This is a genomic window from uncultured Photobacterium sp. (assembly GCF_947502415.1).
Taxonomy (GTDB): domain Bacteria; phylum Pseudomonadota; class Gammaproteobacteria; order Enterobacterales; family Vibrionaceae; genus Photobacterium.
Genome location: NZ_CANMZV010000002.1, coordinates 1 through 57,671 on the forward strand (window position 1 = coordinate 1; position 57,671 = coordinate 57,671).

The window sequence follows — 57,671 nt, forward strand, 5'->3', positions numbered from 1 at the left end:
GACATATATTTTGCTTACCGCCCCCTGTCTAATCTACGGATTTAAATTAGGCGACAACTATCCTGACACAGGGGGGAGTGGCAACGAAATACTTAGATCATTATCTTGGCTGGCATAGATACATGGATGTTACTTAAGAACTTAACGAAAACAGGATGTTAAGTCTTCAGCAACAGTTGAGGGGAACATAGCGTAAAGATTATCTTCAAAAAGGTAAAGTGAACTACAAGTTGTCAGACATTATTCTGCTGACAGTTTGCGGTGTTTTGTCGGGTTTTGATTCATGGGAAGGCATCCATGATTTTGGTGTTTCTCGCACTGATTTTTCATCCGAACTCGGTACAGGGAAAAATCATTTTCAGCATTGATTTTTAAGGATATTTTTTGAAATGAATGAGTCTGTGCTATTCAAAATCCGACCGATAGCAAAGTTACCGAATTGATCTAATGATCGATTTGTAGATCATTTTCAATCCTTTTAAATACTTCCATAAGACAATTTGGAGGTCAAATCATGAGTGAGCCAAAACCATTTATGCACTTCAGCGTAATAAGAGATCACCGGCAAACAGCGAAAGTCGAGCACAAGTTAATTGATATCATTCTGTTAACAATCTGTGCTGTCTTGGCTGGTCAGGATGACTGGAAAGGTATCTATCATTTTGGTGAAAGTCATCTCAGATTTTTGCAGCTTCTTGGGGATTTTTCAGGAGGCTTACCATCAGTTTCGACGATCGCTCGAGTGATGGGGATGATAAATCCCACGCGATTACAAACGTGCTTTATTGAATGGATGAAATCTTGCTGTGAACTGGCGGAAGGTGAGGTAGTTGCAATTGATGGTAAAACTGTTTGTGGCTCTTATGATAACTCTAGAGGTCTAGGTACAATTCATATGGTGAACGCCTTTGCGACTGAAAATGGAGTTAGCCTTGGCCAGGAGAAGGTTTACGAGAAGAGAAATGAGATAATCGCGATACCTAAGTTACTAGATTTACTTGATGTTTCAGGGGGGCTAGTGACGATAGATGCGATTGGGTGCCAGAAAAAAATTGCTCAGAAAGTGCTAGACAAAAACGCGGATTACTTACTGGCGGTAAAAGGAAATCATGGCAAGTTGGGGCAGGCTTTTGATGACTATTTTCATATGGGTATGCTGCAAAGCCATGATGGAGACACGTATAGCACGCAAGAGAAATCACGCGGTCAGCAGGAAACGAGACTCGCTTTAGTGAATGATGACTTGTCTGTTCTTGGTGATTTAGAATATGACTGGCCGGGCATAAATACGATGGGCATTGTCGTCTCAATAAGGCAACAAGGAGATGTTGCGCATGAATCAGAAGTGTCGGTTAGATACTACATTAGCTCAAAGGCGCTAGGTGTTAAAACTTTGTTAAGCGCAACGCGTTCACATTGGCTTGTCGAGTCGATGCATTGGATTCTTGATACCGAATTTGGTGAGGATGGTTCACGCAAAAGGGCAGATGACAGAGCAGAGAATTTTGCAAGGATCAGGTAGATGTGTTTGAATATGCTTAGAAGTGAAACAAGCTTTAAAGCGAGTGTTAGGCATAAAAGGGCCAAGTGCTCGATGGAAACAGAGTACCTCTCGATGGTTCTCGCAAACCTTGAATGACGGGGATGTTCATGATTTTTCCGTGGCCTTAGCGGTTATCGCGCTATATCTGTATTTCGATGGAACATGTGACCGTTACTTTTTTATAGGTGGCACGGTAGAGGTTTTTATTAAGGACTTTTATGAAAAAAATAACAAAAGCCGTCATTCCCGTGGCGGGGCTAGGGACACGTATGCTGCCGGCGACCAAGGCGATCCCGAAAGAGATGTTGCCAAACCGCTCATTCAGTATATCGTCAATGAGTGTGTTTTCGCAGGCATTAAAGAGATCGTGCTGGTCACCCATTCGTCCAAAAATGCGATCGAGAACCACTTTGATACTTCTTATGAGTTGAAAAGCGGGTGAAACGTTAGTTACTGGACGAGGTTCTGTCAATTTGTCCACCTGATGTGACAATTATGCATGTTCGCCAGGGGCATGCGAAGGGCCTTGGTCACGCAGTTTTATGTGCCAAACCATTGGTTGGTGATGCGCCTTTTACTGTAGTATTGCCTGACGTGATTTTGGATGAGTATACCGCTGACCAGCACACAGAAAACTTAGCTGCGATGGTTCAACGTTTTGAGGCTACTCAATCTAGCCAAATCATGGTCGAACCTGTGCCAATGCATGATGTGTCAAAGTATGGTGTAGTAGATTGTGGTGGTGCAGCCCTTATTGGTGGTGAGTCTCATTTTATGACGGCAATGGTCGAGAAGCCTGCCGTCGAAGATGCGCCGTCAAATCTTGCTGTTGTTGGTCGCTACGTGCTCTCATCAAAGATTTGGGATAAACTTGCTATCACCCCTCCGGGGGCTGGTGATGAAATCCAGTTAACCGATGCGATTGATAGCTGATGGCGGAAGAAACGGTTGAAGCCTTCCACATGACCGGTAAATCTCACGACTGTGGTGATAAACTCGGTTACCTTAAAGCGTTTGTGGAATATGGCTTGCGCCATGACTCGTTAGGTGCGGATTTTAAAGACTATCTTAAAGCACTATCAGTTGATGTAATGGTAATGAAAATCGTTAGCTAATTATCGGATTTGTCGCCCTGATAACCATGGTATATAAACGCTATGGTATGGTATAAGGGCGATTGTTTTGTTCTTCATACACAAACGAAAAATATTCTTATGTCTACCGCATTTCTTTTTGTTTTTGTTTTGTCGTTTTGTAGCCTGTTTGTTTTCAGGAAGGTTGCAAAACGTATTGGCCTCGTTGATAAGCCAAATGCACGTAAGTTGCATCAGGGAGTGATTCCACTTGTTGGTGGTGTATCGATCTTTGTTACACTCGCTATCGCATTCTTACTCTTTTTAGAAACGGATGCTGATACCTTTCTATTCATAGCTTGTGCGACTGTGCTAGTGATCACTGGGGTAATTGATGACCGCTATGATATTAGTTTTAAGATACGTTTGGTGATTCAGGCTGCCGTCTCATTAGCGATGATTTTGATTGGCGGCAAGAGCCTTCATAATTTGGGCTATCTGATGGGAAGTGAAGCTATTGAGCTATCTGTTGCCGCCAGTTATGTTATTACTATAATGGGGGTGATTGGTGCTATTAACGCCTTTAATATGGTTGATGGTATTGATGGTTTGTTGGGTGGTTTGGCTTCTGTCACGTTTGGCGCTCTGGGCTTTATGTTCCTGGTTGATGGTAACATGAAGCTTGCTATGGTATGTGGCTTAATTGTGACAGCTATGGTGCCTTATATCTTGCTTAATCTTGGTTTTCCGCTTGGCCGTCGTTTTAAAGTCTTTATGGGAGATGCCGGTAGTATCTTTATCGGTTTTACTGTAATTTGGCTTTTAATTGAAGCGACACAAGGTACTAATACCACTCATATTCGCCCGGTTACCGCACTTTGGGTGATTGCGATTCCTCTTATGGATATGGCAACCATCATGATCCGCCGAGTTCGCAAAGGTCAGTCGCCGTTCAAACCGGATCGTGAACATTTGCATCATATTTGTCAGCGCATTGGACTGTCCTCACATATGTCACTGTTTGTAATTTGCCTGATGGCATCTATTATGGCAGGCATTGGTGTTTGGTCCGATATGGAAAAAATTAACGAATGTGTCATGTTCGTTAGTTTCCTTTCGGTATTTGCAGCATACCTTTTTGTCATTAGCCATATTTGGCGTATTACGACGTTCATCCATCGTTTATTTGGAGTGAATAAGCCGTTGCAGTCAGAAAGCGTGACTTCTGTTGGTGCACAAAGCTCGAAATAGTATCGATTTTTGCTGCGGTAGCTAAAACTCAAAGCCCTGTTACCAAATGCACAGGGCTTTTTTGATGAAGTTTGTATGTAAGCGTCGAATTAACGTAAGCGCCCATTTCTTCCCACATTTAGATAACCATCAATACTTAGTATTGATATAGCTCCTTAATTAACGGAGCTATATCATGACTCGCGAAGACAAAACACAGCTATGGCAAGAACGCTTGCAACACCAGAAGGACAGCGATCTGACCATTGCCGCTTGGTGGTAAGCGGGTGTTTCCACCCACATTCCGGTAACCATGAATACTTGGTATTGATATAGCTCCGTTAATGAGGGAGCTATATCATGACTCGTGAAGATAAAAACGCCCTGTGGCATGATCGCTTGCAACACCAAAAGGAAAGCGGCCTGACCATTGCAACCTGGTGTGAGCAGAACCAGATTGCCCAGTCGCAGTTTTATTACTGGCAGAAAAAACTAACGGCTTTATCGCACGAGCCTGAAAGTGTCATAGTGCCGATTTCAATGCCTTCATCCTCAGTGGCCTTGGTCATTGAAACACCCAGTGGTTACCGGCTCTCAGTCAATGACACTGCTGCATTAACATTGTTGCCGCAACTCATCAAATGCCTGCCATGATCACTTCACCGGCAGGCAACATTTACCTGGCTACCGGGATCACTGACATGCGCAAATCCATCAACACCTTAGGTCTGCTGGTAGAAGACGTGCTGGAACTTAACCCGGTGGGGCCGCACTGGTTCGTTTTCTGCAATCGTCGTCGGGACAAGCTAAAAATCTTGCAGTGGGATACCAATGGGTTCTGGCTCCATTACCGTCGGCTGGAAAACGGCAAGTTCAAGTGGCCCCGATACCCGCAAGACACGGTTGCCATGGAAATCACTGCCAGGCAACTGCGGTGGTTGCTTGATGGCTTAAACTGGCAAAATGCCGTTGCGCACCAGCCCATTAATGGGATGAAAATTTCGTTTAAACAGTGACTTAAAATGGAAAAACCCACTGTTTTTACTACACTTTTATTATGCAAAAGGAACTTGAAAAGCCCTCGGGTATCACCCCAGAAATCCAAGCCTATATCGATAGCCTGGTTCAAAATTACGAATCCCGCATTGCCGAAATGTGGGAGCTGTTCCGGCTGGCACAAGCCAAACGCTACCTGCCGCAAAGCGAGAAGTTCCCGGCGCAGGGCTGCCTGTTCATGAAGCGGAATCGCTGACAGACACTGGGCTGTCCGACGATGAGCCGGAGATGGAAACTGTTACCTACACACGCAAGCGTGGCCGTAAGCCCATTAATCCGGACTTACCCCGCGAGGTCATCAAGTACGATTTAGCTGAGGATGAAAAGATCTGTCCCTACTGCCAGGGTGCACTGCATGCCATCGGTGTCGAATCCTCTGAGCAGCTCGAAATCATTCCCAAGCAAGTGAAAGTACTACGTCATGAGCGCAAGAAGTACGCTTGCCGTCATTGCGAAAATCATGGCGAAGGCAGCAAAATCATCATCGCATCCATGCCCCGGCAGCCGCTTCCCGGCAGCCGCTTCCCGGCAGCCGCTTCCCGGCAGCCGCTTCCCGGCAGTATCGCTACGGCAGGTACCCTTGCGACCGTAGCGGTCAGCAAGTATGCCGACGGCCTGCCGCTATACCGTATTGAAAAAGAGCTGGCGCGTGTCGGTGTTGATATCCAGCGAACGACCTTGGCGAACTGGATGATAAAGACCGCCGAACTGCTTTCGCCGATTTATCTGGCCATGCGCAGGGCGTTGCTCAAAGAAGTGGTTATCCACGGTGACGAAACCACGCTTCAGGTGTTGAAAGAACCTGGCAAGAAAGCCCAAAGTAAATCTTACCTCTGGGCTTATTCCAGCCCCGAACAGAGCACAACGCCGGTGGTGTTGTTCGAATACCAGCCGGGCCGGGGGCATGCTTATCCCAAGGCCTTCCTCGACGGCTATGAAGGCACCATCATGACCGATGGCTACTCGGCCTGGCGGATGCTAGAAACCGTGACTCACCTCGGATGTTGGGCTCATGCCCGGCGTAAGTTCAAGGACGCCCTCGACCTGAGTCCGAAAAAAACGGGGCAGGCCAAGCAGGCACTGAGCTATATCCAGAAGTTGTATGCCATCGAAAATAAAGCCCAATCCTTGTCGGCATCAGAAAGGTATGCGATGAGGCAAAAAGACAGTATCCCGATCCTTGAATCCTTCCACGGCTGGCTGAATAAAGCAGCAGTCAAACTGCTACCGCAAAGCCCGATGGGGAAAGCGGTCAGTTACGCGCTTAAACAATGGGTCTACCTTGAAAAGTATGTTGAGGATGGCTATTACCCAATAGACAACAACCGTGTTGAGCGGGAGATCCGCTCGGTAGCAACCGGGCGGAAGGCCTGGCTGTTCGCTGATACCCAAAGCGGGGCAAATGCCAGTGCGACCTTGTTCAGTATCATGCTCAGTTGCCGTGCCAACGGCGTGGAGCCTTATGCCTATTTGCGGCATGTCCTGACGGAGCTACCACAGCGAGAAGAAGGCTGTGATGTCAGTGATCTTCTGCCCTATAGCAATACGACCACTAATAGCTAGGTGGGTAGAAATACCCGCTTACGGATGAATGCCATATACGTCGAGATCAAGCGGGTGAGAATTTTGCCGCTATCCGCCATATAGCGTTAAATTTGCTGAATGCAGATAAGACATTTAAAGCGGGATTAAAACGTAAACAAAAACGGGCAGGAAGAAATAATGTTTATCTGGCGCAAGTCCTTACGGGGCAAGGGGCTTCGTAATCTTGCCCTGGTGTTTGAACCTTCTTAAGCAAGAAAAGCGCTTCAAAGGTGGCATTCAATGCAAGAGAATGATGTGCGCGATGGATGAAAACTATTTAAGTCAGGTGCTTGGATGCCTTGCGTGACGGGGATGTTCACGCGATTTCTGTGCCGTGGCCACTCGAATTATTAATACATTATCTTAGTTGGGGCAGATTTACATTGATTTTTCGTAGGTAGGTTGTAATGCGCCAGCTGTAACTAATGGTTAGGAAGTAGATGGCAAATAGCATTAAGAATGCACCGAACATTACCGTTTCATTAATTTGGAGTTGTTCGCCGAGAATACCGATATAAGCGAAGATGGTGGCTAGAGTACAGATAGCTAGTAAGGTCATTCGAGGTGATAAACCTAGGCGTTGGCAGATATGATGCAAATGTTCACGATCCGGTTTGAACGGCGACTGACCTTTACGAACACGGCGGAACATGATGGTGACCATATCCATCAGTGGCAGGGCAATAAGCCATAAGGCTGTGACAGGGCGAAAGGCGGAGTGCTCTCCCTGGCTGCCGTTAATAAGGAGCCAAATTACGGTAAAGCCGATGAAAACACTACCTGCATCTCCCATGAAAATTTTGAATCGTTGGCCAAGGGGGAAGCCTAGGTTAAGCATGATATAGGGAAGGGTTGCTGTCACAATTACCATGCAGAATTGTGACAAATTATGTTGTCCATCTAGCCAGAAAAGATAGCCTAAAGAGGCAAAGGTAACCGTGGCTAGGCCGCCTAATAATCCATCAATACCATCGACCATATTGAAGGCATTGATTGCCCCTAATACGGCCAGAATTGTGACAATATAACTTAGCGGTAAAATCATGTTGATATTTCCCAAGCCGATTAAGTTGCCGAGCTGACTGAGGAAGAGGCCGCCTGTTTTTATCATGATGACAGACATTAGGACTTGAATGATGAGTCTTGCCTTAACGCTGATATCGAATTTGTCATCGATGGCTCCGGTGAACACTAGAATAGATGCGCAGATGAGGTATAAGGTTGGCTCTTCGGTGATTTCTGGAGTTCGCAATAATGTTAGTGCCACGGTAAAGAAAATCGCGATACCACCGACTAATGGGATCACTCCCTGATGTTGTTTTCTGCCTGATGGGATATCCACAAGTTCAATTCTTTTTGCAAGCTTTCTAAGAATAAAAAGGCTGCAAAAAGAGATGACAAAAGTAAGCGTAAGACCAGTGTCCATTGATTACACCTTTTTCCGATAAAAGCAAAAACCGATTAATATTATACTTATTGCTTATCGGGGTAAAGTCACATGAGTAAATGAACTCGTTCTCATAAAAAATTGACCGAACTAACATTTTATTGTGCTTTTTTATTATGCTTATCTGTTTTACTTGTTGTAAATTTTTTCTAATTGAAGTTTAGTAAAGTTTTTTTGCGCTATCTATAGAAGAGTCAAAATTGTGGTGTTTGAGACTGAATATGAAAGCTTGAAGTGAGAAGTATTCTTCGCTAAGACAATTGGATTTAACTGTTAGTTAAGGTTTTTCGTGATACATCTCGAGTAATTTGCTGCTCAGGTGAACTTAGCTTTTAACCTCTGTCATTATCATTTCACCTTGGTAAGGATGCTTAAGGCTAGGATGGTACTGTGCAAATAATTCATCACGGTGCTCGTGTCGGTGTGACGGGATCATGTCACGAGTTACGGCTAGGTGCTTATGGCTTTTTGGTTGATTGTGGTTTGTTTCAGGGCGAAGAGGCTAATGGTCTACTTGAAATTGATTTTCCAATTAAACATATTCAGGCTCTGCTTTTAACCCATAGTCATATCGACCATGTTGGAAGGTTGCCGTGGCTCTTGGTAGCAGGTTTTCGAGGTCCAATTTATGCTACCGAAGCAACAGCAGCGCTATTGCCTTTGATGCTTGAAGATGGATTAAAGACTTTTCTTGGATTTAATAAACTTCAGTGCGAGCGTTTCACACAAATAGTCAAAGGTCTTATTAAACCTATTCCCTATGATTGTCGGGCGCAGCTCATCTTGCCTGATGGAGAGTTGGTTAGCTTTTGTTTTCGACCTGCGGGTCATATTCTGGGTTCTGCTTATATTGAACTAACCCTTCCTGATAACCAAGTTGTCGTTTTTTCTGGTGACCTTGGCCCTTCTCGAACTCCTTTGCTTGTTGATCCTGTTTCTCCAAAGTCTGTTGATACCTTGATAATTGAAAGTACATATGGTGATCATTGTCACTTATCGGTTGGTGATCGGGAGTTGCAATTGGAAAAGGTCATAGAGCGCTCGCTAAAGGATGGTGGGTCTATTTTGATCCCGGCTTTTAGCGTTGGACGAACTCAGGAATTATTGTTTGATATTGAAAATATCATAGCGAAAGTTATTCCGGAACGTTTTGGGGGCACTAGCGCCGATCTTTGTTGGAAGCGAATACCCGTGATATTGGACTCGCCTCTTGCTATTGAAATAACGCAGCAGTACTTGATGTTTCAGCGACTTTGGGCCAAAGAAGCGAAGGTGCGGTTATCGTATGGCCGCCATCCGCTCTCCTTTCAGCAGTGCATAACTGTAAACCAACATTCTGATCATGTGGCATTGGTGAACAGACTTAAGGTTACTGGAGAAGCTGCAATTATTGTTACTGCAAGTGGAATGTGTTCGGGTGGGCGTATTATGAATTATCTTGGGGCGTTGTTACCGGACAATCGAACAGATGTGATCCTGGTTGGGTATCAAGCAAAAGGGACATTAGGTCGTAATTTGTTGTCTAACTTGAAACATGTAGAAATCAATAAGACGCGGGTTGAAGTCAATGCAGGCATTCATTCAATGTCAGGTTATTCGGCTCACGCCGATCAGGCTGACCTTCTTAATTTTGTGGCGGGGATTGAGTGTGGCCCGAAGCAAATTCGTATTGTTCATGGTGACTTGTCTGCACAAGAGGCCCTGGCGAAAAAGTTAGGGGAGATAAAACCTGAGTGCGAAATTATTGTTGCAGCGAAAGAGTAGCGGTATCTAAATAGCATAGCTATTTGATGCCAATCAAGAATAAGTGACGGTAATTAGGTCGATAAACTACTCTACTATAGTGATCTGAGGTAGTATTTTGCCAGTATTGTTACAGCACTGGATAATTGTTCTTTTTGCAGGCGTTTGAAAATCATTATGTTGAATGATTCACCACTTGTTTTGTCTGGTTGCTGATAGTTGAATAGTTTGAGGTTGAGTAATGAAAATTACTGTTGCAGGTACAGGATATGTCGGCCTGTCGAATGCCGTGCTTTTAGCACAGCATAATGAGGTAGTAGCGCTAGATATCATTGAAGAAAAAGTAGAGCTAATTAACCAGAGCATCTCTCCGATCGAAGATAAAGAAATAGCTGAATACCTGAAAAGTCATGCGCTCAATCTTACTGCAACGCTTGATAAGCAGCAGGCTTATGAATGTGCTAGGTTTGTGATTATTGCAACGCCAACAGATTATGATCCGGTAACAAATTACTTCAATACTTCATCGGTAGAAGCCGTTATTAAAGATGTAATGGCGATTAACCCTGATGCCGTTATGATTATTAAATCGACAGTGCCGGTTGGTTATACGCATCGAATTAAAGAAGAGTTGGGTTGTGCGAACCTGATTTTTTCACCGGAGTTCCTGCGTGAAGGTCGTGCACTTTACGATAACCTCTATCCTTCGCGAATTATTGTGGGTGAACGTTCTGAGCGCGCGCAGCAGTTTGCTGATTTGCTGGTGCAAGGTGCGGTAAAACAAGATATCCCTGTTTTGTATACCGATTCGATTGAAGCCGAAGCGGTTAAGCTGTTCTCGAATACTTACCTTGCTATGCGTGTTGCTTACTTTAATGAGTTGGACTCATACGCTGAGGCTCATGGTTTAGATAGCCGCCAAATCATCGAAGGTGTAGGTTTGGACCCACGTATCGGTTCGCATTATAACAATCCGTCATTTGGGTATGGTGGCTATTGCTTACCGAAAGATACCAAGCAATTACTGGCAAATTACCAGGAAGTGCCGAATAACATCATTGGCGCAATTGTTGATGCCAACCGTACCCGCAAGGACTTTATCGCCGATTCGATTATCAGTAAACAGCCAAAAGTGGTGGGTGTTTATCGTCTGATCATGAAGGCTGGTTCCGATAACTTCCGCGCGTCATCAATTCAGGGCATTATGAAGCGCATCAAAGCAAAGGGTATTGAGGTGGTGGTTTATGAACCAGTACTCAAAGAAGATGAATTCTTTAACTCTAAAGTGATAACAGATCTGGATCAGTTCAAGCAGATGTCGGATGTGATTGTATCTAATCGTATGTCAGCCGATCTGAAGGATGTTGCAGATAAAGTCTATACTCGTGACTTGTTTGGCTCTGATTGATAATTAAGTGAGTTAAAAAGAAACTTGCTTTAAAAATGAGTGGCGGGAGTTTTGTTTACCTGTCTCGCCACTTATTATTTCCTCCCTTCCTGCAAAAAAACTCTTATATCGATATCTTATCGTCTCACCCTTAGGATCTAGGAACCAGACTCTGGAAGCTGTCCTATACTTACTTTCATATCAATAAGCTCGCAGTATTTCGGGGAATGATATGAATAAATCAATAATTGCACTGGTTTGTGCTGGGATGATGAGTATGTCGGCTTGCGCTGCCGACGGGGCTGCGACCCAAGCGGGCTCAAGGACATCGACAAATGCTCCTTCTGCGTCTTCTGTAACAACGGCCTCGCAAGCTACGGTAGATGCTACAGGTACGGCTGCTGGGGTTGATACTGCTTTGGCTGCTTCAGCTGGAGGACTAACTGCAACAGTACTTGCGATTGGTGTGGCAGCTGTAGTGATTGGCGTGGCTGTATCTGATACCGGTGGCGGTGATGATCCAGCCCCTCCTGTGACAGTGCAGGCTGAATAGGGTAGGTGGTGAGTATTGGAATTTCGATTTTGAAAAAAGCGAGTGATTCAATCACTCGCTTTTTTTATGCATATATCTTGAAATTGGTAATACGAAGTTGCGTTTAGGCCCTTATCTTTAAATCTTCTTCCCTTTAACTAACTTTCTTACCCACATCCGTCCTGGATGAAGTGCATCTAGCATGTCATTAGGTAGTGGTAGCGGATCACCACATATCTGCGATGCCAGCAGTTCACCAAGAAGCGGTGCTGAGCTAAGACCACGAGAGCCCAGACCAATCATGGAATACAGGTTTGAGTAGGTGGGAACAGGTTCAGCTTGTTCCTGTTTATCTTTCAGGTCGGCATATTGCTCTATTAGAGCATCGTAACGGCAAACATTACCGACAAATGGCAGGTGGTCACGGCTAGCACAGCGAACGCCGACACGTGCTTGATTTTCTGTCATATTAATATCTGTTGGCCAGTTGATATCCGGCAGGCAATTAATCAAGCGTTGCTTGTTATCGTGTTGTTCTGAATCGCTAAAGGTTAAATCAGTATTGCCGCGATCGTAGCTGGCACCGATGCAGTGACTTTGCGTTGCCGGGTTAGCCGGAGTCAGGTAGCCGTCGTAGCACAGTACCGTGTTTAGGTTTGATAACGCTGTGTTAGTCGGGATATGGCTGACCTGTCCACGTACTGAGTAAGCCGGGATTTCCTTAGCTTGTGCAAATTCAGCAAAACGGTGGCCGTTGGCAATAATTACACTGGTGTGCTGGTATTGGTTGTGCTGGTTGTCTGTCAGAACCCAGCCAGAAGCATCGCTTTGTTGTTCCAGTCGGCAGATATCGGCGTCGGTCTTTATTGTGAGACGGCCGCTTTCCTCTGCGTGTCGAAGCAGTGCTCGGGTTAGTTCTTGTGGGCATAGCCAGCCGCCCAACGGGTAGTTCACACTGCTGTGACCAGAAGGTAAACCAACAATTTGTTCAGTCTGTTGAATATCCAATTCTCTGATCAGCTCTTCAGGGAAGCCGCCGCTCATCATTTTACCTAGTTTTTGTTTGGCATTCTCATCCCAAGCCAGCTGAGTTACCCCACACCAGTCGTGAGCGAATGATGTTTTCTCTGTGGCCTGCTCGACAAATTGGCGGGCATAGAGGAAGGCCGGGGCAAAGAAGCGCGACAGAGCATCGTTTGAGCCGTTGAGTAGCGGATATACAGCTCCCTGGCGGTTACCTGATGCTCCTTCTGCTGGTTGATGGTCGGCACAATACAGGGTGACATTGATGCCTCGGCGAACGAGGGATATTGCCGTTGTTGCCGCTCCTACTCCGCCACCGATAATAGCAATACCTTCTGCAGTGTCGGCTTTTGTGCGTGCATACCACGGTTTGAAATTGGCCTTGTACTGACGCAGGGTAACTGTGCCTGCCAGCATTTCGCGCTTAGTACCGAACCCTTTTACTTTGCTCATTTCGAAACCGGCTTCAATGAGTCCGCGGCGGACAAAACCGGCGGCGGTAAAGGTTGCTGTTGTACAGCCTTCTCGGGCGAGTTTGGCCATACCGTCAAACAAGTTCTGGTTCCACATTTCCGGGTTTTTGCTCGGTGCGAAGCCGTCCAGGAACCAGGCATCCACGATACCTTCATCATTGGTCCATACTTGAGGCATACATTTTTTTATATCGCCAAACCACAGGTCGAGGGTAATCAGGCCATCTTCCAGTACGATACGGTGGCAGTCAGCAACTGCTGGTGGGTAGTGGAGGTGCAGTTGCTCAGCCAGATCAGCCAGTTCTGGCCAGGATTGATGCGCCTTGATCAGATCGGTTTTGGTGACCGGGAATTTTTCGAAGCTGATGAAGTGCAGCTCTTTGGTTGTTGCATCAGGGTTGGCCTTGCGGAAGGCTTTAAACCACTGCCAGACAGCAAGGAAATTTAACCCGGTGCCGAATCCGGTTTCAGCCACGACAAAGCGGCGGCGGTTGAAGGTTTCCCAACGCTCGGGTAGTCCATTTTGTTTGAGAAAAACATAACGAGTTTCTTCCAATCCATTGGTATTGGAGAAATAAACATCGTCAAAGTCATTGGATACCGGTGTACCGGACTCATTCCAGTCAAGAATGGCATTTTCAATGCGCTTGTTGGACAGTTCAGACAAGGGGAAACCTCATTTTTCGGTGTAACTGGGTATTGTTATTGCTTGAATCTAGTCTGCTAAGGTACAGAAACAGAAGCATTAACGATCATTTAAAGTGAAATTGACAGGGATTGTACCCGATTGAAGGGAAAGCTGACCACTTTCTGTGAATAAACCCGTTATTATCATTAGCGTTAAATGACAGTAGGAATTCATCATGAAACGAGCCGTAATTACAGGCATGGGTATCGTATCCAGCATTGGTAACAACGTTAAAGAAGTGCTGGAGTCTTTAAAAGCGGGTAAATCCGGTATTAACTTCTCTGAACAGTTCGCGGAAATGAAGCTGCGAAGTAATGTTTGGGGCGACTTGAAGATGGTCCCGTCTGAGCATATCGATCGTAAGAAAATGCGTTTCATGGGCGATGCAGCAGCATTTGCGTATTTGTCTATGGAGCAGGCAATCGAAGACTCAGGTCTTACTGAAGATCAGGTTTCCAATGACCGAACTGGCCTAGTGGCGGGTTCCGGTGGTGCATCATCACAAAACCAGTGCGCAGCTGTAGATATTCTGCGCGAAAAAGGTGTCAAACGCGTAGGCCCGTATATGGTGCCTCGTACTATGTCATCAACAGTCTCTGCATGTTTGGCGACGCCATTTAAAATCCGTGGTGTGAACTACACCATGAGCTCTGCATGTGCAACGTCTGCACACTGTATCGGCCATGCTTTGGAGCTTATCCAGCTTGGTAAGCAGGACGTCGTCTTTGCCGGTGGCGGTGAGGAATTGGATTGGACATTGACCATGATGTTCGATGCGATGGGCGCACTATCGACTAAATACAACGAAAATCCGAGCAAGGCATCACGCACTTATGATGCTGACCGCGACGGCTTCGTGATTTCTGGTGGTGGCGGCATGTTGGTTGTCGAAGAGCTGGAGCATGCGCTGGCGCGTGGCGCGAAAATCTACGGTGAAATTGTAGGCTATGGCGCGACTTCAGACGGTTACGATATGGTAGCTCCATCTGGCGAAGGTGCTGTGCGTTGTATGAAAATGGCAATGCAGGACTTGGATGAGCCTGTGGATTATATCAACACTCACGGTACGTCAACGCCAGTGGGTGATGTGAAAGAGCTTGGTGCAATTCAGGAGCTGTTCGGCGAAAAGAGCCCGGCTATTTCTGCAACTAAGGCGATGACAGGTCATGCTCTTGGTGCTGCTGGTGTTCATGAGGCAATTTATTCGACGCTAATGCTGGATAATGGTTTTATTGCGCCAAGCATCAATATTGATAACCTGGATCCGGCTGCCGAAGGTCTGGATGTCGTAACCGAAACCCGTGAGCAGGAGCTGAAGACGGTCATGTCAAATAGCTTTGGCTTCGGTGGTACGAATGCCACTCTGGTAATTAAAAAATACGAAGGTTAATACGTGAGTAATTAAGAGGGCGTGGCTCGGGAAATAAGAGAAGGAATTTCTCGGCACTCGACACTTGAATCACGCCTTTTTCTATGACTTTTGTCATTTTCCGGGGATGGTACTGGCTAAGGAGTAATCTTCGATTGCTTTTGGTGAGGTAATCAGAAGGTTGGCTTGTCTGTAGCCCGTGCCGAATAAACAGACGCGACATTAGCTTTTTGTAAATAGTATTTTCTTTTGCGGGAGTTTTCTATTACGGAAGTTAGTGTTTTATATAACCTGGATTTTTTTGCCCGGCTTTAAGCCGGGCTTTTTTGTTGTACAATTAACCCCTTGAATTCTAACTCTATACTCATGCTAGTTACCCGGCCTAAGGCTCTAGGTACTAGGATTTAGGATCGAAGTCTCATGAAAATCCTCATTGATGAAAACATGCCTTATGCTGCTGACTTATTCAGTCAGTTGGGTGAGGTGATTAGCAAACCCGGACGAACATTAACTGCAGATGATTTGATTGATGTTGATGCATTAATGATCCGCTCAGTTACCAAAGTAAATGCCTCTTTGCTGGCAAAGGCGAATAAGCTGCGTTTCGTCGGTACGGCCACGGCCGGGCAGGACCATATTGACCAGGCGCTGCTGACGGAGCGGGGGATCACCTTTACTGCGGCTCCTGGCTGTAACAAGGTCGGTGTGGCTGAATATGTACTTAGTAGTTTGATGGTGCTGGGACAGCAGCAGGGATTTTCAATTTTTGATAAAACCATTGGTATTGTCGGGGCTGGAAACGTTGGTAGTTATTTGGCGCAATGTCTTGATGCGCTGGGCGTTCGTTATTTGCTTAATGACCCTCTTAAGGAAGCTGCTGGTGATCCGCGCCAGTTTCATAGCCTGGAAACCCTGCAGCAGCAATGTGATGTAATTACTCTACATACGCCAATTACCCGAGAAGGGATATATCCGACTTACCACTTGGTTGATGCGTCGTTTTTACGGCAGTTAGTACCGGGCTCTATTTTGATTAATGCCGCTCGCGGTCCTGTTGTTGATAATCAGGCGCTGAAAATAGCGTTACAACAGCGTTCTTCTGGAGAAGGGAAGTTACTGACTGCTGTTTTGGATGTGTTTGAGTATGAACCGCAGGTGGATCTTGAGCTGCTTCCATTGTTAGCTTTTGCGACCCCGCATGTAGCAGGTTACGGTCTGGAAGGAAAAGCGCGCGGGACGACGATGGTGTTTAACCGTTTTTGTCAATTTCTCGATTTGGATAACCATGTAGCGGCGTCAAGTTTGCTTCCTGTCGCGCCGGTGCCATATGTCAAGCTTAGCCAGGACTGGCAGGAATCAGATTTGTTTTCGCTGCTCCAGCTTATCTATGATGTGCGTAAAGATGATGCTCTGTTCCGCCGGGAGATGCAGCGTACAGGTGGCGATGAGACGCAAATGGCTGCGGCATTCGACCTGATGAGGAAAAATTACTGGGATCGACGTGAATATAGTGCGATTACGGTAGCCGGAGAGGCCCGTTTTGGGGTAGAGTCGCTGGCTAAATTAGGTTTTACAGTAGAGGAACTCCATGAGCCAGGAATATGACATTGCCGTACTCGGCGCAACAGGCGCTGTTGGTGAGGCCATTGTAGAAGTCCTAGAGGAACGTAATTTTCCTGTCCGCAATCTTTATTTACTTGCATCTGAGCGTAGTGCAGGGAAAACCTTGCGCTTTAAAGGCAAAAGCGTACGCGTAACAGATGTCGAAGAATTCGACTGGAGTCAGGTACAGATAGCCCTTTTCTCTGCCGGTGCTGAAGCGTCTGAACGTTGGGCACCAATTGCTGCCGATTATGGCGTTGTGGTGATCGACAATACATCACGTTTCCGCTACGAGTACGATGTACCGCTGGTGGTGCCGGAAGTAAACCCGCATGCACTGGCTGATTACCGTAACCGTAATATTATAGCTAACCCGAACTGCTCGACCATTCAGATGCTGGTGGCACTAAAGCCAATTCATGAAGCATACGGTATTGAGCGAATTAATGTGGCGACATACCAGTCTGTGTCAGGCTCTGGTAAGAAGGGCGTTGACGAGCTAGCTGGTCAGACAGCGAAGCTGCTGAACGGCTTACCGGCTGAAAGTAATGTTTATGACAAGCAGATTGCATTTAACTGCCTGCCGCATATCGATGATTTCATGGATAACGGCTACACCAAAGAAGAAATGAAGATGGTGTGGGAAACGCAAAAAATCCTGGGTGATGACAATATTCGTGTAAACCCAACTTGCGTACGTGTACCTGTGTTTTATGGGCATGCCGAAGCCGTTCATGTAGAAACTTGTCAACCTGTGAATGTTGAAGAGGCGATCAGCCTGCTTGAAAACGCTGAAGGTATTGAAGTGTTCCACGGCAATGAATACCCGACCCAGGTTGGTGATGCAACCGGTAAAGACCATGTTATGGTTGCTCGTATCCGTGAAGATATCAGTCATCCTTGTGGTTTGAATATGTGGGTAGTTGCAGATAATATTCGTAAAGGTGCAGCAACTAACAGTGTTCAGATTGCCGAAAAACTGATTGAAGAGTACCTATAAAACCTAGGTCGGATATAAGGTGCGAGTAGCGAAAGCGTTAACGGATTGATTTCCGTTGCTCGCATCAAAATATTTGGCATTGGTCACATTGGAATATGATCTTCATAGTAAAACCCTATTGACAACCTTGACATACCTGTCAGGTAGGCAACAATCCTCATTTACAGCTTAAGAGTCTTGAATAGAGGTCGATAGATTCTTTATGCTATGCGCCATGAATTCGATTCTCGTTCCTTACTGCTCGATGCTCGAAACTTATTACTTATCTCTGCCAGAGGGGGCAACAGGCAGTGTCTGACCTATCGACTATGATAAAACGATTTATATTACCGGCTATTATCGCAAGTGCAGCCTTACAGATGCCGGTTCAAGCTAATACTGTTCGTATATTTGGCCCATCCGGCGGTGAACAGTCTGCTGCTGTCATGGAGCGTTCCCAGAACAATGCCCAGACTCGTGCCTTGGCACCTATTTATGGACCGACAAAGAAGAGCGAAACCTTGTGGTCGATCGCTTCTCGCAGCTTGCCGGCAAATGGTGGGGTTTCTGTTTATCAGATTATCGGTGCGATTCACCGGGCTAACCCACAAGCTTTTGAGCAAAATAATATTCACGGTTTGATTCCGGGTAGTACCCTGAAAATGCCGACACTCGCTCAGGCGCTGCAAGAAGATGTCGACAGCGTTAAGCGCCGCCTAGAGGCAGATAAACGCCGTCAGTCTCGTCAGGCGTCAACGCGTAGTACGCCGACTCCTCAGGCTAGGCCGAAGCCAAAACCAACCGTTGTTGCTGAGCCGGTTCCTCAACCGCCGGTAGTCAAGGAAGTTCAGGTTAAACCAAACACCCCAAAAGTTGCTGCAGTACAGCCAGAGCCTGTAAAAGCCGCGAAGGGCGGTATTCCTCAGAAGCCGGCGGCACTTCAGCAACAGCTGGATGCATCAGACGTTCAGCTCAACAAACTGCTGGAGAGCAACCACTTACTACGTGTTCGCCTGTCTGAAATGCAGCACGAAGTGACGGCGCTGCGAGATCAGGTCAGTAGTGATGACATTTTGCGTGATCAGATCAAAGAATTTATTGAACAAAAGAAAACTCAAATACCAGAAGAGCCTGTTAAGCAGGAATCTTATTGGCTGGATGGCTTAGTCGATAACCCTTGGGCCCTTGCGGCAACGGCATTCATCCCCGGTTCGCTGCTTGCAGGTGCGCTTGCTTTCTTCATGCTGAGACGTAGGAAGGAAGATGATGAGGATGACGTTAAATCCTTGGGCTCGCCAGAAGAGCAAGAACCAGCAATGGTACCCCCGCCGGGTGATGATAATGATCCGGACAGTAGCGATGAAATGGATGAGCTTTTCGGCTCAGATGAAGATGTGCTGTTCAATGATCCTGAAAACAGCCTGTTTTCGGCTGATGGTGATAAGCAAGCCGAATCGATGGATATGCTGGATCTCTCTTCAGGCGACAACGATGAATTCGAGATTGGTAGCGGCCTGACTCCGAGCAGTATTTCTATTAAAGGTGACGAGCAGGCTATCGGACTTCAGGATATGGAGCGTGCCCTCGATGAAATGGATCAATCTCCGGATCAAAGTACTGATGAGGCGTTGACTTCATTGTGGGAGCAATCGCTTCAGAGCGAATCTGAGGATGATGATAACTTTGACCTGGCCGACAGTGGCTCTTTAAGCGGGCTTGATGACGACTTAGTAGCAGAACAAGGGATTGAAGATGGTTTGCTTGACCAGTCAATTCTGGATGACTTGTTGTCTGAAGTAGATGCTGAGAAACAAGAGCCAGAAGCTGACCCAGCACAGCAAATTATCGACCAGGGTGATCTGGATTCGCTGTTTGCCACTACCGGTGAGGAAGAAGATACGCCGGATGAGAGTGTAGCAGCTCCAAGTAGTGTTGTAGATGCGGTAGAGGTTGCAGAAAAACAAGCGGAAGACCTTGCTCTGCAGGCTACTGATGAGCCGGCACTTGCTGATGTCGATGCCATTTTTTTAGCTGAAGAAAATGCATTACCGGAAGAAGAACTTGAATCGCTGCTGGGTGATGACAGTGTCGCCTTGTTGGATGAGCTAATTGAAGAAGATGAGCTATCGAGTGATATCGAAGTTGAAGAAAATAGTACCGCTCTGCTCGATGAGTTGATTGATGAAGGTGCCGATGATTCATTATTTAATGCTGGCGTTTCGGTTGACGAGAACAGCACTGCTTTGCTGGATGAGCTGGTGGATGAGATTGATGAAGAAGGCTCTGTCGCGCCAGATACTGCTGCTGGGTTGGATGAAGTTGGCGGCGAAGGTGCCATCAATATCAACGATGTTGTGATCGATGAAAGTAGCACGGATTTACTTGATGATATTCTTGCTCAGCACAGTGGGCAGCAAGATGCGCAGGCTTTAGATAGTGAATTACCTGCTGATAATGAGCTCTCGGCTGAAGATGCATTTGAGCTTCCGCAGATTAAGGCAGCTCATGAGGTGCTTGCTGATGCGGATTTCCCAGATGCGGATAATCCGGCATTTGATGCGATTTTAAATGCTCCTTTACAGGAGCAAGTGACCCAAGATACTGGAGAGCCAGAGCCAGAGCCAGAGCCAGAGCCAGAGCCAGAGCCAGAGCCAGAAATTACGGTTCAATCTGAGTTGAGTACTGATGTTTCAGATGCTCTTGAACCTGTGGATGAAGTCGCTGAAGAAGTTGGCGAAGACGTTGAAGAAATCAATGCGCTACTTGCTGATATTGAAGATGCTCCGGGTGTTGAAGCGCTACAGGAAGAGTCTCAGTCAGGTGATGTCGAGATTATAGAGCGAAGTGTTGATGAGCTGCTTGATAATTTGGAGTCTCTACAGAAGCAGGAAGAGCCGCATGCACCTGAGTTTGAGGTTGAAGAAGCAAGCGCTGATGTTATTGATGTGCCTACCGGTGTTGATGGGCTTCTCGGTGAGACAAATCCGGGACTAGAGGGACGTGAAAATCTTGAGTCGGCTGCGCTTACAGAAGCGGTGGCACCAGAATTTCATGGCGAAGAGCTGGAAGATAATATGTTGTCAGCTCTTGCTGATGATGAGTTCCCGACGTTCGATGAAGAAGTGGTATTGGCTGAATCTGAGCCAGAACTATTTTCTGCAGAAGAAAGTGTTCCTCAAAAGTTGGATGATTTGCCGGAATTTGATGAAGACGCGGCATCTAACGAGCCTGAAGCAGAAGTGCAGGAGGAGCTGCCTACTGCATTGTCAGATGATGATGAGCAGGGTGCACTTGACCAAATTGTGAAGCAGTTGCAGCAAGCACCTGAAGCAGCCCCGGTATCTCCAGAGCCTGTTGTTGAATCTCTTCCGGTTGAGATGGAAGCGCAATTGCCAGAAGCAGAGCCTATGCCAGCGTCGATTCACGGTGAGCAGCAGGTTGAGTTTGAAACCATTGATCCTGATGCATTGCCAGAATTCAGCGAAGACGAGGCGCTGCAGGCTTCTTTTGACGAGCAGCTTGAACTTGAACAATACGAGCTTGAGCAAGGGCTTCGGGGCAACCGTGAGCCGCAGGTGGCGGAGGCTAAGGACGCTGAGCCTGCTAAGATGTTTGATGATGAGCTGGTCGATGCTGCAGGCTTAGATATGGCTGCATTGCTGAGCGAGCAGGATGGTGAACCTGAACCGATATTGGGAGGTTTGGGTGATGAGCTCAATAGCCCGGTTCAGGAATCGGCTGCTGAACTTCAAGCTGAACCGATGGCGATGGTTTTAGAGGATTCGAATGAGAGTGCCCTGAATACGCCAGAGTTCGAGCCTGAATTAGAACCAGAGCTCGATAGTGTGGTTGCTGAAGCGCCTGCTGATGTTACCGATAACCTAGCGGGTAGTCCTGAAGTTAAAGCTGAAAGTTCTGACTTTGATCTGGAAGCAGGTCTTGCGCTTCAGACGGAGTTGGACGCTGAGCGCGAGCAGTTACTTTTCAACTCGTTTGCCGATGAAGGTCTTGTTTCAGCTGAGCTGGAAATGCCGGAAGAAGATTCAGGGATCTGGGCTGCGAGCAGTCCCAAGCCAGAAATTGCAACGGAAGACTGGGCAGAACAGCCGCAGATGCAGACTGAAGACGTCGATGCCTTTGATACAGATATGCTGCAGGCTGAGTTGGATACCCGGACTGAATTGTCTGAAGAGGCTGGCAGTGAGTTAGTTGATGAGCGAATCTCACCAACAGACTATATCAGTATTGATGAGCTGATGAAGGACATGGAAACTGAAGAATCAGTTGAAGTTGAAGAAGAGCCGCTTAATCTTGAAGTCGGATTGGATGAGTTCCCAGATGTTTTGTCTGATGTGGCTGCTTTTGATGTTGACAGTCAGGGGGGGGGGGCCTGCAAATTAGATTTGGCAAAGGCATACCTTGAGATGAATGACAGTGAAGGTGCGCAGGGTTTACTGGAAGATATTGCTAATAACGGTGATGAACAAAGTAAACGAGAAGCGCAAGCCCTGCTTCAGAAGGTGAGAGGCTAGAGAAGACCGATGATTGAGAGGCGAGTGTCGAGGAGATGCTCGCCTCTCTGGTTACCCCCCCTCGAAACTCATTCTTTTTTTCCCTATAATCCCTCTCTCCTTGAAAACAGGCCATCTGCGCCGACAGAAAGAACGAAGTAAATTATGCGAATAGCTTTAGGTATCGAGTATGATGGTGCCAAGTATTATGGTTGGCAGCGTCAGCGTGACGTTGATAGTGTGCAAGAGCGCCTGGAAAAAGCGTTAAGCAAAATTGCTAACCAGCCTATCGAGGTACAGTGTGCCGGTCGTACTGATGCCGGCGTTCATGGTACTGGACAGGTTGTTCATTTTGATGTCGACATTGAACGTAAAATGGTTGCCTGGACGATGGGAACCAATGCTAACTTGCCGAAAGATATTGCGGTCCGTTGGGCTAAGGAAGTGAATGAGGATTTCCACGCTCGTTTTACTGCAACCGCTCGCCGCTATCGCTATATCATCTATAATCATGCACTACGCCCTGCAATTCTGAGTAAAGGGGTGAGCCACTACCATGGTGAACTTGATGTGAAAAAAATGCATGAGGCAGGTCAGTACTTGCTAGGTGAGAATGACTTCACATCCTTCCGTGCTGTTTATTGTCAATCACTTAGTCCTTGGCGTAATCTTATGCACTTAAATGTGTCTCGTCAGGGTAACTTCGTCATTATTGATATCAAGGCGAATGCATTTGTTCACCATATGGTACGAAATATCACGGGTAGCTTGATCAAAGTCGGTCGTGGTGAAGAAAAACCAGAATGGATGCAGTGGTTACTGGAACAAAAAAATCGCACCCTTGCTGGTGCAACGGCTAAAGCGGAAGGCCTGTATTTGGTTGATGTAGATTATCCTGAAGAGTTTGGTCTGCCTCGGGCTTCAATTGGCCCGCTATTTTTGCCAGATTAAAGTGTCATAATCGATGTTGGATGATGAGTAACGAACTGAAAAACAGGTGATTAGTCGTTGCCATTAAAAATGGCAGCAAGATCACATCTCGTTACTCTTATGATGTAATTCATCACTGTAAACAACTAGTACAACCAGTTTTTTATCTACAGATCGACAACTTTGTGCTTTAATTCCACGTCGGTAAATTAACCGGTAAATTAACGAATTTGTAATTCTCGGCTATCTAGCCGGGAAATAAGAAGATTAAAGGTCATTCATGAGCTGGCTTGAAAAGATCCTCACGAAAAGCAACATTGTTTCTTCTCGAAAAGCGTCTATCCCTGAAGGGGTATGGACCAAATGTACGTCATGTGAACAAGTGCTTTACCATGCAGAGCTAGAGCGTAACCTAGAAGTATGTCCGAAGTGTGACCATCACATGAGAATTAAGGCGCGCCATCGCCTGGAAACGTTCCTGGATGCTGAAGGCCAGGTAGAAATTGCGGATGAACTAGAGCCAAAAGATAAGCTGAAGTTCCGCGACTCGAAGAAATATAAAGATCGCCTATCGACAGCACAAAAAACAAGTGGTGAAAAAGACGCCATGGTTGTTATGAAGGGTACGCTACTTGAGCAGCCACTGGTTGTCTGCGCGTTTGAGTTCTCTTTCATGGCGGGATCGATGGGCTCCGTAGTGGGCGCTAAATTTGTTCGTGCTGTTGATGAAGCCATTGCCAATAACTGTGCTTTGGTATGTTTCTCTGCCAGTGGTGGTGCTCGTATGCAGGAAGCGCTGATGTCACTGATGCAGATGGCTAAAACCAGTGCAGCACTAGAGCGTTTGTCAAACAAGGGCCTGCCATTTATTTCGGTTCTGACGGATCCGACATTGGGTGGTGTATCGGCAAGTCTGGCTATGCTGGGTGATATCAATATCGGTGAGCCGAAGGCATTGATTGGCTTTGCTGGCCAGCGTGTTATTGAGCAGACAGTACGTGAGAAGCTTCCAGAAGGCTTCCAGCGTAGTGAGTTCCTGCTTGATCACGGCGCTATCGACATGATTGTTGACCGTCGTGAAATGCGTCAGCGTATTGGTGGTTTGATTGCTAAGCTAACTCATGCCACATCGCCGATGGTGGTGCCGGTACCGACTGAGAAGCCTGCGGTAAGCGAAGATACAACTGACGTTGATAACGAGCAGGAATAATCGTTATCGGCGGCTGAAGCGAGTTTGAATGGCAATCATAGCAATCATTCAGAGCAGTATGTATAGCCTGTTGATTGAATTTATTGTAGTGATTGCATGAATTCAAACTCGTTTCAGTGTTAAATTAGTACCCATTATTGGTACTAATTTAGAATGAATACAATGTCCGGACTGACAGCACCACAAGCCACAGCCCCTCTTTCTTCCTGGCTGACTTACTTAGAAAACCTCCACACCAGTGCCATTGACCTTGGATTAGATCGCGCTCTTGCTGTTGCGCAGCGAGCACAGCTAACTAAGCCTGCACAACGCGTTATTACCGTTGCCGGAACAAACGGCAAAGGATCTACTTGCGCTATTCTTGAAGCTATTTTGTTGGATGCTGGCTACAAGGTGGGTGTATATAACTCTCCGCATTTAATCCGTTATAACGAGCGGGTACGTATTAATGGCCAGGAATTGGCAGATAGTGAACATAGCCAGGCATTTGCTGCTATCGAGCAGTACCGTGGCGATACTAGCTTGAGTCTGTTTGAGTTCGGTACGCTTGCGTCATTGCAGCTGTTTAAGCAGCATCAGGTTGATGTGGTTATTCTTGAAGTTGGCCTTGGCGGACGTCTTGATGCAACCAATATTGTCGAACACGATGTTGCCGTTATCACCAGCCTTGCTGTCGATCACGTTGACTGGCTGGGTGATGATATCGAAGTGATTGGCTATGAGAAAGCCGGTATTTTCCGCTCAGAAAAACCAGCCGTTTGTGGTCAGCCAAATCCTCCAGCCAGTGTGCCGGCTCATGCGGATGACATCGGAGCCCAATTGTACCAGGTGGGTTATCAGTTTGATTATCAGCAGGAGGGGAGTAGCTGGCGCTGGCATTGTGGTGCTTTTGACCTGCAAAACCTTCCATTACCGTCTTTGCCACTGCCGAATGCGGCTACCGCGTTGATGGCGTTGGGCGTGGCTGAGCTTGAAATTAGCGATGAAAACATTGCAGCTGGCCTGTCTAAAGCTTCTTTGCCGGGCCGTATGGAGCGGGTTTCATCGTCACCGCTGACTATCCTGGATGTGGCCCACAACCCTCATTCAGCCCATTATTTTGCTGAGCAGCTAAGCATAATTAAGCAGCGCGAAAGCAAAGGGCGTATTCATGGTGTGGTCGCTATGCTGCATGATAAAGATATCGCAGCAACGATCGCTGAGATGACTGGCATTGTTGATGCGTGGTACCCAGCGTCACTTGAAGGACCTCGAGCCGCTAAAGCAGAAGAGATTATTGCTTATCTGGATGGTGATGTGCCAGCGTATCGGACCCCAGAACAAGCTTATGAGGCAGCGGTGACGCAAGCCGGAGGCGAGGATATGGTAATCGTGTTTGGCTCGTTTTACACTGTCGGTCAAGTTTCCAGCCATATTTCATCATCACAGGAGTAGACGTGGCGAGTAAATTTCAGAGCCGATTGGTCGGAACCATTATTTTGGTTGCTATCGGTGTTATCTTTCTGCCCGATTTGTTCGATGGCAAGAAACAGCATTATCAGGAGCAGTTCGCCAGTATTCCTCTTCAGCCGCAGATTGGCAGTGAAGAGGAGTTTGCGACAATACCTGAGCCAGAGTTTGCAGAGATTGACTTGCCACCCGAGCCTGTCAGTGAGCCAAAAGTTGGCAATCAGGACAGCGGTTGGGTGGTCCAGTTAGGTGTGTTCCGTAATATTGATAATGCCAACCAGTTGGTTGTCAAATTGCGTGATGCAGGTTATCAGGCACATGTTTTCCCCAAACAGCCTAAAAAAGGTGATCTGGCACGAGTAGTTGTCGGCCCGGATATATCGAAGTCAAAGTTATCAGCACAGGTCAAAGATTTGGAAAAATTAACTGGATTGAAAGGCCGATTGCTTAGATTTAACCCACTCAACCCTTAGGTAAACGTTTGCGTTCTAATTTTTTCTGTTAGAATACGCACCAACAAGACGAATATAACAAATGATGATCTGGATAGATTACGTAATTTTAGGCGTAATAGGCTTCTCTGCACTGGTCAGTTTGATCCGTGGATTTGTTAAAGAAGCATTGTCACTGATAATTTGGTTTGCTGCTTTTTTTATAGCCAGTAATTTTTATACTCAGCTAGCAGCATACTTTACGAACATTAGGGATGAGATGCTACGAAATGGTAGCGCCATTGCCGCGTTGTTCATCGCGACACTGATTGTCGGTGCAGTGGTGAACTATGTGATTGGACAGTTAGTCCAGAAAACCGGTTTGTCAGGAACAGATCGTGTTCTGGGAATTGTCTTTGGTGGAGTGAGGGGCGTATTGATTGTGTCGGCCTTACTGTTCTTTATTGATGCATTCACGGGATTTGCCAAAGCAGACTGGTGGCAGCAGTCGCAGTTGATCCCACAGTTTGGCGTTGTGATCGAATGGTTCTTTACTTACCTCAAAGATACGTCAAGTTTCTTGCCCGGCGCATTTTAGTGCCGGTGTATAGCTGCTTTTATTGATACAACACATTCAGCGGGCATTCGGTAGAACCGGATACCTGCTGAAAATCAGGTATTGGTAGAAACGGTTTTAACTGCTACTTAATGCGTGACGAGGATTTAGGACATGTGTGGTATTGTCGGAATCGTGGGATCAACCCCGGTAAACCAGTCTATCTATGATGCACTGATCGTGCTGCAGCATCGCGGCCAGGATGCCGCCGGTATTGTTACCCTGGAAAGCAATCGTTTTCGTCTGCGTAAGGCAAACGGTCTGGTACGTGATGTTTTTGCCACCAGGCACATGCAGCGTTTGCAGGGAACTGTGGGAATTGGCCACGTTAGGTACCCGACCGCGGGGAGTTCCAGTGCCTCTGAAGCTCAACCGTTTTATGTGAACTCGCCTTTTGGCATCTCATTGGCGCATAACGGTAACCTGACCAATGCGGCCGATATCCAGGAAAGTCTTTTTAAGCAAGCCCGCCGCCATGTGAATACCTCCTCAGATTCTGAAATTCTTCTGAATGTATTAGCTAACCAGTTGGAAGGGGCATCGTCGTATCCGCTTACTCCTGAAGATATATTCTCAGCTGTTCGTGCCGTTCACCGCATTGTTTCCGGGGCTTATGCGGTCGTAGCTATGGTAATCGGCCATGGTTTGATTGCATTTCGCGATCCGAACGGTATTCGCCCTCTTTGCCTGGGGCGGCGCGAAGTGGGTGGTAAGGTTGAATATATGGTGGCATCTGAATCTGTTGCACTTGATGCCGTTGGGTTCGATTTTATGCGTGATGTTTCGCCAGGTGAAGCCGTGTATCTTGATTTTGATGGCCAGCTTTATACCGAGCAGTGTGCTGATAATCCGGCTTTGCACCCATGTGTTTTTGAGTTTGTTTATTTTGCCCGTCCCGATTCTTTCATTGATAAAGTTTCTGTTTACAGCGCCCGTGTTTGTATGGGTCAGAAGTTGGGTGAGAAGATCAAGCGAGAATGGTTTAACCATGATATTGATGTGGTGATCCCAATACCTGAAACATCTTGTGATAGTGCGCTGGAAATCGCCCGCACATTGGATAAACCATACCGTCAGGGATTTGTGAAAAATCGCTATGTCGGTCGAACCTTTATCATGCCTGGTCAGCAAATGCGTCGTAAATCGGTACGTCGTAAGCTCAATGCTATTCGCTCTGAGTTTAAGGATAAGAATGTCCTGTTGGTTGATGACTCCATCGTCCGTGGCACAACGTCAGAGCAGATTATAGAAATGGCGCGTGAAGCCGGAGCCCGTAAAGTTTATTTGGCATCAGCTGCACCGGAAGTTCGTTTCCCGAATGTTTACGGTATTGATATGCCAAGTGCCAACGAGCTGATTGCACATGGCCGTGAAGTGGATGAAATTTGTAAGATGATTGGGGCTGATGGCCTGATATTCCAGGATCTTGATGATCTGGTAGCAGCGGTTGCCGAAGGAAACCCTGATATCAAGCAGTTCGAGACATCTGTCTTTAGCGGCACTTATGTGACTGGCGATATTAATCAGGATTACTTGGATTACTTGGAAAGTCTGCGTAGCGAAGACTCTAAGACTCAACGTGAAATGCAACAGGATTTAGCAAACCTCGAATTGCATAACGAAGGGGTATAAGCCCAGAAAGCAGAAAGCAGAAAGCGAATGGTTTTACCCATTCGCTTTTTTGATCGTACTTCTACTTCTACTTCTACTTCTTAATGGCTAAATTGTGGTCCGATTCCCAGGTTCCATAGAATAACCGAGCCGGCGATGATCGATACCAGCAATACTAAGCCGCAGGTCACAATCGAGCTGGCATAGATGAAGCCTCGTTCTTCTGGAATGTGCATCAGAATCGGCACTCCTGTGTATAGGAGATATACGGAGTAGGCAACACCAATCAAGCCTGCAATCATAATGAACCAGACTTGGGGATAGATAGCTGCGATGCTGATCATAAATAATGGCGTTGCCGTATAGGCTGCCAACTCAAGAGCTTGGGTAAATGTTGGTGTCGAACCGAATGTATGACTCATCCAGTAAGTCAGATAGGCTAGGGCAAAAACCCCGGCGATTAGAGCGAAATACATGGCAACGGACATACTCAATGCGCTTGATTGGGTAAGGTAAATCGGCTCACCGACACCTATTCGCCATCCAATAAAGACACTGGAGATAAAGGCAAAGGTTGGTGGCAGCAAAGCAATCAACAATATGTGCGAGAGGCTGTTTTGAATACCTTCGTGGTCCTTGTCAATGGCACGCCACTCTTGTTTTGGATGGGTATATAGCCCAAATAGGTGTCCCAGAATCATAGCATTACCTCGTTATCCTGTGCGGTAATTCGCACGGTCAAGTTGTTCGACTTAAGAACATTTTTTGTGCTCTTCTGATATATACCGAACAAGCACAGATAAATCCCTTATTCAGTACATTAACATTTAGTCGCGCTTGTCTGGGTTGGCAAGAAATTGGAGGGGCCAGCCGGTGTGACCGACTGGCAATAAAAGTAGAGTAAGGCTTATAACTTGAAGTATTCGCTAGCAAATTCAATAAACAGGCGAAGTTTTTCCGGCTGGTAGTCGCGGTGATTATATAACAGGTAGACTTCACGCGGGTTGGCCGACCAGTTTTCCAGTATTTGAATCAGTTCGCCGGATTCTATATATTTTTTCAGCATCACATCCGGCATTAGAGTGATACCTAGCCCGCTAACGCATGCTTTACGGACTACGTTGAGCTGATTTGCTTCGAAGCGGCCTCGTTCATTGACTGCTATGGTTTCGCCGTTACTGTCGGTAAGGCGCCAGCGTAATAAAGGCTTGCCTTTAAGCAGGGAATGCTGGTGGAGATCCTGAGCATGCTTGGGCTCCGCATTGTTTTTCAGGTATTCAGGGCTGGCAACCAAGATGTCTTTGACTGCATTGATTCGCCGGGCAATCAGGGTAGAGTCTCGTTGCGGACCAACACGGAAAATCACATCCCAGTCCGTTGGGTCGAGCTGCTCTGGTTCGCTACTCATATTCAGCTCGATACTGATAGCCGGGTGCTCCATCATAAAAGCGTTCAGCATCGGCTGAAGCATCACCTTGGTGAGGTTAGATGGTGCGGCTATTTTGAGTTTACCGGCTGCACCTTTACATTCTTCGCTAATGTGTTCCGTAGTATCAACAAGCTGCTGAAGCAGAGGGCTACAATCGTCATAGAATTTTTGTCCAGCTTCTGTCAGAGACAGCTTACGGGCATGACGGTTTAACAGGCGAATACTGAGGCATTCCTCCAGGGCTTGGATCCGTCGGGTCAGGGTTGCGACAGGGACTTGAGTTTTTCGAGAGGCGGCTGTATAGCTGCCATTGTCGACAACCATACGAAACAAATTTAAATCGTCAAGCTTCATACACACACAATAACTGAAAACTTATAATTGGGAATTGTATAACGAAATGTGTTAAAAGATTTCATTATTCTAACAAGTTTTGCTGTAAATCAATATTTCCCCGCCATAAATATTAATATGTAGATTTTTATGCCTTGAAATGGCTAATGTTTGAAGTAGGTTGCAATATCAACTTATATCTTTTCTGAAAATCGTTAGAGCCATGACGGAACTCAATTTCCGACCTATGCTTTTGATAGGTTGATTAGCTAATGGGCTTTTATGCGCACATACTCGGATAAACCCGTCGATCCCCCTGAAAAAAAGCGGGGTATAGCAACCCATCATTCTTGGAGGGCTCAACCTTTGCTTGAGGATAAAGACGTTCTCGTTGTCGAAGACGATCCTGTTTTTCGTATGATGATTGCTGGCTTTTTAAAAAGCCAGGGTTGCAGTGTGCGTGAGGCAGAAGATGGATTGGCTGGTCTGCAGGCGTTGCGGGACGGGATACCTGATGTTTTGCTTTGTGATCTAGCGATGCCAATCTTAAGTGGGATGGAGTTTGTTGAAGAGATTTCGGTGCAATACCCTATGGTGCCGGTCATTGTGATATCCGGAACTGGAAATATGGGGGACGTGGCAGCGGCCTTGCGACATGGTGTCAAAGATTTTTTGATAAAGCCACTTGATAACATCATGGTGTTGAAATCGGCGATCTTATCTGTGCTTAAGTCACAGGATTCAGTAACCGAAAATCGAGACTTCTCCAGCCAGTGGTTTGGTGTGAGTCAAGATGAAAGTGGAATCGATGAGGAGCTTGAGTGGCACATTGAAGAGTTGAAAGCCAATCCTCGTGCTGCTCGCGAATTGTTGATGGGGCTGATGCCTGAAGTAGATTCAAGCCAGGGGGATTGGCAGTTGAACTATTGCGTGCTGCAAGCTGCCGATGTGCAACCAGTGCTACTCGATTATACCTGGCTGATGGATGGGCGACTGGCATTTTACTTGGTGGATTCTTCATCCGATCCTGAAAACGGTACAGCAACGACTTTACTCATACGTGCCTTCTTTAATGATTACCTTCGAACTCGAATGGCCGATGAGAACAATATATCTAGCTTGATCCAGTTAATTGAGAAAGGAATGAAGCATTCGGGCTATGCATCACCGATCAAAGCTCTGTTTGGTATTTTTGATGCGTGTGATAAGAGCTTGTCGGTGATTTCTTCCGGGCTTGGTGCTGTACTTCAAACCAGTGATGGTAATAATAACATCCCTGTCCAGACATGGCTGGGCACGAATGCCAGCCAAAATGATATCGTGAGGTTGCAGCTGTCGGAATCTGGGGGGCGCTTGTCACTGAGCGAAATTGGTTCCGCGAGCTTTAGTTTGACGCTGAAAAGGTGTGGTTTTTAGGGTTTTAGTGAATAGAATAAAAAACGAGAGCCAATGGCTCTCGTTTTTTAGTTTCGAAGCTCGTTTCTAGGTTCTAGATGCTCGCTTCTTGATATTTATTATGCTTCAACTGGTTGCGCTTCAGTTGTTTCTTCTTCAACAACTTGACCTTCAGCGCCGTGCATCCAACGGATCAGCTGGTTAGAGCAAAGTAGTAGAAGTACGCCAGCGATGGTCGCAGCAATTGCAATACCGCTGAAGATAGCCATCGGACCAGCTTCACCGACTTGTGCTCCGATAATTCCAGAAACGTAGTTAGCAATTGCGGTGAAGCCGAACCATGCCCCCATCATCAGAGATGTCAGACGAAGTGGTGAAAGCTTAGTGACCATAGACAGGCCGATTGGAGACAGGCAAAGTTCACCAAGAGTATGGAAGAAGTAAGCGCCAACCAGCCACATCATCGACGTTTTAACGGTGATATCACCACCTTGCTGAATAACGGCACCGACCATGCATAAGAAACCAATAGCAAGGAAGAACAGGCCCATCGCAAATTTAATTGGAGAGCCAGGCTCTTTAGGCCCCATTTTCACCCAGATAGAGGCAATGATAGGTGCCAGAGTGATAACAAAGAATGGGTTCAGAGACTGGAACCAAGCGGCTGGGACTTCAAAGCTACCAAGCATACGGTCAGTGTACTGCTGAGAGTAGATGTTCATCAGGCCACCGGCCTGCTCGAACCCTGCCCAGAAGATAATAACGAACGTACCCATGATCATGATAACTTTCAGACGATCACGTTCTTGTGCCGTTAGCGGTACTTTTTTACCTGACTTGTTCATTTCAGCTGCACGCTTGGCGGCCGGAACCTTACCGATATCGCCCAGTAGACGTTCAGCAAACATTAACTGGGTAACTAAGCTGATTAACATACCAATACCGGCAGTCAGAAAACCTGCTTTCCAGCCATAAGTTGCAGAAGCTGTACCTGCGATGATCCCCGCAAGTAGAGAGCCGAGGTTGATACCCATGTAGAAGATAGTGAAAGCACCGTCACGGCGGTTATCGCCTTCCTGATATAGGTCACCTACCATGGTAGAGATATTTGGCTTGAACAGGCCGTTACCAATAATTAGCAAACCTAAGCCTAGGTAGAATGCTGTTATTGCATGCGGATCAATCATGCTATTAGGCAGTGCCAGCGTAAATTGCCCCAGCGCCATCAGGATGCCACCGAAGATGATAGAGCGGCGTTGGCCCAGGAAGTTATCGGCAATCCACCCACCAATAAGAGGAGTGATGAAAACAAGACCGGTGTAGATGCCGTAAAGGTTTAGTGCGTCTTGAGTTGACCAGCCAAGGCCACCATTGATGGTTTTATCTGTAAGATAAAGTACCAAAATTGCGCGCATGGCGTAGTAAGAAAATCGTTCCCACAGTTCTGTTCCAAACAGTAAAAACAAACCTTTTGGGTGGCCAAGTAATGTACCACTTTTCAGATTGCTCATAATTATTCTCTAGTATTGAGTTATTTGTGCGTTTGCAAATTCGGCTCTTTTTATAAAGGACAAACTTTTAAACTGCAAATCTTCACATTTATAGAACATATGGCGAACGATGCAACTTGTTGATTTATAACGAGTTGCATATCTTTTATTCAAAAGTGAAAACTCAGATTTATAATGGTATCTTGGAGTGTTAGTCTGTAGTTTTCTAATTAGTGGATTTATAAGTTATTATGTGTTCCATCGTTAGTATTTTTGTCTGATATTTTTAATTATTAATGATTGTTACAGCAGTGGTGGGTGGTAAGTACGGTTTTACTCGTTTTTTTCAGGCGTTATGGAATAAGTTGTTCTTTGCACACCAGTATTTATAATTTAGAAGGTTTTGAAGTTCGCGATGGTTAAGCAGAGAGCATTATGAAAGATTGGTATCTTCTTTATTGCAAGCGAAGTGAGCAAGAGCGCGCAGTGATCAATCTAGATCGCCAGGGAGTAGAGTGTTACTACCCGCAAGTAACGGTACAAAAAATTGTAAGGGGCAAACGGGTTGAGAATTATGAACCTTTGTTCCCTAACTACATGTTTGTTTATTTTGATCCTGAAGATATTAGTTATACAACGATTCGTTCAACCCGAGGTGTTGCCGATTTTATTCGTCAAGGTGCTAAACCTCAGACGGTCCAGCCGGATCTGATCTATGGCTTGATGATGAATGAAGATAGTGCAGAGCATCAGTCGAAGCTATCGAGTTTACCAATGCCGGGCGAGAGCCTGAAATTGGAGCAAGGTCAGTTCAAAGGGTTGGAAGCCATATATCAGGAGCCTGATGGCGAGAAGCGTTCGTTTATGTTGATTAACTTGCTTGGAAAGCCTGTAAAAGTCAGCGTACAGAATGAAGATATCGTGAAGAAGTGAGTTTGAAGCTGCGTTGCTGTCGCCACTCACTGGCCTGTTTGTTATAGTTCGCTACATTAGTGATTAATGGAATTAAAAATGTCTAATACTTCCCCTGTATCCCCAGTCCGTAAAGCTGTGATTCCTGTCGCAGGTTTAGGTACTCGTATGTTACCTGCAACGAAGGCTATTCCGAAGGAAATGTTGCCGATTGTCGATAAGCCTCTCATCCAGTATGTTGTGAATGAGTGTGTAGCTGCAGGTATTAAAGAAATTGTGCTGGTAACGCACTCGTCGAAAAACTCGATCGAGAACCACTTCGATACTTCGTTTGAGCTGGAAGCTACACTTGAAAAACGTGTGAAGCGCCAGTTGTTGGATGAAGTACAAAGTATTTGTCCGAAAGACGTTACGATTATGCATGTGCGTCAAGGACAGGCTAGAGGCTTGGGCCACGCTGTATTGTGTGCTCATCCCTTGATTGGAGATGCTCCGTTTGCGGTGGTATTGCCTGACGTAATTTTGGATGATGTAGCCAGTGATCTTCGCAAAGATAACATGGCTGCAATGGTCAAAGCTTTTGATGAGACAGGGATCAGCCAAGTAATGGTGGAGCCTGTGCCTATGTCTGAGGTTTCCAGCTATGGTGTTGCAGATATTAATGGCGCGGAGCTTAAGCCTGGTGAAACGGCACCAATGACGAAAGTTGTTGAGAAGCCAGCCCAAGAAGAAGCACCGTCGAATCTGGCAATTGTTGGTCGATATGTATTACCGGCTGAGATCTGGAACTTACTGGAAAAAACACCGGTTGGTGCTGGTGATGAAATCCAGCTAACGGATGCGATTGATATGTTGATGGAGTCAAAGCAGGTTAACGCTTTCCATATGTCGGGCAAGAGCCACGACTGTGGCAGCAAACTAGGCTACATGCAGGCATTCATCGAGTATGGTATGCGACATGAAACGCTAGGTGAAGATTTCACTGCTTATTTGAAAGAAGTGGCTAAGTCGCTGTAAGCGTATTTGAGGTTCAATCTGATCTCTTAGAACTAGCCATAATAAAGTGTAAAATTTAAAAAAGCGAAAGGTTATAACCCTTTCGCTTTTTTATTTCTTTATTACCCAATCAGCTTGAATGGTATTGCTCACAAGCATGCAGGGTGTTTTCAATTAATGTTGCTACGGTCATCGGACCGACTCCGCCTGGAACTGGAGTAATATGGCGGGCTTTCTCCCGGGCAACATCATACTCAATGTCGCCGGCTAGCTTGCCGTTGTCCAGTCGGTTGATACCAACATCAATGATGGTTGCACCTTCTTTGATCCACTCTCCTGGAATAAAGCTGGGTTTACCAACGGCTACGATCAGAATATCTGCTTGGCGAACATGAGATTCAAGATCCCGGGTAAACCGATGGCATGTTGTCGTAGTCGCGCCAGCAAGGAGTAATTCCAGTGTCATTGGTCGACCAACGATATTGGATGCACCGACAATAACTGCATGCCTGCCTCGGACTTCAATGTTATAGCGCTCAAGTAGTGTCATTACACCTTTCGGGGTGCAGGAGCGAAGCTTTGGAATACGTTGACACAGGCGACCAACATTATAGGGGTGAAACCCGTCGACATCTTTTTCCGGATCGATTTGTTCGAGTATTTTTGTTGTATCGATTCCAGCCGGTAAAGGGAGTTGGACGAGGATACCGTCAATGCTGTTATCACTGTTGAGCTCATTAATTAAGGCTAATAGCTCTGTCTCATTAGTGCTTGCCGGCAGGTCAAAAGATTTGGAAATAAATCCAACTTCATCACAGGCTTTGCGTTTGCTGGCAACGTAAATTTGGGAGGCAGGGTCTTGCCCGACAAGGATAACAGCTAAACCTGGAGCGCGTAACCCGGCGTCGACTCGTGCTTTAACACGGGCTGCAACTTCTTGTCGAACGGTTTGAGATATGAGTTTTCCATCAATAATTTGAGCGGCCATGTTTTTCCTTTGGGCTGTAAGTGATGAGCGTGAGTATTGTCGCAAACAATGTGATTTTGATCTGTTCCGCAAACGGTTGCCTTGTCGTGTTTTGATTACATTATACGAAGATGTTGGTTGATTGTGACTTTAAGGTGATTACGTTTACGCGATAACAATACCTGTAGCGGTTGTTCCTTCAAAAAGCTAGGCTAATCGATTAATTGTAGCAGTTACTTACTGAATTTAATGCAAATTGTTGCTACTTTGAGCGTTCGGTGCGTTGGAGTGGAAAAACGAGGGAAAAAGCGTTGACGTAAGTTTCTGACTACGTATAATTCCGTCCCGTAACTTATCGTTACGCCTAATGATGCGCCCTTAGCTCAGTTGGATAGAGCACGTGCCTTCTAAGCATGTGGTCGCAGGTTCGAATCCTGCAGGGCGCGCCACTTCCCCCCTTCATTTTCGTCTCCCTTGATTGTTATTAATACATTTTGTTTTTGAACATGCATTGTTTTCATTAGCTCAGAGAAGTTGTGCATATTTATCTTCGTGTTTTTTAATTCGTACATCTTACCTGTTACACGGTGTTCCATTTCAAAACAGAAAACTACTCTTATTGCCTTGGGTCAACCTTTCCGACAATAGCCAGTAATATTGTTGGCTGTCTTGGTTGGAGTGTAGTGTTAGTTTTTGGCAATGTTGTGTTGAAATGGTGGGGGAAGCTGTGTCCGTTGTTCCTGGCCTCGCAATTCAGTTCTCGTCTAAACTATAGTCGCTGGTCATAAGCGGTATTGAACAGAAAAACACCATTCGTTGTTTTTCCACAGCAGATAATTCAGCTCATGGTCAAAAAAATACAAAAGGAGCAGAAATTTTTGCTTTTTGCCCTTGTAAATGGAATTTTTGCCCCTATCTTGTGTGAAAGGTTTGATTGCGGTGCGGTTTAACTGTCTCGACGACAGGAGATAGGACCGCTATAATACCGCTTTTTTAATTTCTGGCTCAGTGACTTCCAAGTCAGTAGCAACAGAAATTATCAGAATTAAGGCGTTATGGTTTTGGTGTGGTTGCCAGCCATAACACGAAAGGATGCCACCGTCAGCATAGGCTGATCGGCAACATCACTCAGACAATGCTGAGTAAGTTTTGAGGTTAAATAAAATGCAAGTTACCGTTGAAACCACTGAAGGTCTAGAACGCCATCTAACTATCACAGTTCCAGCTGCAAACATCGAAGATGCTGTAACAGCAGAACTGAAGAAAATTGCTAAGAATCGTCGTTTCGATGGTTTCCGTCCAGGTAAAGCTCCGCTGAAAATGGTTGCTCGTATGTTCGGCGCATCTGTTCGCCAGGACATCCTAGGTGAAGTGATGCAGCGTCACTACATTGAAGCTATCGTTAAAGAAAAAATTAACCCAGCTGGTGCACCTACTTTTACTCCAGTTGAAATTGCTGAAGGTAAAGATCTAGTTTTCAAAGCATCTTTTGAAGTATTCCCTGAGATCGAACTAGCTGGTCTTGACAAAATCGCTGTTGAAAAACCAACTGCTGAAGTTAAAGACGAAGACGTTGATACAATGCTAGACACGCTACGCAAGCAGCAGGCAACTTGGAAAGAAGTTGAAGAAGCTGCAGTTGCTGATAGCCGTGTAACTATCGACTTTACTGGTTCTGTTGACGGTGAAGAATTCGAAGGCGGTAAAGCTGAAGCTTTCGCTCTGGCAATGGGCCAGGGCCGCATGATCCCAGGTTTTGAAGACGGTATCGTTGGTAAGAAAGCTGGTGACGAGTTCACAGTAGAAGTGACTTTCCCAGAAGAATACCACGCTGAAAACCTAAAAGGTAAAGCAGCATCTTTCGCTATCAAACTACACAAAGTTGAAGCGCAGGAGCTACCAGAGCTAACTGAAGAGTTTGTTGCTAAGTTCGGTGTTGAAGACGGTTCTGTAGACGCACTTAAAGCAGAAGTTCGCAAGAACATGGAACGTGAGCTGAAGCAAGCTGTTAAAGGCCGCATCAAAGACCAGGTTCTTAACGGCCTGATCGAGCAGAACGACATTACTGTTCCTGCTGCTCTAATCGACCAGGAAATCAATGTTCTACGCCAGCAGGCAGCTCAGCGTTTCGGCGGTGATGCTCAGAACACTCCTGAACTACCACGCGAGCTGTTCGAAGAGCAAGCTAAGCGTCGCGTAGTTGTTGGCCTGCTTCTAGGCGAAGTGATCAAGTCTGAAGAGCTGAAAGCGGATGAAGAGCGCGTTAAAGCGATCATCGCTGAAATGGCTTCTGCATACGAAGATCCAACAGAAGTGGTAGCTTACTACGAGAAGAACGAGCAGATGATGAACAACATGCGCAACGTTGCTCTTGAAGAGCAAGCTATCGATGCGCTTCTTGCGAAAGCTCAGGTTTCTGAAAAAGAAGTTAGCTTCAACGAGCTAATGAACCAACAGCAGCCAGTAGCTTAATTTGCTGAAATTACTGTAGGGATTTGACTTTGTTTCAAATCTTCTGCTAACAATGGTCCGTGTGAGAGTAATTTCATTCGGGCCATTTATTTTAGGGAAATAACGTTATGAACTACCAAGACAAAAACGCCATGTCGCCAATTATGGATGCGCTGGTTCCTATGGTGGTCGAGCAGACTTCTCGTGGTGAACGTTCCTACGACATCTATTCCCGACTACTAAAAGAGCGTGTGATTTTTTTGACCGGCCAGGTTGAAGATCACATGGCCAACCTAGTGGTTGCGCAGCTTTTATTCCTTGAGTCTGAAAATCCAGATAAAGATATCTTCCTATACATCAACTCTCCGGGGGGGTCGGTAACGGCTGGTATGTCTATTTATGACACGATGCAGTTCATTAAGCCGAATGTTAGTACAGTATGTATGGGCCAGGCATGTTCAATGGGTGCATTCCTGCTTGCTGGCGGTGCGCAAGGCAAGCGTTATTGCCTGCCTAATTCGCGAGTGATGATTCACCAGCCGTTAGGTGGTTTCCAGGGCCAGGCATCTGATATTCAGATTCATGCGCAAGAAATTTTAACTATCAAGCACAAGCTAAACACTTTGCTTTCAGAGCATACTGGCCAGCCAATGGAAGTTGTTGAGCGCGATACAGATCGTGATAACTTCATGTCGGCAGAGCAAGCAGTTGAGTATGGCTTGGTAGATGCAGTTTTGAGTCATCGTGACTAACTCTGTTTTTTTGCCCCGTTACGCAGGTTTGCTGAGACACGGAGCAAAATGATTCGAGTTGTTATACACTCAAAACAAGGCAATGATGGGGTAAGACCCGAAAAGAGGTTAGCGAATGACAGATAAGCGAAAAGAGAGTGGTAGTGGAAAACTGCTGTACTGCTCTTTCTGCGGCAAAAGTCAACACGAAGTTCGCAAGCTGATTGCAGGCCCTTCTGTTTATATTTGCGATGAGTGCGTTGATTTGTGCAACGACATTATTCGTGAAGAAATTAAAGAAGTGATGCCTAAGCGTGACGGCAGTGAACTTCCGACGCCACAGGAAATTCGTTCAAACCTGGATGATTACGTTATTGGTCAGAACCATGCGAAAAAGGTGCTGGCGGTAGCGGTATATAACCATTATAAGCGTCTTCGTAATGGCGACACCAACAGTGAAGGTGTTGAGCTTGGCAAGAGTAACATTTTGCTTATCGGTCCAACCGGTAGCGGTAAAACTCTGCTAGCCGAAACACTGGCTCGTATGTTGGACGTACCATTTACTATGGCCGATGCAACCACGCTGACTGAAGCGGGTTACGTGGGTGAAGATGTGGAAAATATCATCCAGAAGCTGCTACAGAAATGTGATTATGATGTAGCAAAAGCGGAACGTGGTATTGTTTACATTGATGAAATCGATAAGATTTCACGCAAGTCAGACAACCCATCAATTACCCGAGATGTATCGGGCGAGGGTGTTCAGCAGGCCTTGCTGAAGCTAATTGAAGGTACAGTGGCATCGGTACCGCCTCAAGGTGGCCGTAAGCATCCACAGCAGGAATTCCTACAGGTAGATACCTCCAAGATCCTGTTTATCTGTGGTGGTGCATTTGCCGGCCTGGACAAAGTTGTTGACCAGCGCGTCGCAACGGGGACTGGTATTGGTTTTGGTGCAGACGTACGTTCTAAAGACGAGTCTCGTACCCTGAGCGATCTGTTCGAGAAGGTTGAGCCGGAAGATCTGGTTAAATATGGCCTGATCCCTGAATTTATCGGTCGTCTGCCAGTGACAGCGATTCTGAGTGAGCTGGACGAAGATGCGTTGGTACAAATTCTTCGTGAGCCGAAGAACGCGCTGACTAAGCAGTATGCTGCGTTGCTTGAGCTGGAAAATGTCGAGCTTGAGTTCCGTGATGATGCGCTTGTTGCTATTGCTCGTAAGGCTATGGAGCGCAAGACAGGTGCTCGTGGTCTACGCTCTATTGTTGAAGCTGTATTGCTGGATACGATGTATGAATTGCCTTCTGCAGAAGGTGTGAGCAAGGTTGTAATTGATGAATCAGTAATTAAAGGGGAATCTGACCCACTACTGATTTATGAAAATACTGAAAATCAGGCGGCTGGTGCTGAGTGATTGTTCAATAACTGCTCATAATGCTTAAAAAAAGGAGGCTTTTGCCTCCTTTTTTATTTTCTGTTAGTTATCCCGTTGAATCTTTCTGCTTTACCCCCATATACTCAGTAAAGAGATTGAACGGAAGAGAGAAGAATATGAACCTGGAGCGTTCGGAACGCCTTGAGATCCCCGTTCTGCCACTTCGTGATGTGGTGGTCTACCCTCATATGGTTATTCCATTGTTTGTAGGCCGGGATAAATCTATTCGTTGCCTGGAATCGGCAATGGATGACAACAAACAAATTTTATTGGTAGCCCAGAAAGAAGCGGCTACCGATGAGCCTTCAATCGATGACCTGTACGATGTCGGTACGGTTGCCACTATTCTTCAGCTACTGAAGCTACCTGACGGTACAGTAAAAGTGCTGGTTGAAGGTCAGCAGCGTGCCAAGGTCGAAAACCTGCGTGATGATGAGTTCTTCAGTGCTGATGCAGAGTTTCTTGTAACTCAAGAAATGGACGAGCGTGAGCAGGAAGTGCTGGTACGTACGGCGATCAATCAGTTTGAAGGTTTCATCAAGCTGAATAAGAAGATCCCGCCAGAAGTACTGACATCGTTGAACGGTATTGATGAAGCAGCGCGTCTGGCTGATACCATTGCTGCCCATATGCCTCTGAAGCTGGCTGATAAGCAGAAAGTGCTGGAAATTGTTGACGTTACGGAACGCCTTGAGTTCCTGATGGCAATGATGGAGTCAGAAATTGATCTGCTGCAGGTTGAGAAGCGCATTCGCGGCCGTGTTAAAAAGCAGATGGAGAAAAGCCAGCGCGAGTACTACCTAAACGAGCAGATGAAAGCTATCCAGAAAGAGTTGGGTGAGCTGGATGATGCGCCGGATGAATTTGAGTCTCTGAAGAAGAAGATCGATGAGTCGAAAATGCCGGCTGAAGCGCGCGCAAAAACCGAACAGGAACTGCAGAAGCTGAAGATGATGTCACCGATGTCAGCTGAGGCGACTGTAGTGCGTGGTTACATCGATTGGATGCTAAGCGTACCATGGCACAAACGTTCTAAGGTTAAGAAAAACTTAGCGAAGGCTGAAGAAGTACTGAATGCCGATCACTATGGTTTGGAACGTGTAAAAGAGCGTATTCTTGAGTACTTGGCAGTGCAGAGCCGTACTAACAAGATTAAGGGGCCGATCCTATGTCTTGTCGGTCCTCCGGGGGTCGGTAAAACCTCTCTGGGCCAGTCGATTGCTGCTGCGACCGGGCGTAAGTATGTCCGTATGGCGCTGGGCGGCGTGCGTGATGAAGCGGAAATCCGTGGTCACCGTCGTACCTATATCGGTTCCATGCCGGGAAAATTGATCCAGAAGATGGCTAAGGTGGAAGTGAAGAACCCGCTGTTCCTGTTGGATGAAATTGACAAGATGTCATCTGATATGCGTGGAGATCCTGCTTCGGCACTGCTGGAAGTACTTGATCCTGAACAGAATAATGCGTTCAACGACCACTACCTGGAAGTTGACTATGACCTGTCCGACGTAATGTTTGTGGCAACGTCAAACTCGATGAATATTCCAGGTCCGTTGCTTGACCGTATGGAAGTGATTCGTCTGTCTGGTTATACCGAAGACGAGAAGCTGAACATTGCTAAGCGCCATCTGTTGGAAAAACAGATTCAGCGTAACGGTATGAAATTGGGTGAAATTGAAGTCGATGATTCAGCCCTGACTGGTATTATTCGTTATTACACCCGCGAGGCGGGTGTACGTAGCCTTGAGCGTGAAATTTCTAAGCTGTGCCGTAAGGCGGTGAAAGAGATCTTGCTTAACACTGAGACCAAGAAAGTGGTTATCAATATGGATAACTTAAAATCGTACCTTGGTGTTCAGCGTTATGATTACGGTAAAGCGGAAGAAAATGACCGTATCGGCCAGGTAACAGGTCTTGCTTGGACGGAAGTTGGTGGTGATCTGCTGACGATTGAAACCGAATCTATGCCGGGTAAAGGTAAACTGTCGTTTACCGGTTCGCTGGGTGATGTGATGCAAGAGTCGATTCAGGCTGCAATGACTGTGGTTCGTACTCGTGCCGAACGTTTGGGTATTGCTCCTGATTTTTACGAGAAGCGCGATATTCACGTTCACGTACCAGAAGGTGCAACACCGAAAGATGGCCCGAGTGCGGGTATCGCGATGTGTACTGCTCTGGTCTCGAGCCTAACAGGTAACCCGGTTCGCGGTGATGTTGCTATGACCGGTGAAATTACCTTACGTGGTGAGGTTCTTCCGATCGGTGGCCTGAAGGAAAAACTGTTGGCTGCTCATCGCGGCGGTATCAAGACAGTATTGATTCCGAAAGAGAATGAGCGTGATTTGGAAGAGATCCCAGATAACGTGATTGCTGATCTGGTTGTGCGTCCAGTACGTTGGATTGACGAGGTGTTGACTGTAGCACTTCAGAACAATCCTACAGGTATTGAACTGGTTAACGCCCAAAACAGTGACATGCAGCAAAGTTAAGTAAAGAAAAAACGCTTTCAAGTGCGAAAAGCCTTGTCAGCGTTTTTTTGTATAGCTATAAGTTATGTCTAATTCGCCGTAAGCTCAATAATATCAAGGCTTACCCGTTTTACAGGCGTTCGGTGCTGATATAATAAGGCCTGATACATTATTGATTGTCCGTAGAAGTTACTACTTATTTAATATACGTGCTTGCGGATAATGTTCATAGAGGGGATGAAATCGTGAACAAAACTCAGTTAGTTGATAAAATTGCTGAAAATGCAGATATTTCAAAAGCGTCAGCTGGTCGTGCTCTAGATGCATTCATCGACGCTGTTTCTGATACCCTGAAAGAGGGTGATCAGGTTTCTCTTGTTGGTTTTGGTACGTTCTCCGTGCGTGAACGTGCTGCGCGTACTGGCCGCAATCCGCAAACTGGTGAAGAGATCCAGATCGCGGCAGCGAAAGTACCTGGCTTCAAAGCGGGTAAAGCGCTTAAGGATTCTGTAAACTAAGAAGTGGGCACCAGCCCGCTGTTTGTATTGAACAAACATCGATGCTGGTTGTCAGATTCACTGACAACTTGGCATGAAATGAGGGCGCATCGGGTTGATGCGCTTTTTTTACTTTGTATCAGTGTGATATTTTTCGCAACCTGACATCCCTTGGATAGGTAGTCGAAGGCATTCTTCACAACACCATGCCAGATCGAATTAGTAGGAGATACGGCAAATTATGATGGAGCGAATGCGCGAAGGCGCAAGCAGCATTTGGGTTAAGATTATTCTTGGCTTAATTATTTTATCTTTTGTCTTTGCAGGTGTGGGCAGCTACCTTGCCGGTGGCAGCCAACAGGCCGCAGCAAAGATCGATGATCGAGAAATCAGTCAGCGTGAGTTTGAGCAAGCTTACCAGAACGAGCGTAATCGAATGCAGTCACAGTTGGGTGACTACTTCTCGACACTGATGGGCGATCCGGCTTATGTGCAGCAATTCCGTCGTAGCGTACTTGATCGCATGGTGAACGATGTGCTTATCGAACAGCGTGCCAATGAGCTTGGTATGCGTATCAGCGATGAGCAAATCCGCAACGCGATTACTATCATGCCGCAATTCCAGCGAGATGGTAAGTTCGATAACGAGATTTACAATACTCTGCTACGTCGTTCTGGTTTTACCCCAGACATGTTTGCTGAGTCTATGCGTACTGACATGCTACGCCAGCAGCTGCTGGTTGCGCTTCAGGGCAGTGATTTTGCATTGAGCAATGAGCTGGCAGCACTGATGAAGCTAGAGAAGCAGCAGCGAGTTATTCGTAGCCTGACACTTGATGTGGCTGAGTTTACGAAGATGGCTGAAGTACCTGATGAAGAAATTCAGCAGTTCTACGAGCAGAACCCACAGATGTTCACTCGCCCTGAGCAAGTGAAAGTGGCTTATGTCGAGCTATCTGGCGACAGCCTGAAAACAACACTTGAAGTGTCTGAGGATGATGCCAACGCTTATTACGATGAGCACCAGTCAAAATATGCGACTGCAGAACAGCGTAAAGTGAGTCACATCCTGGTTGAAGGTGATAGCGATGAAGCTAAAGCAAAAGCTGAAGAGCTATTGGCGCAGCTAAATGATGGTGCTGATTTTGTTCAGTTAGCTGAGTCTTCTTCTGATGATACCTTCAGTGCTAGAGACGGTGGCCAGCTTGACTGGTTTGAGCGTGGTGTGATGGATCCTGCTTTTGAAGACGCAGCATTTGCGTTGAATAAGGGTGAGACATCTGCTGTTGTTCAGTCATCGTTCGGCTACCACATCATCAAAGTTGATGATGTGAAAGAGTCGCAAGTGAAGCCATTTGCCGAAGTTCGTGATGACATTACTGCAGAGGTTCGCGAGCAGCGTGCAGCTGAAGCATTCTATGATCTTCAGACCCAACTGGCTGAGACGGCATTTGAGATGCCGGATTCACTGGACGATGCAGCAAAAGCAATTAATGCGAAGGTTCAGCAGGCGGATTTCTTCTCTCGCGATGATGCGCCGGGTGTACTGGCAAATCCTGCAGTAATGCAGGCAGTATTTAGTCCGGAAGTGCGTGAAGACGGCCTGAACTCAGATGTGATCGAAGTTGGTCCTGAACATGTAGTTGTGGTTCGTGTGGAAGATTCTCGTGAAGAAATGGTACTGCCATTTGATGAGGTTTCTGCAATGGTGAAACAGCAGCTGGCAGCTCAGAAGGGCGAGCAGAATGCTAAAGCCAAGGCTGATGAAATCATTGCAGCATTGCGTGAAGACAATACAGAAATTCTGGAAACTGAAGATCTGAACTTCTCTGATGCGAAGACTATTGGTCGTGTTGGTGAAGATCGCATGATTGCCCAGGTTGTCTTTGGTCTTGCTAAGCCGGTTGATGAGAAAGCCGTTTACGGTATGACTCGCGATATGGCTGGTAATGTGCTGATTATTGCTTTGGATAAAGTGATTGAAGCGGAAGTTGAGCCAGTTCCTGCTGACAGCCAGTTGGCTGGTCAGGTTGAGCAGATGAATGCTCAGCAAGACGTAATGGCGACACTGGAAGTGTTACGCAATACAGCTGAAGTGAGTTATCCGACTCTGGACGCATCAGCAAACTAATTGTAACTCATAGATGTGTTAACGGGCCGCCATTGTGCGGTCCGTTGTTTTTTACCGGCTTTGTTTTTCTTTTTTGTTTACCCGCTCTTAGACATCGTTAAGCTGGCACAACTGCTATGGAAGTCAGGCAGGCATGACAGATACGAATCGGAGGTTAGGATGAAAACAGTGTTACGTTTTTTGGTTTTGGTTGCTACGTTAGGCTTGATACCTGCAAGTTATGCAGGTACGGATCAGCACGAAGGAATTGAGATCACGGTAAATATCAACACAGCCAATGCTGAAGAGTTGGATAAGTTGCTAGTCGGTGTTGGGCCAGAGAAGGCTGCCAGTATTATTAACTACCGTCAAGCGAACGGCCACTTTGTTGTTGCCGATGATTTGGCTAAGGTGAAGGGAATTGGAACGGCCACGATCAATAAAAATCGTGACCGTATTAAGTTCTAAGTAATTCCGATCTGGAGGAGAGGAGTTTGTGGTTCTCCTTCATACCGTTTTGTGCTGCTTCCATTTATTTACTATCGCAGGAGCCAATGCGATAGCTATCCCCGCTACCCCCCCGGCTAAATGCGCTTCAGTGGCGACTCTGGCACCGATCAGCGCTTCTGAGCTAACAGAACCGCCAAAGATTTGTTCCCAGCCTATTTTGCTAATCAGTCCGCATAATAGCAGCCAGCCGCCTTTATGTTTGGCTCGGATATCTTTAGTTGCCCCCCAGCTAAATAGGCCATGTAGTACACCAGATAACCCCGCGTACCATTGAATATCCGTCGTTATGATGCCAAGACCGACAACCGTTGACAGGATTAGCAGCACGAAAGTGAACTGGCGGGCTGAAAAATGCCAGCGGAAGATGAACGTGATGATTGCCAGCGCTAGACTATTCATTATCATATGCGGCCAATTGGTGTGGGTCAGGTTTCCTGTTAGGATCCGCCATACTTCGCCATGATTGAAAATTGCGCTGCGGTCCCATGCTAACCAATATTGGACGGCTGGCCACTGGGCAATGAATACAAACCCGATGGCGAGAATAAGATAAGTACGAATAGACAAGGTCACCTCAATGAGTCGATATTGTGAGCAGTGCGGTAAGGCAAAAAAAGCCTGCATTTGTCGCTGGATTCAAGCTATTGATGCTAAAACTGAATTGCGGATTTTACAACACCCGTCAGAGATGAAACGGGCTATTGGTACGGCACGTATTCTGACGCTTTCATTACCTAACGCTCAAATATGGGTCGGTGAGGATTTTTCCGCACATGAAGAGCTAAATGCACTGCTGAATGACCCGCTGCGTGATGTTTACCTGTTATATCCGGGAGAAAATGCTGTTCCAGTCTCTCAGCTGACAGAAAGTGTGGCACTGTCAGGGCGGGTTCGTACATTGATCCTGCTCGATGGTACCTGGAAAAAGGCTTACAAGATGTGGCAGTTATCAAGTAATCTGCATACACTTCCGACAGTAAACCTCGACAATGCTGAGCAGCAAGGTAATTACCGGATCAGAAAGTCGCCGAAAGCTCAGGGGGTCTCAACAGTTGAAGCTGGCTACCTTGCTTTGAGCGCGATGGAAGGCGACTGTGAAAAATTTACACCTTTGCTGGATACCTTTAATCGGATGATTGAATACCAAATCCAGCAAATGCCGGAAGGGGTGTTTGAAAAAAATTATCAGGATTAGCGCGAGAATGAAATGGCGAAGTTCGAGGGTGCTTACTACTCGTTATTCGCCATTTTTAAATTGAACCTAGAATCCATGCCCTTCGTTGCCGATACCAACTGCGGCTGTCGGCTGGAACAGTGTGCTGTAGAGTCGCTGGGCAAACCCATCGGTCATACCGGAGATATAATCGGCAATGATGCGATGGGCATTCTCCCCGTTGCTGGTCGCGTGTAACCAGCGCTTGCGCGTATCGTCTGGTAGCAGGCGTTCCGAATCAGAGGCAAACGCTTCGAAGAGCTCCATGACAAGTTGCTGGCCTTTGTATTCCAGTAACTGGATTTCCGGTTTTTTTACAACATAATCACTGACAAACAACTTGAGAACATCGAGAACCCGCTCCATTGGTTCAGACAGAAATGCGTTCCACTGCAAAAGCGGCTCGTTGAAACTGTCGAGACCGTTTTGGATGGCCGGGGCAATGTGAATAGAGGTCAGCAGGGCATTGACCATGGCACCGATGGCATCCTTGCGCTGGTGGTGAGTGCCGAACAGTTGCTCACTCAGTTGGTCAATCCGCTTTTCCAGCCATTGCTCGCCACAGTCAGCCAGTTTACTGGCGACGGCTTCCTGCCACTGCTCGCGGGTTACTATACCCATTACGATGGCATCTTCGAGATCATGTACCCCATATGCAATATCATCAGCCAACTCCATGATGGAGCAGTCGAGCGATTTGAAACGGGTTTTCAAATGTTGGGTTGGATTGGCCCGTTCATGGCGCATTTGTCCAAACAGCTCTTTGTCATGCTTTGATAATAGTGCAAGTACCCATTCGAAAGTGTTTATGTCGTCATTGTAGACGCCCTTGGCTGGATGCCAGTCTTTGGCTCGAAGGTGGCGGAAGTTAGCGACTTCAGCTGATTGTTCGATTGCTCGGGTACTGCTGATCAGCGCCGGGTATTTAAGTAAACCAAGCAAGGTTCGGCGCGACAGGTTCATGCCGAAATGTTCAGTATAGGGCTCAAGTAAAGTCACTATCCTGAATGTCTGGGCATTGCCTTCAAAGCCACCGTGCTCACGCATCATATAGTTTAATGCGACTTCGCCGCCGTGCCCGAAGGGAGGGTGTCCGATATCGTGCGCCAGGCAGAGGCTTTCCATTAGGCTGGTGGATGGTAACAGCTCGCGAAATCCGGGGTGTTTAAGTTTGAGTTGAGCCACTATCCCGGTACCGATTTGTGATGCTTCCAGTGAGTGGGTGAGGCGGGTTCGGTAGAAATCGTGGTGTCCGGCACTGTGGACTTGAGTTTTAGCCTGAAGGCGGCGAAAGGCCGCAGAATGTAAAATACGGGCGCGGTCACGCTGGTAGGCCGAACGATGGTCGTTTCGGCGCATTTTCTGTTCGTTGCTTTGGCGGTTATCCCAGCCTGGAGCAAGGTTAAATTCAGTCATTAGCTGATGTCATCCAGCGTTAAGTTGAAACTTTCGACAAAGGTTGTGAGAAAGTATTCCATTTCAGGGGTGGAGCGTTCATCAAGGGTGTGCTCGAGGCGCTTTTTAGCCTGGGTAAATTCATGATTGCCGGCATTGAGTTCTTCCAGGCATTTGAGGTAGGCACACAAGCTATCGGCCTGTTTGACAATTTTATAGTCTTCTTTGTTGACTTTGTGGCTGTCAAGAAGGGGGGCATAGTCGTCCCTGAATTCTTCAGGCAGCATGGATAGCAGTTTTTGCTCTGCAGCAAGCTCGATTTTTTTGTACTCTTCGGCAATTGCCGGGTTGTAGTACTTGATGGGAGTTGGCATATCACCGGTCAGGACTTCGCTGACATCGTGGAACATGCCGAGCAGGGCAATTCGCTCCGGGTTGGTGTTGCCGCCGAATTTACGGTTTTTGATCAGCGCCAGTGCGTGGGCGACAAAGGCGACCTGCAGACTATGCTCAGAGATATTTTCTGTTGATACACAGCGCATGAGCGGCCAACGCTGAATTAGCTTCATTCTGGCCAGGTGAGCAAAAAAATGACTTCTTTCCATATCGGTACTTCTTTGCGGCTAAGGCGATAATTCTCAAAATTGAGAGTTCTTTAAATAGATACTTTTCAAAAGAGATAGTTTTCAAAAGAGATAGTTATAAAGGTAACAGAAATATCGCAGTGTTAATTTGTTATTGCTTAGGGTTTAAACATAAGCCTCAGTAAAACTGAGGCTTATGATGAGAGCTTGGCTGGAAATTATTGTCGGTAGTTGTGCAGGAAACGTTCTAGTCGACCAATTGCCATTTCCAGAGTATCTACTCGCGGCAGGGTAACGATGCGGAAGTGATCGGGTTTTTTCCAGTTGAAACCGGTGCCGTGTACGACCAGGACTTTCTCCTGATGGAGGAAGTCGAGCGCCATTCGTTCGTCGTTAATAATATTGAATTTTTTCTGATCCAGTTTAGGGAACAGGTACAGCGCCCCCTTTGGTTTGACGCAGCTGATGCCAGGGATGGACGTGAGCATGTCATAAGCTTTATCACGCTGTTCAAGCAGGCGCCCGCCTGGCAGGATGAGCTCGTTAATACTTTGGTAGCCCCCCAGTGCCGTTTGGATAGCATGTTGCATCGGAACATTGGCACACAGGCGCATTGACGATAGCATTTCCAGTCCTTCAATATAGCCTTTGGCTAATTGTCTTGGCCCGGATAGGATCATCCAGCCGGAACGGAAACCGCAGACACGGTATGATTTTGACAGGCCGTTAAAAGTTACACAGAACACATCAGGTGCGAGGGCTGCAATCGAGGTGTGCTGGGCACCTTCATAAAGGATTTTGTCGTAGATTTCGTCGGCAAAAATGATCAGTTTGTTTTGACGTGCAATTTCCACTATATCCAGCAGGAAATCCCGGCTGTAGACTGCTCCTGTCGGATTGTTCGGGTTGATCAGGACGATACCACGGGTGTTAGGGGTGATTTTTTTGCGGATATCGTCAAGGTCCGGATACCAGTCAGCTTCTTCGTCACAGATATAGTGCACAGCCTTGCCGCCCGAGAGAGAGACGGCGGCGGTCCATAGAGGATAGTCTGGTGCTGGCACCAGCATTTCATCATTGTTGTTCAATAGTGCCTGCATCGACATCATGATCAGCTCAGAAACTCCATTACCGATGTAGACATCTTCGACATCCAAATCAAGCATGCCGCGTTTTTGGTAATGTTGCACAACGGCCTTACGAGCCGGATAAATACCTTTGGAGTCACAGTAACCTTGTGATGTTGGTAAGTTACGGATCACGTCCACCAGAATTTCATCCGGGGCGTCGAAACCGAATGGGGCAGGGTTGCCGATATTCAGTTTCAGAATCTTGTGGCCTTCCTCTTCCATGCGTTTGGCATGTTTAAGAACGGGACCTCGTATGTCGTAGCAAACGTTGTTTAACTTGGATGACATCCCGATGTTGTGCATTGCTAGGTTCCTGCGCAAAAAATGTGTCTTATGGCAACAAATTACACTATGAATCTGTACAAAATAAATACCTAACAGTAAAAAATCATGAAGAAGAGTATTTTATGTAATTAAATTCTAAATTGTTAAGCGCAATCTTCTGTAGATAACTTGCTGTATGGGGGGTTACTGTTAGTAGTGTGTTACGTATTATTTGATGAGAGATATATACCCTGTAGACAAGGTTGATTAAGGATTATGTTGAGATATGAAGATTAGTGTTGAGACATTACTTTATTAGTCAGAATGCATTTAGTGAGGTAGAATGGCGTATTCACTATGTGGCTAAATACACTAGCTGACATAAAGGTAGAACTATGTGCCAAGAGATATGGGCATATTAACAATCAGCCAGGGATGAGCCATTATGGTGCTTAGAGCTGAGTGAGGTTACCTTGACCGCGTTACAAACTGCAGTTGAGTCTTTGATTGAACACATTCAAAAAGCAACAAAAACAACTCAACGATTAACGGTGAAGCTGGAGTTACCGGCTAATACCGACCTGATTGACTGGATGGAGTCCCAACCTCTTTTCCCTAAATTTTATTGGCAGTCTCGAGATAGCCGTGAAGAGGTTGTGGCATTAGGCCAGATAAAAACATTTACCGATCCGATGGCGGCTGAAAAAGTGCTGTCGGACCAACAGCGAATTTGGGGAGGACGTTCATTTGATGGCCGTTCCAGCCGCAATCGTCGTTGCCTCTCTTCTTTTTTCTTTCTTCCGTTGCTGGAAGTTATCCGGTTGGATGGTAGCTGGCAGCTAGCCGTTAATTTGTCCGAAGACAGGGACAAGGTTTTGCATGCGCTGTCTCAGGTGACACCGGATGCAACGGAAGTAACAGAAATTAAAAGTAAAATCCTGGGGCGTTCTTATGCGCCGGATTTTTCGGGCTGGTCATCAATGATCGGCACTGCTCTTGAAGCGATTTCGCAGAAAGTATTTGAAAAAGTCGTTTTGGCGCGCCGGACAACCTTGAAGCTGGATACGCCTGTGGCTCCTGCTCAGCTGCTTAAAGCCAGTCGTGGTAGCAATATGAACAGCTTTCACTTCATGATGGCGATGGATGCCAAGCACTGCTTTGTCGGTTCAACGCCCGAGCGTCTTTTTTTGCGGCAGAATCGCGACCTTTATACTGAGGCATTAGCAGGTACTATTGGTCGGGGGCTGGATCCGTCGGAAGATAACCGTCTGGCCCAATGGCTGATGGATGATAACAAGAACCGCTATGAAAACCGTTTGGTTGTGGATGATATTGTCAGCCGGCTGGTTCCACGCTGTGAATTCATGAATGTTGCCCAGACACCGGAGCTGGTTCGACTGCGTAAGGTTCAGCATCTGAAGCGCAGTATTGATGCCCAGCTCAATGATCAAGTATACAGTGCCGATTTGCTCGATAGCCTGCAGCCGACAGCGGCTATTGCCGGTTTGCCGCGCGACAAGGCGTTGGATTTTATTTCTGAACATGAGCCATTTGCCCGCGGTTGGTACAGCGGGGCCGTTGGTTTTTTGAGTCGCCAGCGCAGTGAATTTTGTGTGGCGATCCGCAGTGCTTTGATCATGGGTGAAGAGCTGCACTTGTTTGCTGGTGCCGGTATCGTACCGGGTTCGACGGCGGACAGTGAGTGGAAGGAGCTGGATCGCAAGACATCAACATTGTGTAGCCTGCTGGGTTCTGAAGAGCCGGAGCTGGAGCGGAGAAGCGCATGACTCAGCCGGGAATGACGTCGGTGGCTGAGGTGAAAGAGCCAAGCCGCGCGGCATTGAATAAGCTATGGGCCGGGGTGATGCTTGAGGAGCTTGCCCGGCTCGGAGTAGAGCATGTTTGTATTGCTCCGGGGTCACGTTCGACGCCGTTGACTTTGGCGGCAGACGATAACGAAAAGTTGATCCTGCATACTCATTTTGATGAGCGCGGGCTTGGTTTTATGGCTCTGGGGCTAGCCAAAGCATCCCGTCAACCGGTTGCCGTGGTAGTGACGTCCGGCACTGCGGTTGCCAATCTTTTGCCTGCGGTTGCTGAAGCGGGCCTGACCGGAGAAAAGCTGGTGTTGCTGACATCAGATCGTCCGCCGGAGCTAATTCAGTGCGGGGCGAACCAGGCAATCCGTCAGCATGGTATATTTTCCGATCATGTCACTGAATTTCATGATATCCCGTCCCCGACAGAGGATATCTCTCCTAATTGGCTGTTAACTACCATTGACTCTGCCATGTACCAGCAATCATTGCGTGGTGGTGCGATTCACTTTAATTGTCATTATCCGGAGCCTCTTTATGGCGAGGATTATGATTTCTCCAGCTATTTGGCCACGTTAGATGCTTGGCTGGACGATGATCAGCCTTATTCCCGCTACCAGCAGGCCATTTCAGCACAAGTCGTGCTGGATCGTGCCGCCTGGCTGTCCTTCGCCAATTGTAAAGGTGTTGTGGTGGCAGGACGAATGGTTCCGGGAGAGCTGCCTGTTGTTCAAGCGCTTGCCGACAAGCTGGGATGGCCTTTGCTGGTTGACCCTCAGGCCGGCGGTAGTAGTGACTGGGCGGGGTTTGATGTCTGGATGCAAAACGGCCAGTGTCGAGAGTACCTTGAACAGGCGGAAGTTGTGCTGCAGTTTGGTGCCCGTCTGGTCTCGAAGCGTCTGTTGCAGTTTATTGGCGCGCACCATTGGCGGCAATACTGGCTGGTGGATCCGCTGGGTATCCGGTTGGATCCGACACACCGTCGTAGCCATAGAATTCAGGCTGATATTGGTAACTGGGCTGAGTTGGCTTGTGAGCTATTGAGTGAGTCGTTTTCATCGGCTTCAATTGGCTGGGCGGAAGGATTAAAGCGCGCGTCAGCGGCGTATTTTAAGCTGCTTGCTGCACAGAATGCGCAACTATCCGAAGTCAGTCTTGCGGCTAACTTACCACAATGGCTGCCTGAACAAACCGATCTGTATCTCGGCAATAGCCTTATTGTGCGCTTACTGGATATGTGTGGCCAGTTGCCACAGACCGCGACATTTGCCAATCGCGGTGCATCCGGGATTGATGGGTTGGTCGCCACAGCTGTTGGGGTACAGCTGGCTCGTCAGGCTCCTTTGCTCTGCCTGCTGGGTGATACTTCATTACTTTATGATCTTAATTCTCTGGCACTGCTGAAGAACTGCCAGCAACCTATGGTTGTGCTGGTAACCAATAACGATGGCGGTGCTATTTTTGATTTGCTGCCGGTTCCGGATTCGCAGAAAGAAGCCTTGTACCGAATGCCTCACGGTTTTGAGTTTAGTCACGCTGCAGCGATGTTTGGTCTTGATTACCATTGTCCCCGGACACTGGAAGAGGCTGAGCAAGCTTGCCGTCGAGGCCTGATGCAGCAAGGGGCAACTTTGATTGAAATTCAGACTCCGCCGGGACAGAGCGGTGAACTGATCAAATCGTTGTTTACTGAGGTGAGGAATGCCACTTTACTCTGAAACCTATGGTTGTCTACCAGCCGCAAATGACGGTCGTCCGGCACTGGTTTTTCTTCATGGTTTGCTTGGTTCAGGGCGAGACTGGCGTCATGTAGTCGACAGATTGTCGCCATCGCATTATTGCCTGACGATTGATTTGCCGGGACATGGCCAGAGTTGTTTATTGTCACCGGAGAGTTTTGAATCGGTTAACCAGCTGATTATCCAAACGTTGCAACACCGCCATGTCCGCTCCTATGTTTTGATCGGCTATTCAATGGGGGCCAGGCTGGCAATGTATCACGCCTGTAACCATGAACCAGAAAGCTCTGCTCAATTGGCTGGCTTAGTTTTGGAGGGCGGGCATTTCGGGCTGCCTGACAGTGATGAGCGGGCAGCGAGGTTGGAAAATGACGAGCGATGGGCTCGGCGATTTGCTGAACAGCCGTTGTTGCAAGTACTGGCTGATTGGTATCAACAACCTGTATTTTCGACACTAAATCATGACCAAAGACAAGGTTTGGTGAAGAAACGCAGTGATAACCTTGGAGCTGGTATAGCACGTATGTTACTGGCTACATCATTGGCCAAGCAGCCTGAGCTGAAGCAACAGGTTGCGCAGTTACCGTTTCCTGTTCTCTACCTGTGCGGAGAGAACGATAATAAATTCAGATGCCTGGCTGAAGATTCGGGATTGGATCTCCAAGTGATCCCGTCAGCGGGGCATAATATCCATGTCGAACAGCCTCATGAGTTCGGTATGGCTGTCACTCATTTTTTAGATAGATTGGAATAATTCATGGCTAGAACCGTAGGTCTGACTGAAGAAGAACTGTATGCACCGGTAGAATGGAAAGATTGTTCAGAAGGTTATCAGGACATTCTTTTTGAAAAATCAGCAGATGGTATTGCAAAGATCACCATTAACCGCCCAGAGGTACGTAATGCGTTCCGCCCGCAGACGGTGAAAGAGATGATTGATGCGTTGGCTAACGCCCGTTATGACGAAAATGTAGGTGTGATTGTCCTGACTGGTAAGGGCGAGCATGCTTTCTGTTCTGGTGGTGACCAGAAAATTCGTGGTGATTACGGCGGCTACCGTGATGATGAAGGTACTCATCACCTGAATGTGCTGGATTTCCAGCGTCAGATCCGTACTTGTCCAAAGCCGGTGATTGCATCGGTAGCTGGTTACGCCGTTGGTGGTGGTCACGTTCTGCACATGATGTGTGATTTGACGATTGCGGCAGATAACGCCCAGTTTGGTCAGACTGGCCCGAAAGTCGGTTCATTTGATGGTGGCTGGGGTGCTTCTTACATGGCGCGTATTGTTGGTCAGAAGAAAGCCCGTGAAATTTGGTTCCTGTGCCGTTTCTATGATGCTCAGGAAGCAGTGGAGATGGGCCTGGTAAACCATGTTGTACCTTATGCTGAACTAGAGCGTGAAACTGTACGTTGGTGTCGAGAAACACTTCAGCACAGCCCGATGGCACTACGCTGCCTGAAAGCGGCACTGAATGCCGACTGTGATGGTCAGGCTGGTCTTCAGGAGCTTGCTGGTAATGCGACAATGATGTTCTACATGACAGAAGAAGGCCAGGAAGGTCGTAACTCTTTTAATGAGAAGCGTCGTCCTGACTTTACTAAGTTCAAGCGTAACCCATAAGGCGTTTACTGATGATGCGTAGTGCAAAACTCTATCAGTATTCTCTGCCTATGGATTCCGGTGTGATCCTGCGCACTCAGCGCCTGGAAAGCCGCGAAGGCTGGGTGGTTGAACTGCGTGAAGGCGATGCTATCGGCTATAGCGAGATTGCGCCGTTGCCGGAATTTAGTAAAGAAACTGCCGAACAAGCCGGAGAGCAGGCTAAAGAGCTGCTTGAAAAATGGATACAGGGCGAAACGCTGGATCTATCGGCTGCTTTGCCGTCGGTTGCGTTTGGCTTAAGTATGGTTGAGCTCGAGCTTGCCGGAGGTCTGCCGCCGGAAGGTAACTATCAGGTTGCGCCGCTGTGTGCTGGTGATCCGGATGATCTGGTTGTCGCTCTGAGTAAGATGCCGGGCGAGAAAGTTGCCAAGATCAAGGTGGGCATGTACGAGGCCGTCCGTGATGGTATGGTCGCGAATATGTTTATCGAGGCTATTCCTGGCATTCGTCTGCGTCTTGATGCTAATCGTCAGTGGACACCACTGAAGGCGCAGCAGTTTGCTAAGTATGTTCAGCCTGAGCATCGTACGGGTATTGCTTTTCTGGAAGAGCCTTGTATGAATCCAGCCGATAGCTTGGTGTTTGCACAGGAAACCGGGATCAGTATTGCTTGGGATGAAACCGTTCGTGATGAGGGCTTTGAAGTAAAAGCTGAGTCGGGTGTGGCGGCGATCATTATCAAGCCAACGATGGTGGGTTCGATCCAGCGGTGTATCGAGCTCGTTAAACAGGCACATGAAGCGGGATTGATGGCTGTGATCAGTTCAAGTATGGAATCCAGCCTTGGCCTGAATCAGCTGGCTCGTTTGGCTGAGTGGCAGACTCCGGGTGTTATCCCAGGTCTGGATACCATGCAGCTGTTTAAAGCTCAGCTAGAAACACCGTGGCCAGAGTGCAGGCTGCCGGTGACCCCGTTGTCAGAGCTTGAGGTGGTATGGCAGAAGTAACGCCTTACTTTGCCACATGGCCCTGGCAACATTGGGCAACAAAGCGGCCGTCATCGGCCGCTTTGCGTTTTGGTGAGCAGATATTTAGCTGGGCAGAGATTTCTGCTCGGGTGGATGAGTATGCGCAAGGTCTGGTTGAACAAGGTGTGAAGCGAGATCAGCTGATTGGTGTTGTTGCTCCGAACTCGCTTCAGGTGCTGTGGCTGATCCTTGCGACAATCCGGGTTGGTGCCCGTTATGTCGGTCTTAATCCGAGATGCAGCCAGCCAGAGTTGGATAAGCAATTGCAGCAGCTACAATGTGATTACCTTTGGTTCCCGGCCAAGATACCGCATTCACTTGATGCCTACCCTCGACTTCAGTTGTTACCGCCATCGCAGCCCCGTCTGGTACCCGTTACCTGGCAGCCGACTCGTGCGGCGACATTGACGCTGACATCGGGTTCGACGGGAATGCCTAAAGCGGTGGTGCATTCGGCGCAAACCCAGTTGGCGAGTGCTGCTGGGCTGCTGGAACGGATGGATTTCGGTGAGCAGGATCGCTGGCTGTTGTCACTGCCATTGTTTCATATTTCCGGGCTGGCGATTGTCTGGCGTTGGTTATATCGGGGAGCCCAGTTAGTTGTGGCTGAACCCGGCCAGTTTGAGAAGGCACTGGCAGGCGTAACCCATGCCTCATTGGTGCCGACTCAGCTTCAGCGTC

At 47.0% G+C, this 57,671-nt stretch carries 44 protein-coding genes, 1 tRNA gene and 5 pseudogenes (1 of these 50 running past the window's edge); 40 read left to right on the plus strand and 10 right to left on the minus strand.

Going from position 1 to position 57,671, the window contains the following annotated elements; translation table 11 throughout:
- Positions 1 to 194: 194 nt before the first annotated feature.
- The 9 genes and pseudogenes from Q0852_RS02475 to Q0852_RS02515 form a co-directional block, all read left to right on the plus strand.
- A pseudogene (locus Q0852_RS02475) lies at positions 195 to 326 on the plus strand (transposase family protein); the annotation flags it as partial.
- Positions 327 to 514: 188 nt separating this feature from the next.
- Positions 515 to 1,639, plus strand: a pseudogene (locus Q0852_RS02480) (ISAs1 family transposase).
- Between the two features lie 122 nt (positions 1,640 to 1,761).
- A pseudogene (gene galU / locus Q0852_RS02485) lies at positions 1,762 to 2,658 on the plus strand (UTP--glucose-1-phosphate uridylyltransferase GalU).
- A gap of 99 nt (positions 2,659 to 2,757) precedes the next feature.
- Positions 2,758 to 3,867: a UDP-N-acetylglucosamine--undecaprenyl-phosphate N-acetylglucosaminephosphotransferase gene (wecA, locus tag Q0852_RS02490; RefSeq protein WP_299013451.1), complete on the plus strand. Its 1,110-nt coding sequence runs from the start codon at positions 2,758 to 2,760 to the stop codon at positions 3,865 to 3,867.
- 339 nt (positions 3,868 to 4,206) lie between these two features.
- The gene (locus Q0852_RS02495) at positions 4,207 to 4,500 is read left to right on the plus strand and encodes a hypothetical protein (protein WP_299013453.1); all 294 of its coding nucleotides are present in this window, start codon (positions 4,207 to 4,209) and stop codon (positions 4,498 to 4,500) included.
- Entirely contained in the window at positions 4,488 to 4,862 is a 375-nt protein-coding gene (gene tnpB, locus Q0852_RS02500; RefSeq protein WP_299013455.1) for an IS66 family insertion sequence element accessory protein TnpB, read from the plus strand. Before Q0852_RS02495 ends, tnpB begins: the two co-directional genes overlap by 13 nt.
- A gap of 139 nt (positions 4,863 to 5,001) precedes the next feature.
- Entirely contained in the window at positions 5,002 to 6,465 is a 1,464-nt protein-coding gene (locus tag Q0852_RS02505; RefSeq protein ID WP_299013457.1) for an IS66 family transposase, read from the plus strand.
- 35 nt (positions 6,466 to 6,500) lie between these two features.
- Positions 6,501 to 6,668 (plus strand): annotated as a pseudogene (locus Q0852_RS02510) (ISAs1 family transposase); the annotation flags it as partial.
- Positions 6,668 to 6,793: pseudogene (locus tag Q0852_RS02515) on the plus strand (ISAs1 family transposase); the annotation flags it as partial. The pseudogenes Q0852_RS02510 and Q0852_RS02515, both read left to right, overlap by 1 nt.
- Before the next feature lie 51 nt (positions 6,794 to 6,844).
- Here the strand turns inward: Q0852_RS02515 and wecA (Q0852_RS02520) are convergent.
- Entirely contained in the window at positions 6,845 to 7,912 is a 1,068-nt protein-coding gene (gene wecA, locus Q0852_RS02520; RefSeq protein ID WP_299013459.1) for a UDP-N-acetylglucosamine--undecaprenyl-phosphate N-acetylglucosaminephosphotransferase, read from the minus strand.
- Between the two features lie 411 nt (positions 7,913 to 8,323).
- Between wecA (Q0852_RS02520) and Q0852_RS02525 the strand changes: the two genes are divergently transcribed.
- From Q0852_RS02525 to Q0852_RS02535, 3 genes are all read left to right on the plus strand, one after another.
- Entirely contained in the window at positions 8,324 to 9,697 is a 1,374-nt protein-coding gene (locus Q0852_RS02525; RefSeq protein WP_299013461.1) for an MBL fold metallo-hydrolase RNA specificity domain-containing protein, read from the plus strand.
- Positions 9,698 to 9,917: 220 nt separating this feature from the next.
- Positions 9,918 to 11,084, plus strand: a complete 1,167-nt coding sequence (locus Q0852_RS02530; RefSeq protein WP_299013463.1) for a nucleotide sugar dehydrogenase — start codon at positions 9,918 to 9,920, stop codon at positions 11,082 to 11,084.
- Positions 11,085 to 11,295: 211 nt separating this feature from the next.
- Positions 11,296 to 11,616: a hypothetical protein gene (locus tag Q0852_RS02535; protein ID WP_299013465.1), complete on the plus strand. Its 321-nt coding sequence runs from the start codon at positions 11,296 to 11,298 to the stop codon at positions 11,614 to 11,616.
- A gap of 117 nt (positions 11,617 to 11,733) precedes the next feature.
- Here Q0852_RS02535 and mnmC read toward each other — a convergent pair whose 3' ends face one another.
- Positions 11,734 to 13,749, minus strand: coding sequence for a bifunctional tRNA (5-methylaminomethyl-2-thiouridine)(34)-methyltransferase MnmD/FAD-dependent 5-carboxymethylaminomethyl-2-thiouridine(34) oxidoreductase MnmC (gene mnmC / locus Q0852_RS02540; protein ID WP_299014276.1), 2,016 nt, complete (start codon positions 13,747 to 13,749; stop codon positions 11,734 to 11,736).
- A 205-nt stretch (positions 13,750 to 13,954) separates the two neighbouring features.
- Between mnmC and fabB the strand changes: the two genes are divergently transcribed.
- From fabB to purF, 10 genes are all read left to right on the plus strand, one after another.
- On the plus strand, positions 13,955 to 15,169 hold the full coding sequence (gene fabB / locus Q0852_RS02545) for a beta-ketoacyl-ACP synthase I (RefSeq protein ID WP_299013467.1): 1,215 nt from the start codon (positions 13,955 to 13,957) through the stop codon (positions 15,167 to 15,169).
- A gap of 399 nt (positions 15,170 to 15,568) precedes the next feature.
- The gene (locus tag Q0852_RS02550) at positions 15,569 to 16,753 is read left to right on the plus strand and encodes a 4-phosphoerythronate dehydrogenase (protein ID WP_299013469.1); all 1,185 of its coding nucleotides are present in this window, start codon (positions 15,569 to 15,571) and stop codon (positions 16,751 to 16,753) included.
- Positions 16,737 to 17,750 carry an aspartate-semialdehyde dehydrogenase gene (locus Q0852_RS02555; RefSeq protein ID WP_299013471.1) on the plus strand — a complete coding sequence of 338 codons (1,014 nt, stop codon included), beginning with the start codon at positions 16,737 to 16,739 and terminating at the stop codon, positions 17,748 to 17,750. Before Q0852_RS02550 ends, Q0852_RS02555 begins: the two co-directional genes overlap by 17 nt.
- A 290-nt stretch (positions 17,751 to 18,040) precedes the next feature.
- Positions 18,041 to 22,261 carry a FimV/HubP family polar landmark protein gene (locus tag Q0852_RS02560; protein WP_299013473.1) on the plus strand — a complete coding sequence of 1,407 codons (4,221 nt, stop codon included), beginning with the start codon at positions 18,041 to 18,043 and terminating at the stop codon, positions 22,259 to 22,261.
- Positions 22,262 to 22,405: 144 nt separating this feature from the next.
- Positions 22,406 to 23,191, plus strand: coding sequence for a tRNA pseudouridine(38-40) synthase TruA (truA, locus tag Q0852_RS02565; protein WP_299013475.1), 786 nt, complete (start codon positions 22,406 to 22,408; stop codon positions 23,189 to 23,191).
- Between the two features lie 259 nt (positions 23,192 to 23,450).
- Positions 23,451 to 24,380 carry an acetyl-CoA carboxylase, carboxyltransferase subunit beta gene (gene accD, locus Q0852_RS02570; RefSeq protein WP_299013477.1) on the plus strand — a complete coding sequence of 310 codons (930 nt, stop codon included), beginning with the start codon at positions 23,451 to 23,453 and terminating at the stop codon, positions 24,378 to 24,380.
- A gap of 162 nt (positions 24,381 to 24,542) precedes the next feature.
- Positions 24,543 to 25,814, plus strand: coding sequence for a bifunctional tetrahydrofolate synthase/dihydrofolate synthase (folC, locus tag Q0852_RS02575; protein ID WP_299014279.1), 1,272 nt, complete (start codon positions 24,543 to 24,545; stop codon positions 25,812 to 25,814).
- 2 nt (positions 25,815 to 25,816) lie between these two features.
- Positions 25,817 to 26,302 (plus strand): SPOR domain-containing protein, encoded by a 486-nt coding sequence (locus tag Q0852_RS02580; protein WP_299013479.1) that lies wholly within the window; start codon positions 25,817 to 25,819, stop codon positions 26,300 to 26,302.
- A 64-nt stretch (positions 26,303 to 26,366) separates the two neighbouring features.
- On the plus strand, positions 26,367 to 26,858 hold the full coding sequence (gene cvpA / locus Q0852_RS02585; protein ID WP_299014281.1) for a colicin V production protein: 492 nt from the start codon (positions 26,367 to 26,369) through the stop codon (positions 26,856 to 26,858).
- A gap of 132 nt (positions 26,859 to 26,990) precedes the next feature.
- The gene (purF, locus tag Q0852_RS02590; protein ID WP_299013481.1) at positions 26,991 to 28,508 is read left to right on the plus strand and encodes an amidophosphoribosyltransferase; all 1,518 of its coding nucleotides are present in this window, start codon (positions 26,991 to 26,993) and stop codon (positions 28,506 to 28,508) included.
- A gap of 80 nt (positions 28,509 to 28,588) precedes the next feature.
- On the opposite strand, the gene Q0852_RS02595 is transcribed toward purF, so the two are convergent.
- Both Q0852_RS02595 and Q0852_RS02600 read right to left on the minus strand, forming a co-directional pair.
- Complete coding sequence (locus Q0852_RS02595; RefSeq protein ID WP_299013483.1) at positions 28,589 to 29,188, minus strand: Yip1 family protein; 600 nt, start codon at positions 29,186 to 29,188, stop codon at positions 28,589 to 28,591.
- A gap of 206 nt (positions 29,189 to 29,394) precedes the next feature.
- Positions 29,395 to 30,270, minus strand: coding sequence for a LysR family transcriptional regulator (locus Q0852_RS02600; RefSeq protein WP_299013485.1), 876 nt, complete (start codon positions 30,268 to 30,270; stop codon positions 29,395 to 29,397).
- Positions 30,271 to 30,615: 345 nt separating this feature from the next.
- Here Q0852_RS02600 and Q0852_RS02605 point away from each other — a divergent pair, with 345 nt between their 5' ends.
- On the plus strand, positions 30,616 to 31,665 hold the full coding sequence (locus tag Q0852_RS02605; protein WP_299013487.1) for a response regulator: 1,050 nt from the start codon (positions 30,616 to 30,618) through the stop codon (positions 31,663 to 31,665).
- A 98-nt stretch (positions 31,666 to 31,763) separates the two neighbouring features.
- Here the strand turns inward: Q0852_RS02605 and Q0852_RS02610 are convergent, their stop codons facing one another.
- The gene (locus tag Q0852_RS02610) at positions 31,764 to 33,155 is read right to left on the minus strand and encodes a peptide MFS transporter (protein WP_299013489.1); all 1,392 of its coding nucleotides are present in this window, start codon (positions 33,153 to 33,155) and stop codon (positions 31,764 to 31,766) included.
- A 414-nt stretch (positions 33,156 to 33,569) separates the two neighbouring features.
- On the opposite strand from Q0852_RS02610, the gene rfaH reads away from it, so the two are divergent.
- The gene (gene rfaH, locus Q0852_RS02615; protein WP_299013491.1) at positions 33,570 to 34,067 is read left to right on the plus strand and encodes a transcription/translation regulatory transformer protein RfaH; all 498 of its coding nucleotides are present in this window, start codon (positions 33,570 to 33,572) and stop codon (positions 34,065 to 34,067) included.
- Positions 34,068 to 34,145: 78 nt separating this feature from the next.
- A complete protein-coding gene (galU, locus tag Q0852_RS02620; protein ID WP_299013492.1) occupies positions 34,146 to 35,063 on the plus strand; it encodes a UTP--glucose-1-phosphate uridylyltransferase GalU in 918 nt (305 codons plus the stop codon).
- A gap of 109 nt (positions 35,064 to 35,172) precedes the next feature.
- Here the strand turns inward: galU (Q0852_RS02620) and folD are convergent, their stop codons facing one another.
- Positions 35,173 to 36,030: a bifunctional methylenetetrahydrofolate dehydrogenase/methenyltetrahydrofolate cyclohydrolase FolD gene (gene folD, locus Q0852_RS02625; RefSeq protein ID WP_299013494.1), complete on the minus strand. Its 858-nt coding sequence runs from the start codon at positions 36,028 to 36,030 to the stop codon at positions 35,173 to 35,175.
- A gap of 351 nt (positions 36,031 to 36,381) precedes the next feature.
- On the opposite strand from folD, the gene Q0852_RS02630 reads away from it, so the two are divergent.
- The 8 genes from Q0852_RS02630 (at position 36,382) to Q0852_RS02665 (ending at position 46,172) form a co-directional block, all read left to right on the plus strand.
- A tRNA-Arg gene (locus Q0852_RS02630) sits at positions 36,382 to 36,458 on the plus strand.
- Between the two features lie 715 nt (positions 36,459 to 37,173).
- A complete protein-coding gene (tig, locus tag Q0852_RS02635; protein WP_299013495.1) occupies positions 37,174 to 38,481 on the plus strand; it encodes a trigger factor in 1,308 nt (435 codons plus the stop codon).
- Between the two features lie 107 nt (positions 38,482 to 38,588).
- On the plus strand, positions 38,589 to 39,212 hold the full coding sequence (clpP, locus tag Q0852_RS02640; RefSeq protein WP_299013497.1) for an ATP-dependent Clp endopeptidase proteolytic subunit ClpP: 624 nt from the start codon (positions 38,589 to 38,591) through the stop codon (positions 39,210 to 39,212).
- Positions 39,213 to 39,327: 115 nt separating this feature from the next.
- Positions 39,328 to 40,608, plus strand: coding sequence for an ATP-dependent protease ATP-binding subunit ClpX (clpX, locus tag Q0852_RS02645; protein ID WP_299013498.1), 1,281 nt, complete (start codon positions 39,328 to 39,330; stop codon positions 40,606 to 40,608).
- Between the two features lie 137 nt (positions 40,609 to 40,745).
- Positions 40,746 to 43,118 carry an endopeptidase La gene (lon, locus tag Q0852_RS02650; RefSeq protein WP_299013500.1) on the plus strand — a complete coding sequence of 791 codons (2,373 nt, stop codon included), beginning with the start codon at positions 40,746 to 40,748 and terminating at the stop codon, positions 43,116 to 43,118.
- 224 nt (positions 43,119 to 43,342) lie between these two features.
- A complete protein-coding gene (hupB, locus tag Q0852_RS02655; protein ID WP_299013502.1) occupies positions 43,343 to 43,615 on the plus strand; it encodes a nucleoid-associated protein HU-beta in 273 nt (90 codons plus the stop codon).
- Positions 43,616 to 43,835: 220 nt separating this feature from the next.
- Positions 43,836 to 45,725, plus strand: a complete 1,890-nt coding sequence (gene ppiD, locus Q0852_RS02660; RefSeq protein ID WP_299013504.1) for a peptidylprolyl isomerase — start codon at positions 43,836 to 43,838, stop codon at positions 45,723 to 45,725.
- A gap of 159 nt (positions 45,726 to 45,884) precedes the next feature.
- The gene (locus Q0852_RS02665) at positions 45,885 to 46,172 is read left to right on the plus strand and encodes a ComEA family DNA-binding protein (RefSeq protein ID WP_299013506.1); all 288 of its coding nucleotides are present in this window, start codon (positions 45,885 to 45,887) and stop codon (positions 46,170 to 46,172) included.
- 39 nt (positions 46,173 to 46,211) lie between these two features.
- On the opposite strand, the gene rrtA is transcribed toward Q0852_RS02665, so the two are convergent.
- The gene (rrtA, locus tag Q0852_RS02670) at positions 46,212 to 46,781 is read right to left on the minus strand and encodes a rhombosortase (RefSeq protein WP_299013508.1); all 570 of its coding nucleotides are present in this window, start codon (positions 46,779 to 46,781) and stop codon (positions 46,212 to 46,214) included.
- Between the two features lie 10 nt (positions 46,782 to 46,791).
- Here rrtA and Q0852_RS02675 point away from each other — a divergent pair, with 10 nt between their 5' ends.
- On the plus strand, positions 46,792 to 47,409 hold the full coding sequence (locus Q0852_RS02675; protein WP_299013510.1) for a tRNA-uridine aminocarboxypropyltransferase: 618 nt from the start codon (positions 46,792 to 46,794) through the stop codon (positions 47,407 to 47,409).
- Between the two features lie 66 nt (positions 47,410 to 47,475).
- On the opposite strand, the gene Q0852_RS02680 is transcribed toward Q0852_RS02675, so the two are convergent.
- From Q0852_RS02680 to Q0852_RS02690, 3 genes are all read right to left on the minus strand, one after another.
- Positions 47,476 to 48,843 (minus strand): anti-phage deoxyguanosine triphosphatase, encoded by a 1,368-nt coding sequence (locus tag Q0852_RS02680; protein ID WP_299013512.1) that lies wholly within the window; start codon positions 48,841 to 48,843, stop codon positions 47,476 to 47,478.
- Positions 48,843 to 49,427 carry a 5'-deoxynucleotidase gene (yfbR, locus tag Q0852_RS02685; RefSeq protein ID WP_299013515.1) on the minus strand — a complete coding sequence of 195 codons (585 nt, stop codon included), beginning with the start codon at positions 49,425 to 49,427 and terminating at the stop codon, positions 48,843 to 48,845. The genes Q0852_RS02680 and yfbR overlap by 1 nt, the downstream gene beginning before the upstream one ends.
- Positions 49,428 to 49,624: 197 nt before the next feature.
- Complete coding sequence (locus tag Q0852_RS02690; protein WP_299013517.1) at positions 49,625 to 50,839, minus strand: pyridoxal phosphate-dependent aminotransferase; 1,215 nt, start codon at positions 50,837 to 50,839, stop codon at positions 49,625 to 49,627.
- Positions 50,840 to 51,273: 434 nt separating this feature from the next.
- On the opposite strand from Q0852_RS02690, the gene Q0852_RS02695 reads away from it, so the two are divergent.
- The 6 genes in view from Q0852_RS02695 to menE are tightly spaced (at most 14 nt apart) and all read left to right on the plus strand, a layout consistent with a single transcriptional unit that may run on beyond the window.
- On the plus strand, positions 51,274 to 52,587 hold the full coding sequence (locus tag Q0852_RS02695; RefSeq protein ID WP_299013520.1) for an isochorismate synthase MenF: 1,314 nt from the start codon (positions 51,274 to 51,276) through the stop codon (positions 52,585 to 52,587).
- Complete coding sequence (menD, locus tag Q0852_RS02700; RefSeq protein ID WP_299013522.1) at positions 52,584 to 54,335, plus strand: 2-succinyl-5-enolpyruvyl-6-hydroxy-3-cyclohexene-1-carboxylic-acid synthase; 1,752 nt, start codon at positions 52,584 to 52,586, stop codon at positions 54,333 to 54,335. The genes Q0852_RS02695 and menD overlap by 4 nt, the downstream gene beginning before the upstream one ends.
- Positions 54,319 to 55,110 (plus strand): 2-succinyl-6-hydroxy-2,4-cyclohexadiene-1-carboxylate synthase, encoded by a 792-nt coding sequence (gene menH / locus Q0852_RS02705; RefSeq protein ID WP_299013524.1) that lies wholly within the window; start codon positions 54,319 to 54,321, stop codon positions 55,108 to 55,110. Before menD ends, menH begins: the two co-directional genes overlap by 17 nt.
- A 3-nt stretch (positions 55,111 to 55,113) precedes the next feature.
- Positions 55,114 to 55,980, plus strand: a complete 867-nt coding sequence (gene menB, locus Q0852_RS02710; protein WP_299013526.1) for a 1,4-dihydroxy-2-naphthoyl-CoA synthase — start codon at positions 55,114 to 55,116, stop codon at positions 55,978 to 55,980.
- 14 nt (positions 55,981 to 55,994) lie between these two features.
- Positions 55,995 to 56,969, plus strand: a complete 975-nt coding sequence (menC, locus tag Q0852_RS02715) for an o-succinylbenzoate synthase (protein WP_299014284.1) — start codon at positions 55,995 to 55,997, stop codon at positions 56,967 to 56,969.
- Positions 56,957 to 57,671: the 5' portion of an o-succinylbenzoate--CoA ligase gene (gene menE, locus Q0852_RS02720; RefSeq protein WP_299013528.1), read on the plus strand. 695 nt of this gene lie beyond the right edge of the window; the window shows 715 of its 1,410 coding nt (coding positions 1-715); it begins with the start codon at positions 56,957 to 56,959; its stop codon lies beyond the right edge, outside the window. Before menC ends, menE begins: the two co-directional genes overlap by 13 nt.

What these genes read in the sequence shown, in the direction of transcription:
- fabB (WP_299013467.1), top strand. Translation starts at nt 13,955, where the DNA reads ATGAAACGAGCCGTAATTACAGGCATGGGTATCGTATCCAGCATTGGT.
- folD (WP_299013494.1), bottom strand. Translation starts at nt 36,030, where the DNA reads ATGGCCGCTCAAATTATTGATGGAAAACTCATATCTCAAACCGTTCGA.
- ppiD (WP_299013504.1), top strand. Translation starts at nt 43,836, where the DNA reads ATGATGGAGCGAATGCGCGAAGGCGCAAGCAGCATTTGGGTTAAGATT.
- purF (WP_299013481.1), top strand. Translation starts at nt 26,991, where the DNA reads ATGTGTGGTATTGTCGGAATCGTGGGATCAACCCCGGTAAACCAGTCT.
- truA (WP_299013475.1), top strand. Translation starts at nt 22,406, where the DNA reads ATGCGAATAGCTTTAGGTATCGAGTATGATGGTGCCAAGTATTATGGT.
- Q0852_RS02535 (WP_299013465.1), top strand. Translation starts at nt 11,296, where the DNA reads ATGAATAAATCAATAATTGCACTGGTTTGTGCTGGGATGATGAGTATG.
- folC (WP_299014279.1), top strand. Translation starts at nt 24,543, where the DNA reads ATGTCCGGACTGACAGCACCACAAGCCACAGCCCCTCTTTCTTCCTGG.
- menC (WP_299014284.1), top strand. Translation starts at nt 55,995, where the DNA reads ATGCGTAGTGCAAAACTCTATCAGTATTCTCTGCCTATGGATTCCGGT.
- galU (WP_299013492.1), top strand. Translation starts at nt 34,146, where the DNA reads ATGTCTAATACTTCCCCTGTATCCCCAGTCCGTAAAGCTGTGATTCCT.
- clpX (WP_299013498.1), top strand. Translation starts at nt 39,328, where the DNA reads ATGACAGATAAGCGAAAAGAGAGTGGTAGTGGAAAACTGCTGTACTGC.
- Q0852_RS02610 (WP_299013489.1), bottom strand. Translation starts at nt 33,155, where the DNA reads ATGAGCAATCTGAAAAGTGGTACATTACTTGGCCACCCAAAAGGTTTG.
- Q0852_RS02665 (WP_299013506.1), top strand. Translation starts at nt 45,885, where the DNA reads ATGAAAACAGTGTTACGTTTTTTGGTTTTGGTTGCTACGTTAGGCTTG.
- Q0852_RS02680 (WP_299013512.1), bottom strand. Translation starts at nt 48,843, where the DNA reads ATGACTGAATTTAACCTTGCTCCAGGCTGGGATAACCGCCAAAGCAAC.
- menB (WP_299013526.1), top strand. Translation starts at nt 55,114, where the DNA reads ATGGCTAGAACCGTAGGTCTGACTGAAGAAGAACTGTATGCACCGGTA.
- Q0852_RS02555 (WP_299013471.1), top strand. Translation starts at nt 16,737, where the DNA reads ATGAGCCAGGAATATGACATTGCCGTACTCGGCGCAACAGGCGCTGTT.
- Q0852_RS02690 (WP_299013517.1), bottom strand. Translation starts at nt 50,839, where the DNA reads ATGCACAACATCGGGATGTCATCCAAGTTAAACAACGTTTGCTACGAC.
- menH (WP_299013524.1), top strand. Translation starts at nt 54,319, where the DNA reads ATGCCACTTTACTCTGAAACCTATGGTTGTCTACCAGCCGCAAATGAC.
- wecA (WP_299013451.1), top strand. Translation starts at nt 2,758, where the DNA reads ATGTCTACCGCATTTCTTTTTGTTTTTGTTTTGTCGTTTTGTAGCCTG.
- rfaH (WP_299013491.1), top strand. Translation starts at nt 33,570, where the DNA reads ATGAAAGATTGGTATCTTCTTTATTGCAAGCGAAGTGAGCAAGAGCGC.
- cvpA (WP_299014281.1), top strand. Translation starts at nt 26,367, where the DNA reads ATGATCTGGATAGATTACGTAATTTTAGGCGTAATAGGCTTCTCTGCA.
- clpP (WP_299013497.1), top strand. Translation starts at nt 38,589, where the DNA reads ATGAACTACCAAGACAAAAACGCCATGTCGCCAATTATGGATGCGCTG.
- menD (WP_299013522.1), top strand. Translation starts at nt 52,584, where the DNA reads ATGACTCAGCCGGGAATGACGTCGGTGGCTGAGGTGAAAGAGCCAAGC.
- lon (WP_299013500.1), top strand. Translation starts at nt 40,746, where the DNA reads ATGAACCTGGAGCGTTCGGAACGCCTTGAGATCCCCGTTCTGCCACTT.
- tig (WP_299013495.1), top strand. Translation starts at nt 37,174, where the DNA reads ATGCAAGTTACCGTTGAAACCACTGAAGGTCTAGAACGCCATCTAACT.
- Q0852_RS02530 (WP_299013463.1), top strand. Translation starts at nt 9,918, where the DNA reads ATGAAAATTACTGTTGCAGGTACAGGATATGTCGGCCTGTCGAATGCC.
- Q0852_RS02550 (WP_299013469.1), top strand. Translation starts at nt 15,569, where the DNA reads ATGAAAATCCTCATTGATGAAAACATGCCTTATGCTGCTGACTTATTC.
- tnpB (WP_299013455.1), top strand. Translation starts at nt 4,488, where the DNA reads ATGCCTGCCATGATCACTTCACCGGCAGGCAACATTTACCTGGCTACC.
- Q0852_RS02675 (WP_299013510.1), top strand. Translation starts at nt 46,792, where the DNA reads ATGAGTCGATATTGTGAGCAGTGCGGTAAGGCAAAAAAAGCCTGCATT.
- wecA (WP_299013459.1), bottom strand. Translation starts at nt 7,912, where the DNA reads ATGGACACTGGTCTTACGCTTACTTTTGTCATCTCTTTTTGCAGCCTT.
- yfbR (WP_299013515.1), bottom strand. Translation starts at nt 49,427, where the DNA reads ATGGAAAGAAGTCATTTTTTTGCTCACCTGGCCAGAATGAAGCTAATT.
- Q0852_RS02495 (WP_299013453.1), top strand. Translation starts at nt 4,207, where the DNA reads ATGACTCGTGAAGATAAAAACGCCCTGTGGCATGATCGCTTGCAACAC.
- accD (WP_299013477.1), top strand. Translation starts at nt 23,451, where the DNA reads ATGAGCTGGCTTGAAAAGATCCTCACGAAAAGCAACATTGTTTCTTCT.
- Q0852_RS02595 (WP_299013483.1), bottom strand. Translation starts at nt 29,188, where the DNA reads ATGATTCTGGGACACCTATTTGGGCTATATACCCATCCAAAACAAGAG.
- Q0852_RS02600 (WP_299013485.1), bottom strand. Translation starts at nt 30,270, where the DNA reads ATGAAGCTTGACGATTTAAATTTGTTTCGTATGGTTGTCGACAATGGC.